Source organism: Shewanella japonica (assembly GCF_002075795.1).
Lineage (GTDB): Bacteria > Pseudomonadota > Gammaproteobacteria > Enterobacterales > Shewanellaceae > Shewanella > Shewanella japonica.
The window spans coordinates 275686-333356 of the sequence record NZ_CP020472.1; the positions used below are offsets into that span (position 1 = coordinate 275686).

Consider the following 57671-nt stretch of genomic DNA (forward strand, 5'->3'; position numbering starts at 1 on the left):
TAGGATTTATAGGGATGCTGCCCGCAGCCAGCGTGAGCGCTGCGAAAGTGGATTTGAGCCAGTTTTGTCCACGACTTGATGGTGACTGGGTTGGCTCGGCGGCTAAGTCGGGCTCCAGACCAAAACAAGTGACAACTGCTGCAATTTGCTCATCTGATAAACGGAATTTAATGCTGACGGTGAGCCGTGGCGACAGTAACCCCAATAGTGAAGTTTGGTGGTTTCGTGCACATAGTGGTGATGTACTCCTGACGTACACTGACGGTGTTGGTGCAGATAGAGAGCAAGTTTTTAGTTTATATCTGCGTGGGGATAGTTTTACTTTTTTAGGAAAAGGGCAACTTAATCAGCGGCCAGCATTGATTCGTTTAAGCTTTGAGCCCTTATCATCGACGACTAGCGCTCCAATTGATAATGGTAATAATGACAGTTGGTTGTGGCGTCAAAGTGCGCATTATCTTGATGATGATAGCCAGCAATATCAATTGATCCGCGCGATTGAGCTGACAACTGTTCAGCCCAATTAGCCAGCGCTACAAGTTAAATTAGCTATTCAGCTCCAGCGTAATCAAGCTGACGCCAAGCCTCATAACTAATAATCGCCACAGAGTTGGATAGATTTAAACTGCGATTACTCGCAGCCATCGGAATGCGTAACCGTTGGCTGGCGGGAATAGATTCAATGATATCCATCGGTAATCCACGGGTCTCAGGACCAAATAACAATACGTCATCAGCGGCAAATTCAAGCTCACTATGTGGGCGGCTGCCTTTAGTCGTGCACGCCATGATGCGCTTGCCTTGCATCGCCTCAAGGAAGGCTTCAAAATTCTTGTGGCGAGTGATATTGGTTAAATCAGCATAATCTAAGCCAGCTCTACGAAGCTTTTTCTCTTCTAAATCAAAACCTAATGGCTCAATCAAGTGAAGTTTTGCCCCGTTGTTGGCACACAGACGAATTATATTACCCGTGTTTGGAGCAATTTCTGGTTCATAAAGCGCAATATGGAACATGTTAAATACCTTGATTGAATGAATCGAGAATTATACTCAAAACATCATAACCAGGGAAAGAAATCATCAAGATGATGATGTTTTCCCTGACATTCTGCATATGGCTCCTGCTAACGCTTATCTGAGAGTTAGAAAGGTAGCCTTAGGTTACTGCATGGTTTTAGGCAGGCTAATGACAACACTTAGGCCATGGGGAGAGATATTTTTTGCCTCAATGTTACCTTGGTTGAGCTTAATGGCTGCTTGGGTAATGGCCAGACCTAATCCCCAGCCACCTGACTCACGATCGCGAGCATCATCAGGTCGGTAAAACGGCTTAAAGATTTCTTCTAAGTCGGCTTCATCAATCCCTTGTCCATCATCATCAATGGTGATCACCACTCGATCTTGTACCTGTTCTGCCGTAATAGAAATCACAGATTCGGCATAGCGAATCGCATTTCTCAGCACGTTTTCTATCGCCCGAGATAAGGATTTTGGGTAATGGTCGAGACTGATTGTTTCAGGGATCTCAATATCTAAGCGTTTTTGCTGCTGCTCGGCTTCAAATTCTGCATCATCAAGAATATGGCTAAGCGATTCAGCCAGTTCAAGATGGACTTTATTTTCAGTGTTGCTGATGGTGACACGAGATAGGGTTAATAGCTCAGATATGAGGGCTTCTAACTGCTCAGCTTCATAGCCAATACGTTCTATATCAGGGCTACTTTGATCTTTCTTACGGGCTAATGCCAATGACAATTGCAGCCGGGTTAACGGCGTACGTAGTTCATGAGAAATATCACCCATTAAGCGTTGTTGATTATTCATCATGGTTTCGATGGACTCTGCCATGGTATTAAATGCTTGGGCCAGCTCGCCAATTTCATCCCCACGTTTTACCACGCTGGTTTCGACTCGGCTGGATAAGTCTCCTCGCGCTAGCGCATTAGAGCTTTGCTTGAGTGAACGTAATGGCTTACCTAAGTTCCAAGCTAAAAGGCCGCACAGTAGACCAGACATTAACATGGCGATAATGGCTGTCAGCAGCTTGTTATCACTGAAAAAGAAAAACCAAGGGCGTGGGTGATTATCTGAAATACGTGCATAGACGCGGTAAGGCTTCTCACCTGCTATAAATTCGTAAGGGCCGAAAATTAACTCAGTGCGGAATTGGTGACTAATAGGGGCACCATTGTCTTCGCTGATAAGTAAAAACTCACGAAAAGTACGTGGTACTTTGTTCGTATTTAACACCCTGCTTTGCTCGTCAAGAATATAAAACTTAAAGCTTTTTCCATCACGATTTCGGTGACGATTTAAACGTCTTAACGCTTGTTCATCTTCAAGTAGCGACGGCTCTTCTATAAAGTGCTTTGCCGCACGTTTGAGCAGTTGTGTTTGTTTGTCCGACAAAGGGAGTTGATCATGGCTTTGCTGTAAAAAAGGCAAAATCGCCACAAAGGCGATGATGAGCGAGCTGCATAACCAAAAACCCAGTAATAACTTAACAAATAAGCGATTTATAGAAGAGAGGAATGTCATTACGGGATCCAAATATAGCCTTTACCACGGATGGTTTTTACTCTTGGTCGGCCATCGCTGCGTTCAGGTAATTTTTTGCGCAAGTTAGATAAATGCATGTCTAAGCTGCGATCAAATGGCATTAATTTTTTACCGAGTACGGTTTCGCTAAGTTGTTCTTTTGTGACCAAATCGCCCGCTTGGGTGATCAAGCTATGCAGTAAGGAAAACTCAGTACCCGTTAAGATAATAAGTTGTTCGTTACAATAAAGCTCTTGTCTTGCTTGGTCTAAACTGAGGTCACCAAAATCTAATCTAACTTGCTCATTTTTGTCAGCTTGAGTTAATACCGAGCGGCGTAAAATCGCGCGCATACGTGCAATTAACTCACGGTCGTTAAACGGTTTTGGTAGGTAGTCATCAGCGCCAATTTCAAGGCCAACCACGCGGTCAATTTCATCACCACGAGCAGTTAACATGAGTACTGGCGTTTGCTTTTGAGTTCTGAGGGCACGTAAGACTTCAAAGCCATTAAGTTTTGGTAGCATTACATCAAGTAAAATTAAATCAAAATCTTGGTTCTGTGCATAATCAAGGCCTTGTTGGCCGTCAAATGCTTGGGTTAATTCAAACCCTTCAAGTACCAAAAGCTGGGCTAATAATTCTGATAAACCTGCGTCATCATCAACTAATAAAATTCGACTCATTGCGATCCTCACTCTTTTATTAATTGCACTATATAACGAATGAGGATCCAAGTTTAGCAACATTGCACTCTTTTACATAAAGATGAGTAAGTGCGACATAAATTTTGCTACGCGTTACCACCTAGCCGCACTATTTTTCAGCGACTTGATATTTTCCATTAGTGCGAATATATACCATTGTCCCTTGTGCTGACGTTGTCACGTTATGGCTGAATTTACCGTTAGAGCCAAAATAACTGCCCGCGGTTAATCCTTTACTGTTTGGTGTTTCAACAGATTGATAGTTAAGGCTACCTTTGATAACAATGGCTCTAAACTCTTCAGCATCGCTTGTCAGTGTTCCACTAAAGTTGGCTGGCAATTTTATCATTGCACCGCCGAGCTCCCCGACTTTGTTACTGCCCCATAATGCGGTTATTTCAGCATTATTTCCATTGATAGACTTCGTGTCGGTTTGGTCTAGCCAAACAAGATTTGATTGATGAAGATTTATTGGTCGTTCGCCATTGTCAAATTGCTCACTAGATGGTTTAACCAAATAAGGGCCACTATCAATTTCAAGGAAGATGAGGTTGTCTTCGCCATTGGCTGCAGTGATGTGGTTCTCGCCAGCAGGTTGTGTCCAAAAAGAACCGGTTGGCATCCACATGGTTGCCGCATCGGGATCGTCATTATGCATTTTCCCCTCAATAACCACACCACGATAAGTAATATTATGAATGTGAGGAGGTGAGGAAAACCCTTTATTGAATTTCACTAACATACCCGTTGGCACATTTTGGGTGCGATCGCCCCAAAGGTTGGCCGCCCCAGGGCTTTTATCGCCACGAAGTGGGTTTAAATATCCCCAGTCAATATCAGCTGTCGTGATGACTTCAGACTGGGGGGAGGTTTCTGCAAAGGCAGTGGTGGCAGGTAAAGTGCTGAGTAAAATGGCCGGTAATACTGTGTGTAATAGATTCATGTTTGCGATCTCTGTCGGTGCTCAATATCGTGATTAAAATAAGATTTTTAAAATTAATCTCAAAGTATCAGTCAATTATAGTTGCTAAAGGAAATACAAAAAGGCCACTTGGTGAGAAACAGTATCAAACAAATCGGCATAATCCAGTACTTCGCAATGCTGGTTATTACAAAATGTTATTAAAAACATAAATATTGATAATTTAACTTTTTAGTTGTAGTTCTCCTATACTTTTCTCATCGAAATTAGCCCGACTTTATGAACAACAACTGGAGAGATAAATATGTCTGCACCTATGCCTTACCCAAGAACGTTTTCTCATATTGGTATTTCAGTACCTGATTTAGAAGCGGCAGTGAAGTTCTACACCGAAGTACTAGGTTGGTACTTAATTATGGAACCAACAGAAATTACTGAAGATGATTCTGCCATTGGCGAAATGTGTACGGATGTATTTGGTGCAGGTTGGGAGCGTTTTAACATTGCCCATCTGTCTACCGGCGATCGTATCGGCGTCGAACTGTTTCAATTCAAGAATCAAAAGAATCCAGAAGATAACTTTGAATATTGGAAAACTGGCGTGTTCCACTTTTGTGTTCAGGATCCTGATGTTGAAGGCCTAGCAGAGAAAATTGTTGCTGCTGGTGGCAAAAAACGAATGAAAGCACCGCGTTATTATTATCCAGGTGAAAAACCGTACCGCATGATTTACATGGAAGATCCATTTGGAAATATCCTAGAAATCTACAGCCACAGCTATGAATTACATTATGCCAGTGGTGCATATAAATAATATTCACAGGGGCTTATGGAGGCTATTAAGTTTTCGTAACCCCGCTTTCAATCTGTTAGACATCCTCAATTGTATCGCCGTTATAGGAACACACTATGTTTATCAATCATCCCAGTCGAAGAGAATTCATGAAGTTACTGGGTGTAAGTTTAGGGGCCGCTGCTTTGCCTATGGCATTAACGGGTTGTGCGTCTGCCACCTCGCAACAAGAGGCTACTGCTGAGGCCGCAGCAATGCCAGATTCACCTACACCGTATCCTAGAACCTTTTCTCATATCGGTATCTCGGTGCCAGATTTAGAGGCCGCAGTTAAGTTTTACACTGAAGTCTTAGGCTGGTACTTAATCATGGAGCCGACTGAAATTGTTGAAGACGATTCAGCCATTGGCGAGATGTGTAGCGACGTTTTTGGTCCAGGGTGGGAACGATTTAAGATAGCCCATTTATCTACTGGCGACAGAGTTGGAGTGGAGTTGTTTGAATTTAAAAACCAGCAAAACCCTGACGATAATTTTGAATATTGGAAAACAGGTATCTTCCATTTCTGTGTTCAAGATCCAGATGTTGAAGGTTTGGCTGAAAAAATTGTTGCCGCTGGTGGTAAAAAACGCATGAAAGCGCCTCGTTACTATTACCCTGGCGAGAAGCCATATCGGATGATTTACATGGAAGACCCATTCGGCAATATTTTAGAAATCTATAGCCATAGCTATGAGTTAACTTACTCGGCTGGAGCTTACCAATAAAGTCTATTGGAAAACTAAATACAAAAAGCGAGTCTTACGCGTAAGACTCGCTTTAATAGCAAGGCTAATGAGCCTTGTATAGCAAGATTAAGACTTTTGCTTCAAGCGTTTAATCTTAACGATGACATAAGTTAACAAGATAGAGCCTAGAATCAAGCCTATAGAGAACACCACGTTTTGCAGCGCCATCGGGTTGATAACAAGCATACTGCCTAAACCTAACATCATAATACCCGACATCAGTTTAAGTACTTCGCCTTCTTTTTCCGTTAGCTTACGCTTGCCAAGGGTAGCAGCAAATACAATCACAATGGTTGCTAATGGAATAACGTAAATGACGTTATAAGCGATGAGATACATATAACGCTCAATGGTATCTAACCCCGAAATTGATAACACAGACGTGTAAATCATCGGGAAACCAGCAGTACAAAGTAACTCATAAGCGTTGGCCATAATCGCCAATAACGCAGAACCGAATATTAAGGTTGGTAAAGAGCTGGTTTTAGACAATTTACCCATCCGCTTTATTAAGCTGCCACGGTTTTCAACCGACATCGATAAGCTGACATCTCCCTTGCCATAGAAGAAGTCCTTTATGTTGACCAAGGCGGCCACCAGTGCAATTAATCCCGCACCTGTGATAATCCAGCCTCCGTCTCCACCACCAAGCAGTTGGAACAGGTTGAGCCATGCGCTCATAAAGATGAAGTAAATAAAGCCAGAGAAGAAAACGAAAATCCCGCCCACTAATAGCATGCGTCCACGGCTGCCCGCATTCACCATGATGCTTAATAAAAATAGCAAGACGAAGAAGGCACAAGGGTTAAAGGCATCGACGCCAGCTAGCACTAAGGTCAATACAGGTAGCGACATCTTTTCAGGTTGTACAGCGCCAATAAGCGGAATATCAACAGGCTGAACGTGGGGCTTTGAGTCTAGGTTTGAATGTTCGCCATTACTTGCTTCAAAGTCCATTCCGCATGTTCCCGCATCAGGATCGGCACTGTCTGAACATGTTTCAAATAATGGCGCATCAGCAGTGGTTTTATCTTCATAGAAATCAGCCATGACATCTTTAAGATCTCCAGTACCGCCGTTTCTTTGATAACAAGCTTCAAGTCGTTCAAGTATATAGCGCCCAGTAACGTCGTGACTGTTATAACCAGTTATCGCTTCACCACAAACTGCAAAGTAAGGTACTGATTTAGGCTCTACTCCTGTTTTCTTACCTATAGCCATCAACTTATCGACATTACCTGGTTCGCTGATTAAGTAATCTTCGAGATTAATCCAGTTGTATCGCTCTGCTAAAGCATCGATAAAGGGATGTGCCTCACGACAATGGGGGCAAGTCTGCGACCAGAAAAAGTGTAAATTTACCGAGGGCTCACTGGTAGTTTTGTTGACCCAAATATCGGAATCGTTTGCGTGCGCTAAACCTGTTACTGACACTATCAGGCTGAATAAAATCATTATGCGGGTGAAAAACTTGCTCATCCATAACCTCAACTATAAACATCAAAAGAGTTAACCAGAATCACTACGTCGCCATTAGAAATATTAAGGCAGACTGAAGACGCTAGTGTTATCTCAGATACACAACTTATGCTTTTGTTCAGTATGGAAATGATTAGCTTTTATATACGTGAACTGGCTCCCATTCTGCTTTATAGAGTAACTTTTATGTTCAAAATGGGATCTTTACATAGCTTTACCGACTCATAACCCTAACTGACATTGCATTGGCTAAACTAGCTTCATACCAAAAACGACTTCAAAGGATTTGCAGTTAGTGAGCTTGGTATAACAAGACAAAATTCTGTTAGCAGTGCTATTTAATCAACTTGATCAAGTGCTGGTAGCCATTCTTCAAATGATGAATTAAGCAAATATATAGGTGAGATTATGAAATCACGTTTAACAGTAAAAAACAGTTTATTAGCCCTAGTTGCTTCTTCTGCATTATTAGCAGGTCAAGTGTACGCAACAAGCACAGATACCAATACTCAAACTGAACAGACACAAGAAAAGGGTGAGCGAGCACATGGTGGTAAGCACCACGGTAAAAGTATGCACAAAAGTGTTCGTAAAATGCTACGTTCACTTGATTTAACTGACACTCAACGCACAGATGTAAAAGCGATTATTGAGAAGTACAAAGAAGAGAAAGGCGAGCGTCCATCAGCAGAAGAACGTGCTGCACATAAAACTGAAATGCTAGCGCTTATCAGTAATGCAAACTTTGACGATGCCAAGGCTGATTCAATCATTGAAGCGAAACAGTTGAAGCAAAAAGAAGGCATGAAAAACTTCATGAAAATGCAAAATGAAATCTACCAGCTACTGACTGAAGAGCAAAAAGAGAAGTTTGACTCACGTTTTACCAAAACCAAAGGTAAAGGTCGTGGTTAATTGTTAACTGACTCCGTTATACTGGAGGTTACCACTGCATTTATTTAGGCGTGATGACCTCTATTATGACAACAGATTCAGACTACGATTTTTGGGTTAAGTTAGCTAGTCGCGCAGCTGTAGCCACAGCGTTAATCCTTATTGTGATCAAATTGCTCGCATGGCTCTACTCTGGGTCTGCGAGCATGCTTGCATCGTTAACCGATTCATTTGCCGATGCACTTGCTTCAATCGTTAATTTTATTGCCATCCGTTATGCTATTTTGCCTGCTGACAGTGATCATCGTTATGGTCATGGAAAAGCTGAACCATTAGCCTCGCTTGCTCAATCTGCCTTCATCTTAGGCTCAGCATTCTTATTACTGTTTTATGGTGGAGAGCGGTTATTCAATCCTGTTGAAGTCTCTCATGCTGGTTTAGGCATGGTGGTGTCTATCATTGCGCTAGTGATGACATTTGCCTTGGTGATGCTGCAGAAAAAAGCGTTAGCAAAAACCAATAGTACTGTGGTGGAAGCGGACTCACTGCATTATAAATCTGACCTATTTTTAAATGGGGCAGTGTTACTCGCTTTAGTACTGGCACAATATGGCTGGTGGTGGGCTGATGGTTTATTTGCGGTATTAATTGCTTTATACATAGGTCATCAAGCAATAGATTTAGGTTATCGCTCTATTCAGTCCTTGCTTGATCGTGAGCTAGATGAAGCAACCCGTGAAGACATCATCGCAATTGTTAAGCAAGACCCTAGAGTGAATGGCTTACATGACTTACGTACTCGACAAGCGGGTAAGACCACGTTTATCCAGTTTCATATCGAGTTAAAAGGCTCATTACTATTACGTGAAGCCCATGAAATAACCGACAACACTGAGAAACGTTTATGTGAAGCGTTTGATAGTGCGGAAGTGATAATTCACCAAGACCCTATCGATTAAATGCATATCAAACAGCTTTTTGCAACGCTAACTGTGTTGAATTTACTTGCAATAGACCCGCTATTGACGCGTAAATTCGCCTTGTTATCAGCGCAAAGCTCAAGTTTGAATTTAACTGATTTATTTTAAAAGAGTGAATATGGCTATTTAAACATAACTTATTGAACTCTTATCCCGAGTTCAGGTTATTTAGATTGCTACTAGATTCATATAAAGACTAAAAGCCGCTAACAAGTTAATTTGTTAGCGGCTTTTTTATGTCTGTTTGAGCAAGATAGGCTAATAACCTAGCTGTTTAAATTGCTTAACAGCGAGTGAAACAATATTGTCGATACTGTTATCGACATTAACAGTGACGACTAAGTTTTCTTGGCTAGGATCTTCAAGGGTAGCAAACTGGCTGTCGACCATGTTTTGTTTCATAAAGTGGCCACTTCGAGCCTGCATTCTTGCCAAGATAAGATCGTAACTGCCTTGTAGATATAGAAAAGCGACTTGTTGGTTACCTTCTCGTATGGTGTCTCGGTATTGTTGTTTTAGTGCAGAGCAAACAATGATGGCCGTTTCATTTTTTGATTCGATACTGTAAGCCGCGTCTCGAACGCGCTCTAACCATGGTGCGCGATCATCATCGTTTAATGGCTCGCCACGGGCCATTTTTTGAATATTAGCTCGTGGGTGTAGGTCGTCACCATCAATAAATTTCGCATTCAAGCTATTTGCTAACTTTTCGCCAACGGTGCTTTTACCACAAGCACACACACCCATCACAATAATGGTTTTACCGGTCATTTACGTACCTCAAATCAGGGTTGATCTATATACTTTAGCCGTTTCGAAAGTATATCTCGAAGCTGAGTGATAGTACCGCGTTGAGTTGATTTTTTTTGACTAGATTAGATTTAATCAACTTGATAAAGAATACCTAAAAGAACGATGGAACATACCATGGACACTTTAGCTCAATCTGCTGATCCTACCTACCTACTAATGGTCGCTGCAGCGGCTATAACTGCTTTACTCTTATTGATCATAAAACTCAAAATGCACGCCTTTGTGGCGTTAACATTAGTGAGTTTATCAACTGCCCTTGCGACAGGAATTTCTACTGAACAAGTCGTGCCGACGATGATGTCAGGTTTTGGCGGAACGCTAGCAGCTGTCGCGCTTTTAGTAGGCTTAGGTGCCATGATTGGCAAAATCTTAGAAGTCACTGGTGGGGCGCAGGTATTAGCCGACAGCCTTATTGGCCGCTTTGGCGCAGAAAAAGCGCCTTTCGCATTAGGTGTTGCCTCACTCCTGTTTGGTTTCCCTATCTTCTTTGATGCGGGCTTAATCGTGATGATGCCGATTATATTCAGTGTGGCCAAACGCTTTGGTGGCTCACCATTAAAATACGCACTGCCATCTGCAGGTGCCTTTGCGGTAATGCATGCTTTTGTGCCACCTCATCCAGGGCCTGTTGCCGCAGCTGATTTACTTGGGGCAAACATAGGCATGCTACTAATGATTGGTATTTTAGTGGCGATCCCAACTTGGTATATAGGGGCTTATTTGTTTGGCTTATATGCAGGCAAGAAGTTTGATATTCCTTTATCTAAGGTTTTCTTAAGTTCTGAGACCGTGATTGACCCGGCTAAACAGCCTAAATTCATAACTGTATTAATGATCTTACTGCTACCAGTATTGCTAATTTTTCTAGATACAGGCTTGAACACCTTGAGCGTAGCAGGTGTGATAGATGGCAGTGCCACTTGGGTTGAAAGTCTGCGAATGCTAGGTAAAACTCCCATTGCATTGCTAATAACCTTACTCGTTTGTCTTGCTGTGTTTGCTAAAGATTACGGTATGAAGCAGCTTGAGAAATTGTGTGGTGATTCTCTCGCCCCCATTTGTGGTGCAATTTTAGTGACAGGCGCTGGTGGTATGTTTGGTGGTGTATTACGTGCTAGTGGTATTGGTGAAGCCTTAGCTGGAGTATTAAACGATACCGGTATGCCCATCATTGTAGCAGCCTTTGTCATTGCAACATGTTTGCGAGTAGCGCAGGGGTCGGCAACGGTTGCATTAACCACAACAGCAGCGTTAATTGCGCCTATGGTCGCTGTGACTTCGGGTCTGACACAGTTTGATCTTTGCTTTATTGTCATTGCCATTGCTGGTGGCTCGACGGTATTGTCTCACTTTAATGATTCAGGTTTCTGGCTTGTGGGTCGTTTAATGGAAATGGATGAGAAAACCACTTTAAAGACCTGGACTGTGATGGAAACATTACTCGGGACTATCGCCTTTATTATTGTGGGCGTGCTGAGCATGGCTATTTAGCCTGAATTCAGGTTTTTAATACGTTAAGCCAGTATTAATCTATTAGTTAATGATAAGAAGGAGCTGCAATGCTCCTTCTTATTAGATTATCGTTATTGACACATTTTCGAACAAATACCTACATTTGAAATGATTGATGAGTGAGTGCTTTCTGCTATGCTGCCTGCGCTGATAGAATTATTAAGGAATGATAATGAAACGCTTATCTGTAGTAGCAAGTGCAATATTAATGGTTGGTTTATCTTTTAATGTCACAGCCGAAGAACACAAAGCCCGCGATACGGGTTGGTATGTGGGTGGTGAACTGAGTAATGTACAACTGGAAGTCGGCAGTTTTGACGATTCTGGTGCAGGTTTCGGTGCTTATGGTGGTTATAACTTCAATCATTGGTTTGGCATTGAAGGAAAATGGATGCTGACCAATGATTTACAAGATGGTCGTGTTGATCTTGGTTTAGCTGTTTTTTCGGCTGCGCCGAAATTTACTTGGGCTATCAATGATACCTTTTCTGTTTTTGGTAAAGTGGGCTTAGCGATTCGTGCACTCGAAGTTGACCCAGATTACGATTATGACGAAGGCTTTGATACTGCCGATTGGAGTGGTGTTAATGTGCTTTACGGTGTTGGCATAACAGCTGCTGTTTCCGAATCACTGCGCTTACGTTTAAGTTATGAGTATGCCACCGGTGACTTAGATGCCGATCGTTCTGAAATGCTAGATATTGATGCAGATACTTCACAGTTAGCATTAGGGCTGCATTACCAGTTTTAAACTGAGCGCTCTTTAGTATAAAAAGATAAAGCGAGTGTAAATAAAGAAGGATAGCTTTCGCTATCCTTTTTGTTTCAACTCTTGCCGTAAATTAATCCATTTCTAATTCTTTGAGTTTACGCGTGAGGGTGTTTCGCCCCCAGCCTAAACGTTTTGCCGCTTCTTGCTTATGGCCTTGAGTATGCTTGAGCGCTGTTTTTAATAATATCCGCTCAAAGGCTGGTTGCACTTCTGTGAGCAAATCACTTTCACCCGCTGATAGCTTTTCATCAATCCATTGGGTTAATGCCACTTGCCAATCTGAAACGCCGTCAGTTCTTTCACCTGAAGCGACTGGGTCCTTAAGTAACTCAGCGGGTAAATCCTGAGGCAAAATCTCTTGGCCTGAGGCCATCACCGTTAACCAGCGACAAGTATTTTCAAGTTGTCTAACATTACCGGGCCAAGGTAATTGCTCTAATTTGGTTGCTGTTTCTTTTGTCAGTACTTTTGGCTCTACACCGATTTCTTTTGCTGCAGAAATCAAAAAATGGGTGGCCAATTGGGCAATATCTTCACGACGCTGCGACAGTGGTGGTAGGTGTACTCGAATCACGTTTAAGCGGTGAAATAAATCTTCACGAAAATCGCCTTTTTGTACCAATAATTCTAAGTCTTGATGTGTTGCGGCAATAATCCGCACATCGACTTGTACTGCCACATGGCCACCGACGCGATAAAATTGCCCATCGGCAAGAACACGTAACAGGCGGGTTTGCACATCAAGTGGCATGTCGCCAATTTCATCTAAAAACAGAGTTCCGCCATTGGCTTGTTCAAAGCGACCTTGGCGGACATTGGCTGCTCCTGTAAAGGCGCCTTTTTCATGACCAAATAGTTCAGACTCTATTAGGTCTTTTGGAATAGCAGCCATGTTCAATGCGATAAAAGGGCTATCTTTACGAGGGCTGTGTTTATGCAGTGCGCCAGCAACCAGTTCTTTACCAGTACCAGATTGACCATTTATTAATACACTAATGGATGAACGAGATAGGCGACCAATCGCACGGAATACCTCCTGCATTGAAGGTGCTTCACCAATGATCTCAGGAGTTTTCACCACTTCGGGTTCTTCAGCTGGCGGAGGGACTTGCTCTGTTGCATGGGTCAGTGCGCGTTCCACTAACGCAATGGCTTCATCAATATCAAATGGCTTTGGTAAATACTCAAAGGCACCCGCTTGGTAAGCGCTGACGGCACTGTCTAAATCAGAGTGTGCTGTCATGATAATGACTGGAATATGCGGGTAGTGCATTTGTAAGCGATCAAGCAAGGTTAAGCCATCAGTTCCAGGCATGCGGATATCTGACACAATCACAATAGGCTGTGAGATTTCTAATGCTTGCCATAATGACTCGGCCGCAGCAAAGCTGGCAGTAGAAATCTTGGCACCCAGTAGGGCTCTTTCTAATACCCAGCGAATAGAACTATCATCGTCGAGGATCCAAACTTGTTCGCTTATACTCATGTTACTTCCTCAATAGCCATCAATGGCATGTTATTGTAATGGCAGGATAATGGTGAATTCTGTGTGCCCTGGTGCCGATACGCAATCAATGCGACCTCCATGTAATCGTGCAATATTATGCGCAATCGATAAGCCTAAACCTGAGCCGTCCTCTCTGCCTGTTACCATTGGATAAAACAATGTATCCAGTAGTTCTGCCGGGATCCCAGGTCCGTTATCAATAATCGATAGCGCCAATACTAATTTGAACCTTTGAGTGCCAATAGTGACTTGATGCTGGGTTCTGCTTCTAATGAGTATTTCGCCACCGGTTTTCTCAAGCGCCTGAGTGGCATTTTGTACTATGTTAAGCACGGCTTGTTGCAGTTGATCAGGATCCATATTCATATCGGGAATGGATGGGTCGTAATCTCGCGCTAACGTGACGTTATCCGGTAGGGTTAACTCAATCAGTTTTAAGACTTTTTGCACTACTTGGTGGATATTGTGTTCGGTATGCTGGGTAGGACGTTGTGGTCCCAATAGCTTATCAACCAAGTTTCTTAGCCTATCGGCTTGCTCAATAATTAGATCGGTGAACTCTTTTAATTGCGGCTCAGCTAACTCACGTGAAAGTAACTGGGCTGCACCTCTGAGGCCGCCTAATGGGTTTTTAATTTCATGGGCAAGGTTGCGCACTAAGAATTGCGCAGCTTGTTGTTGGGCATCTAAGTTTAGTTGCTGGTGGATACGATGTTGCTGATCAACTTGTCTTAGCTCGAGCAGACTTAAGTCATCTTCATGCTCCATGGGGATCAAGGTGATATCTATAATGTGGTGCACACCGTCAAGGGTTATTAACGCAGCAGTATTAACTGTAATCCCTTGGCTGGCTTTTACCGAATCAATTAAGAGTTCAGATTCTACTCCCATAAACTGATAGAGTTCAGGCAAACGCTGTTCTCGCAATTTATTTACACTGATCCCTAACAGCTGCTCAGCTGCCGCATTGGCATAATGAGGCATCAGCTTGCTATCGATAACAAGAACAGCGGTAACTAAATGATTCAGCAGATTATTTGTATCCATCAATTGTCCTGCATATTGAAGTTGCACCACCATGTTGCACCAGTATGGTGCACTAAGCAACTTATTCTACATCGACAATCAATTTAATAATCTTTTAATATTGTTTATCTATCTATATGAAAAACAATATTTTTATTCAGTCCTAGGTGTTGGTCTAGGTTTATTAAGAATGGAAGCCTGATGTAGAAATATCTTTCTAACAGAACTTGATGCAAGGACTTTGCCGTTTTGGGTCAAAATCTTAACGACAAGATTATGTTCACCGCGATTTACTTCAGTGACATTGAAGATTGCACTGGATTGAGGCTGACCATAAAGAATGTCGTCAATATACAGTGCAAGTAAATAACCATTGGGTAGTTCTGGCGCCGCACTGGCGACAACAGTGAAGTTTCCTTGGTTACTTCTGATGGTTTCTTCTTGAGTGGGATTAACGATTCTCACCCTGTAGGTAACCGCTTCAGCTGGTTTTGTATTGGAATCCACTTCGGCAGGAACACGAACAGAAATGCTATTTTGCGTATTTTGATTGAGCTCTACTGTTTCGGCATTTTCCCTTGGCTCGTCGCTGTAGTGGACTTTACCATTCTCATCTACCCAGCGATAAACCGTTGCATGGCTGCTTGAGAGGACAATACTGGTTAAAATGAGACTAATGATTAAGACTAAGCGCATGTGGGATTCCTTCACCTTTGGCGTTCAACACATTAATACTAGCTTCTTTTTAACATAAAATCAGCAATTACTGATGAACTGCTGACGCTAATTACTTGTACTGGCAGCGATATTCACTGATTTCGTTAGTGCGAATTTTAAAGTTAACATTGGCATCTAATTCAAATAATTCGCCTGCTGTGACGGTTGTCCAATCTGTGGCATGAGGTAATAACACCTCAAATTTACCAGAGGTGATATTCATGATTTCAGCTTGGCTGGTATCAAAGTTATATTCACCAGGTAGCACAACCCCAAGGGTTTGATGACTACCATCAGTAAAATGAATTGTGCGGCTGATGACTTTACCATCAAAGTAAATATTGGCTTGATTAGCCACGTTAACATTTTGAATCACAGACATTTTGCGATATTCCAACCTAAGAGATAATAAGTAGAGGTGAATATATATTCGATTAAAGTGAATATAAAGACTGTTAGGTTATAGGTTAGATGAAATCAGTTTTTTATTTGCTGTACTGGTACTTATTAGAATAACAGGCAATAAAAAACCCGCCTGAGCGGGTTTTCATATTCAAACTACGTTAGCTAAACTTAGCTACCAGAGCGGCTAGCGCGCTTACGGTCATTTTCTGTTAAATGACGCTTACGAACACGAATATTTTCAGGTGTTACTTCAACTAACTCATCATCATCGATGAACTCAAGTGCTTGCTCAAGTGTCATTTGGATGTGCGGAGTTAACACTTGTGCTTCATCTGTACCTGATGCACGCATGTTGGTTAGCTGCTTACCTTTCAGACAGTTAACAGTTAAGTCGTTAGAACGTGAATGAATACCAATCACTTGACCTTCGTAAACTTCTGCAGCGTGACCGATTAATAGACGACCACGGTCTTGTAAACCGAATAATGCGAATGTTAGGGCTTTACCTGTTGCATTAGAAATCAATACACCGTTAGCACGTTGACCGATGTCACCGCCTTTCACTGGACCGTAATGGTCGAATGAATGGTAGATAAGACCTGTACCAGAAGTTGCAGTCATGAACTCAGTTTGGAAACCGATTAAGCCACGGCTAGGAATGATGAAGTCGATACGTACACGACCTTTACCATCTAGTTGTAGATCTTTCATGTCACCTTTACGCATACCTAATTTTTCAATTACGGTACCTTGGTGCTCTTCTTCAACGTCAACAGTTAATGTTTCGAATGGCTCGCACATCTCACCGTCGATTTCTTTGGTGATAACTTCTGGACGAGATACTGCTAATTCGTAACCTTCACGACGCATGTTTTCAATTAAGATCGAAAGGTGAAGCTCACCACGACCAGAAACACGGAAACGATCTGGAGAATCAGTTTCTTCAACACGTAGTGCAACGTTGTGGACTAGTTCTTGTTCTAGACGCTCAAGGATATTACGTGAAGTAACGTACTTACCTTCTTTACCTGCGAACGGAGAAGTGTTCACTTGGAAAGTCATTGTTAACGTTGGCTCATCAACTGATAATGCAGGTAATGCTTCAACTTGGTTAACACCACAAACAGTGTCAGAAATCTGTAAGTTACCTAAACCGGTAATCGCAACGATATCGCCAGCGTTGGCTTCAGCAACTTCGTGACGGTCTAGACCCATGTAACCTAATACTTGGCCCATTTTACCGTTACGAGTTTTACCTTCAGCATCAACGATTGTGACTTGCTGGTTAGTTTTAACACTACCACGCTTAATACGACCAACACCGATAACACCTACGTATGAGTTGTAATCAAGTTGAGAGATTTGCATTTGGAACTCACCTTCAGCATCCGCATCAGGAGAAGAAACCTTCTCAACAATCGCTTGGAAAAGCGGTGTCATGTCTTCGCTTGTTTCTTCAGGATCAAGAGTCGCGAAACCGTTTAATGCAGAAGCGTAAACGATAGGGAAATCTAACTGTTCGTCAGTTGCACCTAGGTTGTCGAATAAGTCGAATACTTGGTCGATAACCCAATCAGGACGTGCACCTGGGCGGTCAATCTTGTTGATAACAACGATTGGCTTAAGGCCTTGTGCGAATGCCTTTTTAGTAACAAAGCGAGTTTGAGGCATTGGGCCGTCAACTGCGTCTACTAATAATAAAACTGAATCTACCATAGATAGAACACGCTCTACTTCACCACCGAAATCGGCGTGACCAGGAGTGTCTACGATGTTAATACGGTAGTCGTTCCATTTGATGGCAGTGTTTTTTGCCAGAATGGTGATACCACGTTCTTTTTCAAGATCGTTAGAATCCATTACACGTTCTGCGGCTTCGCCTCGACTTTCAAGGGTGCCTGACTGAGCCAATAGCTTGTCTACCAAGGTCGTTTTGCCATGGTCAACGTGAGCAATAATGGCGATGTTACGTAAATTCTCTAACACGGATAAAACCTCTATACCATCAAATAAAAAATAGGAGTTTATAGGGCTGATAAGTATAGCCACTATAAAAAAGCGTGCCATTCTACTCCACCGAGCGCCGAGTAGATAGGATTATTTTTGAACAGGTCGTTTTTAATAAAAAATTAAACACTAAAGATAGAAGATAAAAACGAAAAAGGATCATACTGCCGCAATAAAATGACGCTTTAATGAACTAGATCAATTCATGCGCTAAAAACCCTGCACCGAAATGGACTTTTGCACCAATTGTGATCATAGTGGTGCACCGTATTTGTGCAATATGGCTTTTTCTATGGCTAGTGATTTTTTTATTAAGCTTTAAATCAATCACTTACCTTTCTGGCATGGAAATAGCTTTTAATTGAACAAATTCGCAAAGCAGATAGTTTGTCTGACGAATAACAAGATTATATTAAGGGACAACCCTTTACCCTACCGGAGGCTTAAGAATGTCAGTTGAATCAATATTAAAACAAATTGAAGAACTAGAAGTTAAGTTCGTAGATTTACGTTTTACAGACACTAAAGGTAAAGAGCAGCACGTCTCTATTCCTTCTCATCAAGTAAACGAAGATTTCTTTGAAGATGGCAAAATGTTCGATGGTTCATCTATCAACGGTTGGAAAGGTATTAACGAATCTGACATGGTATTGATGCCAGATCCTTCTTCTTTCTTACTTGATCCGTTTACTGAAGAAGTGACTGGTCTTATTCGTTGTGACATTTTAGAACCTTCTACTATGACAGGTTATGAGCGTGACCCACGTTCAATCGCTAAGAAAGCAGAAGAGTACTTAAAATCTACCGGTATTGCTGACACTGTATTAATTGGTCCAGAGCCAGAGTTCTTCTTATTTGACGACGTTAAGTTTGGTACTGACATGTCAGGTACTTTCGTAAAAGTTGACGCGAAAGAAGCGGCATGGAACTCAGGTACTAGCTACGAAGATGGTAACACTGGTCACCGTCCATTCGTTAAAGGTGGTTACTTCCCAGTTGCACCAGTTGATTCATCACAAGACATTCGTAGTGCAATGTGTCTAATTCTTGAAGAATTAGGTCAAGTAGTTGAAGCGCATCACCACGAAGTTGCTACAGCGGGTCAAAACGAAATTGCGACACGTTTCAACACGCTTTCAAACAAAGCGGATGAAATCCAAATCATGAAGTATGTTGTTCATAACACTGCTCATGCATACGGTAAAACTGCGACATTCATGCCTAAGCCAATTGTTGGTGATAACGGTAGTGGTATGCACGTTCACCAATCTTTAGCTAAAGATGGCGTTAACTTATTCTCTGGCGATAAATATGCAGGTTTAAGTGAAACTGCACTTTACTACATTGGTGGTATCATCAAGCACGCTCGTGCATTGAATGCATTCACTAACCCAAGTACTAACTCATACAAGCGCCTTGTACCGCATTTCGAAGCGCCTGTAATGCTTGCTTACTCAGCACGTAACCGTAGTGCTTCAATCCGTATCCCAGTGGTACCAAGCCCTAAAGCTCGTCGTATTGAAACACGTTTCCCAGATCCAACAGCTAACCCATACTTAGCATTCTCTGCATTGCTAATGGCTGGTCTTGACGGTATCCAAAACAAGATTCACCCAGGTGAAGCAATGGATAAAGATCTATATGACCTACCTGCTGAAGAAGCGGCTGAGATCCCACAAGTTGCAACGTCTCTAGAAAACGCACTAGAAAACTTAGCAGCTGACCACGAATTCTTAACTAAAGGTGATGTATTCAGTAAAGACTTTATTGAGTCTTACATTGCACTTAAGTCTGAAGAGTGTGAGCAAGTATCTCGTACTACTCACCCAATGGAATTCCAACTTTACTACAGCCTATAAGCTTTGGCTTAACGCTCATGTAAATTGGCCATAGGCTAAATTCAAAGCCCTTGATGATTATCATCAAGGGCTTTTTTATTGGTTACTTTTCGCTTTATCTCATTCCAAATTTAATTGTATCAATATGTATCTGATAACTTATGGTTATGATGCTAATAAGGATTAACAATTATTCACCTTTCATTTTAGTCACTAATATACGCCCCATAACAAGCGCTTACACAGTCAGGTGACGGTATAGCAACAAGATGGGACCACTCATCCTCAAGACTAAATTTAATGAGAGAAACAAATGAAAGTTAAACTATTAACCACGCTCGTTACTGCTGCTTTAATGACAGCTTGTTCATCGGATTCTTCATCTCCAGAAAGTGATTACAGAACCATTACTGTTGGCTTTGACTACGGGTTAATTATCGATCCTATGGCCACAGATGTTGCAGGTTCTGCTAGCGATCATTTATTAACTGATGATTATTACCTTCTTATTAACGGAGTTGATAATAAAGAAGAAGCGATTGGTCCTTTCAGTATTGATGATAGTTATACCTTTGAAGTAAGAGATGGTTACCATTTAGAAGTTGTACATGGTGAAATCTTGGAAAAGTTAGAAGCTGAAGTCACAGATGAGTATTCTGTAGCGGGAAATATGACGGTAGCGACAGATATCGATTCGTACACAATGACGCTTGAGAATAGGCATTTTACTTATGTGGCGGTTGATTCAAGTGAAAAAATCGACAACATTAAGGTTAATGGTGAAGAGCTATATGACAGCGAAGAGAAAAGCTACTTTCACGCATTCGTAAATGGTGAAACATACATTATCGAAGGGGTTACAGAAATGGGACCTTTCGAACAAGAATTAGATGCTGTAGTAGGCCAACATCATAAGTGGTACATCATTGAAGGTGATGGTGGTTTCGAAATTGAGAACGATTGGGATATTGTTGATCGACCTGCTGAGCCTCAAGAGCCAGCTATTCCAGAGCCGGATTTTAGCTATAAGGGGTTAGAATTGGTAGCCCTTGATCTTGAAACTGCTACTTATACTGCAATTGTAAATTCTGAAGCGTTTCCACAGACTGGTTTATTAGTGCCTTCTGATGTTTCTATTGCACAAGTTAAATTTGAAGCATGGATGAAAAAAGACGATGAATTATATGGCTACACCAATATTTGGCTATCTGATGGCGTTGCAACTAAATGTGCGACCATTTTTAGCGATGAAACTGTGAAGTATTACGACACGAATTCGTGTAGTGCTGGAGACGCTGAGGACTTCAACTCTTGGGCAGAGTTTACGGAAGAAAGAGACGATTTAGCGTTTCAAAAAGGACGTCATGAGTTTGGCTTAGGCTTGGTGAACATTATTCATCGTAATGCTCAAGCTCAAGAGGATGATGTCGTTCAAGTACATATGTCATATGACGTTATTGTAGAAGAGGATTGTGATTATCATCGTGTTGATAATGGCACGTGCGTAGGACAAAGTGTGGAAATAAAAAATACCCAGTCACGTACTTCAGTGGGTATTCAAATAGAAGGCTTTGAAGCAGGCGTGACAACGTTATCAGAGTTAGCTAACCCGCAAGTTTCATTAGAGAATGAACAAGACGCGTTCATTAACTTTTATTGTAAAGCAGGGCTGCAAGCAGACAGTATTAGTTATCAATTAACTCAAGATTGGGACACATTTACAAAAGCTAACCAAGATTGTGAACTTGTGTCGTATCAAGGTTTTGATGCGTTAGGTAGTCATGCGGTTTTAAGAAGTGGCAGCACGACACTAAATCAACATCAATTTAGTCTTTCTAATTTCGAAATTGTTAAACAGTAATCGGCCTAGAGCTTGATTAATGAGGTATTGATTGTGTTTCAATACCTATTTACCTAAATTTAGCCATTTGGTTGCTCATGCCCAGTACTTTATTGTGCTGGGCTTTTTTGTGAACTCTCATCAAATACTTGTGCAATAAGGTGGCTAAGCCAATTCATTAATGGACTAGAACGGTTTTTATAGTGGATATATGTAGCAATGTCTTGCTGAAGCCATTTTTCTTTGTTTTTAAACTTAATAGCACGTAATTGAGGGTAAAGACTCATATCAAGAAAGCCAGATAAAGGCACAATCATGTCTGTTTTACTCACGGCCTCAATAACAGCAGAAGGCAGTTCTGAACGAAACTTAATCGAGTAATCTAGATTATATTTTTCAAAGACTTGTTGAGCAAAAGTGCGAGTGGCATTCCAATCTGCTGCGATGATAGTGGCAAAGTCAAATTCGGCAGCTTCAGGGATAGTGATAATATTCTTTTTACAAGGGTGCCCATTTCTCACATAGCATTTAAACGTATCTTGAGCTATGACAGTTTCAGAAATCTCTCCAGGTAACTGACTTACTTGATAATTAATTCCTAAATGTATTTGATCTTGTTGAATACTAGCTAAAGTGTCATTAGACCATTTATACATATGAACTTTGCAGTTTGGTGCCGCAGCATGAATTATGCCATACAGCTTACTGCCGATACTGTTGAGTAAGAATGAAGAAAGGGCAATATTTAGCGTGTCATCTAACGCTTCAGGTGAAAAAACATTGGCACTGTTAATCGCAATTTCAAGATTTTGGTAGATTGGGCTAGCACTTTTATAAAGCTTGTCAGCAAATGATGTAGGTTCAAGGCCAGTAGATATTTTCACAAACAACTCTTCATCAAAATGATGGCGAAGCTTTTGTAGTGATTTACTGATAGCGGGCTGAGTGACGAATAAACGATTGGCGGTTAAACGCATATTTCGTTCTTGGTACAAGATGAAAAAGACATGTAACAGGTTCAAATCAAGGTTCTGAAATAAATTTTTAGCCATGGTTTTGCCTTTCATTTTGCTGGTGAATCTAATCTAGCAGTTATCCTCTACTTATCTCAATTTATAGTTGTATTTTATAAAGATTTTTCCCTTTTGCAGTTAATTGTCGGTATATTAATTGTGCAATCAAATGGATTAATCGTTGCTACTGTTCGCAGCGAATTCAGCACAGCCCGTTATACTCAATATTACGCCAGCTAAGACTAAGGAAGGATAATGATTAATTACGCCAGTCATCGATGGTTTCATAAGCTTTGCATTAGCTTGACGCTTTGGATTTGTTCCTTTTCTGTATTTGCTCTCGAATGGCCTCAAGAAGTCGAAACCAAGTTAGGAACTTTAGTTGTTTACCAACCGCAGCCAGAATCGCTTGAAGGTAATGTGCTGCAAAGTCGTGCGGCAATGTCATTTGAAGTCAAAGACCAAGCTGAACCGGTATTTGGTGCTTTTTGGTTTAGTGCCAGAATCGATACTAATGACGATGTCACTACGGTGCGTAATATTCAGGTGACTGAAGTCCGCTGGCCGTCATCAACTGAAGAAGATCAGCAAACCTTTACCGATACGGTATCTGAAGCATTAGCGAGCACCAGTTTTGAAATCTCAATGGCACGCCTTTCTGCCAGTTTAGAAACCGCAGACCAAGTTAAACGCAGTTTAGATAATATTAAAAATGACGCGCCAGAAATTATTTTCAGCTCAAGGCTGAGTGTGTTGCTGTCTTATGATGGCGAACCTCAATTCCGTGATATCGACAATAGTGATTACGAGCGAATACTGAATACGCCATTCGCAGTGGCTAGAGATAAAAAATCTAAAAAACTGCACTTGAGCAGTGGGACTTATTGGTACGTTGCGGACGATCCAATGGGGCCTTGGCAAGTCACTCTTTATCCACCTGAAGACTTGGTCAGTATGGTTAATACCGAAGATGACGAGCCAGCTAAAAGTACGGCTAATGCGCCGCACATTATTACTTCTGATGAACCAACTGAGTTAGTCTCGACAGATGGTGCCCCTAAATGGCTGAGTCTGATTGATGGTAAGTTATTGTATGTTAGTAATACCGAAACACCGTGGATTAGAGAAACCAGTTCAGGCGACATGTATGTTTTGCTTTCTGGACGCTGGTTTAAGTCGAAAAAACAAGCTGGTTCTTGGGCCTTTGTGAGAGGTGATAAGTTACCTGAAAGCTTTAATGATATTCCACCTGAGTCTGATATTGGTGGCTTGAGAGTATCAGTTGCTGGCACTGATGAAGCTAATCAAGCGATGCTCGATGCGCAAATCCCACAAACTGCAGCCATTAAACGTGATGAAGCCAAGCTAGAAGTCGAATATGACGGCGAACCTAAGTTTGAAGCTGTAACTGGCACAGCTGTTTCTTATGCTGTGAATACCTCTACCCAAGTCTTGTTGATTAATAAGGTGTATTACGCCGTTGATAATGGTGTGTGGTTTACATCAAAAACGGCTAAAGGTCCGTGGATTGTTGCTGATGAGATCCCGAATGAAGAAATCGCGCAAATACCGGCTAGCTCACCTGTTTATAACACGACCTATGTGCAAGTTTATGATTCAACTCCAGAGGTGGTGTATGTTGGATATACCCCAGGTTATATGTGGTCGTATCCATACTATGGCGTACCTATTTACGGTACGGGTTGGTATTACCCACCTTATTGGGGCCGCTATTATTATCCTCGTCCACCAACCTGGGGCTTGCATGTTGGCTATAACCCGTGGACAGGCTGGAATGTGGGGGTGACCTGGAGTAATGGTTTTTTCCGTGCAGGCGTCGTGTGGGGCGGAGGTTATGGTTATCATCGACCTTATCGTTGTTGTGGTGGTTACTACGGTGGCGGGTATCGCCGTCCTGTAGTGATCAATACTGGTGACATCAACATTGGGAACAGTATCAATGTCGGTAATCGTACTAAAATTTCCAATAGAATGAATAAAGCTAATATTAATGGTAATCGAGTCGGTCGAGATAACTTATATCAACGCCCTGCGACCCGAGATCGGTTAGCCAGCCCTGCAATTGCTAATCAAAACCTTAAAAAAGCGACGCACAACAAGAATCGTACAAATGATGTATTTGCCGATAAGCACGGCAACGTGGCTCGTGATAATCAAGGTAAGTGGGAAAATCGCAGTGATGGTAAATGGAATACTGCGCCGTCTACTCGTGATTTGAGTAAACCTAGCAGTGTAAGCAAGCCTTCAACTTTGCCGTCTAGTCGTCCGTCGACTCAGCCCACGTCTAGGCCTTCTACTATGCCGTCAAGTAGGCCGACAACACGACCTTCAAATATGAATAATTCAATTAACCGTAGCCGTCCTACTGGCGGCTTTGATCATCAAAGTTTGAATCGTTCACGACAAGCTCGTCAATCCGGTATGGCAAGAGAAGGTCATGCTAGGGGACGTCGCTAGTTCAGATGAATAAAGCCTGTTTTTACAGGCTTTATTCACTTCTGCATCATTGAAATGAAGATTGAAATCGGATGTTAATAATGGAATGGATTTATGTGGAACACACTTAAAGCTTATCGCTCATCAATAATTCTACTTGTGGCGTTAATGCTGGGTGGGATGTTTGGTTTTTTACTGCCAGAAATGGCAATAAAACTTAAACCTATCGGGCAAATCTTTCTGAATTTATTGTTCATGATTATCGTGCCATTAGTTGCAGTTAGCGTTATGTCATCGATTGCCAAAATGACTGACTTAAAAGCATTAGGGGCGATTCTCGCCTCGATCATGGCGGTATCGGTAATGATGGCTATGATCCCCGCAATTGGCATTGTGTTGTTAGCACTGGCTTATGATCCTGCTCAAGGCGTGACGCTTGAGCTTAAAGAGACTGTGGAAACCGCAGGGAGTATGGATTTTGTAAGTTTATTGACAGCGAATGATTTTGTGGGGTTATTGTCTAAATCGAATATTTTGGCATTAATTATTATGTCAGTGATTAGTGGCATTGCCATTGGTCAATCAGGCGAAGATGGACGTAAAGTTTCTGCGTTATTGGATAGCTTAAATACAGTCATCATGAAAATCATTGCCATATTAATGTATCTTGCGCCTATTGGCTTAGGGGCCTTTTTTGCTGCCACTATGGCCAGCCAAGATGCAGAGTTAATGGGCACCTTTGCCCGTGCCGTAGGATTATTCTTGGTGGCGACTCTGGTCTACCTCACCTTAGGGTCAACAGTATACGCATGGCTTGGTGGAGGTATTCAGGGCGTAAAGCGCTTTTGGCAACATATGCTGGCACCAGCAGTAACAGCATTGGGCACCAGTTCATCACTTGCGACCTTACCGGTCAATATTCGCAGTGCCAACAAAATGGGCTTGAATGAGCAGATTGCTGAGATAAGTTTGCCGTTATTGGTGAACTTAAACAAAGGCGGTGCAGCAATGATCACTGCCCTTAAAATTGTGTTTATATACTCGTTACTGGGGATGGAGTTTACCTCTGAGGTATTCATGCTCACCATTTTAATTTCGGTATTGTCTGCGTTTGTGATTGGCGGAGTGCCGGGAGGCGCTTTTCTTGGAGAAATCTTTATTGTCACCACTTTGGGGCTGCCCCTTGAGGTGATCCCTATCTTGGTGATTCTGGGAGCAATTACAGATGCGGCATCAACTGTGATTAACGTAGTGCATGATTTAACCGCAACGCAGATTATTGAGCGAATTAATGGTAAACAATATCAGGCCGAATCAGTCGGTTAAATCGTTTATCAATCAGCGTGTTTTATTATCTAAATAACCAGGTTTGATGATTGTGAGAATGGCTTTTACTGCTTATTGCTATAGGCCATTCATTGCAACTAGAGTAACTATTCAGTTTTCGACGCTAATGGTTGAACAGTCTTTGAGCATATGTAACAATGCGCATCAAATTTTGTAACATTATTTTACACTTAGCTCATGCAACATTATGTAGATTAATTGACTAAGTATGAGAAAAATAAACGTCATTTTAAGGCGTATAACAGATGCTAATGCGTGATGACATGACTGAGCCGCGTTTCTATACGCAGTTTTATTATCGTAAATTAGCGAAGTAACCTGAGCATGGAATCTCAATGAAATTACCTTTTCGTCATTTACTGTTTCTGGTGATGACTTTTATGTCAATAATCCCCATTACAGCAATTTCATTTTGGTCTGCAAATTCTGCCCTCGAAAACGAATATAAGATGGTCCATGACAAGCACTTATTGCTTGCCAATAACATCACCACGGCATTAAATCGATATGCTGTGGATGCCTTAGCCATATTTACTGCGGTGACCAATACCAGCACCAACAAAGCTGAATTAGACAATGATATGCAGCTGCTATTGAACTCCATTGATGTCGCATCTATTGCCATGTATCAGCCAAATGGTCAGCGTAAAAGGGTGCTTTTGGGCTCAGAGCAAGCTCAACCTGAAGACTTAACCAGCGAGCTCAATCCTTTTGAATTAACAGGGCTAGCGCAAGCACGATTTACTCCTGTACATAACCAAGGTGTCGATGTGCCCACTTTGTATATGATCCGTCAAACCGCAGATGGCAATATTTGGTTAGCTACCTTAAAAGCGACTTATATTGAACAAGTGCAAAATGCGGTCATTTTTGGTGAGAAAGGGCATGCTGCTATTGTCGATCAGTTAGGAAATGTATTGGCGCACCCAAATAAACAATGGCAGTCTGAAGCTAAAAACATCAGCAAGATCAGTATCGTTCAGCAAATGATGGCGGGAGAGTCTGGCGTGAGCCAGTTTTATTCACCTGCGGTGAAAGCAGATATGATTGCGGGATTTGATGTTGTGCCAGCAACAGGTTGGGGCGTGATGATACCGCAGCCATTGACTGAGTTAGATCAACGTGCATTTGATGTGATTAAAGTGACCTTATTGATTGCGTTTGTTTCGTTATTGGTGTGCTGCGCTATTAGCTGGTGGATTGTTGGTTTAATCACTCGCCCAATTGATATTTTAACGGCTAAAACACGCCTTATTACTGAAGAGGCTAGCGATACTGTTTCTCGACGTTATCGTGGTTTCCATACTGCTGAATTTGCCAAGTTATTCGATAGTTTTAGACAAATGTCATTAGAAATTCGTAATGGTCGAGAAGAGCTAGAAATTAGAGTAGCACGCAGAACTGCTGATTTGGCTCAAGCGCAGGCTAAAGCGCTTCATTTAGCTAACCATGACACAGTGACTGGGCTTGCCAACCGTGTGGCAATCAGGGAGCAAATAGCGTCGTTATTGCACGAGAGTAAACATTTTTCATTATTGTTTATAGATCTCGACGGTTTCAAAGCCGTCAATGATCAATACGGCCACAAAGTCGGTGACATCTTATTGAAAACCTTGGCTGACAAGGTCAATAAACATTTGTTCATTGATGATGTATTAGCTCGATACGGTGGCGATGAGTTTATTGTACTGATGCCAAATATGGATTCTATCGTGGCAGCTGAATGTGCCGCTGAAAAACTACTACAATTATTCAGTGAACCATTGATTATTGAGGATAAAGTGATAGCAATTAGCGCCTGTATTGGGCTTGCGCTATCAATAGGGAAAGATAAAGACACGGATAGCTTAATTCATCGTGCAGATACCGCAATGTATCGTGCAAAACATCAAGGTAAAAATCAAGTTGCGGTGGCAAGTTGATGATGCTTTGTTGTTATTTTTGGAGGGGATATGCGTAGTCTCTTTATACCTTATAAGTCTCAGAAGATGGCTTGTTTTTCTAAACGTGAGCAAGGGTTTAGTTTAATTGAGCTTGTCGTCGTGATTATTGTTTTGGGCATTTTATCTGTCATTGCTGCGCCGAAATTCATTGACTTAAAACAAGATGCTTACGCAGGTCAAATGCAAGGCGTGTCAGGAGCCATTGGTAGTGCTAAAGAGCTCGTTCACTCAGCGTGTGTTATCAGCCGAGATTGTGACTCAACTGCGCCAGCAAGTGGCAGCAATACTATTGTTGTTGAAGGTGAACGAATAAGTTTAGCTTATGGTTATCCAAGAAACACTGAAGCGGGTATAGCGCGAGCAATAAATATTGTTGATGGAGATGACTTTGAACTGACCCGTTACAATATTGGTGGCCGAAGTGGCTTACGTATCAGGCCTGCTGCAGATTACTCAGTGAATGACTGTGAAATTCGTTACTCAGAGCCTCAAACTGCCATCGAAACCCCACTAATTGAGAGGGATCTTGCTGGCTGTTAGTTTGCTGGTTTTGTTTAGTACTCTGCTTGGATTCGATCAATAAAAGTGTGGATGTCATCAGCATCAGTATAAATATGTGGTGACACTCGTATTCCCATATTACGTGCATCAACGCTGATATTATGCTTTTTAAGCATTGTCATAATATGTTGTTGTCGCGCTCCAAAATCTAAAATGACTGTTGCGCTTTGGCGTGAAGCATCTCGCGGTGATACCGTAAAGTCAACAAGGGCCTTAGTGAGTTTTTGGATCATTTGTTGATTGTGCTGGCGCAAATGCTCAATGCCGATACGGTGGAAATATTGCAGACTATTTGTCGCAATAGCGTATGGCGCAATCGAAGGCGTTCCTCCCCAAAACCGCAGTGCACTCGGGTGATAACTAAAGTGATGGATATCAAACTCGAAAGGGTTTTCATGGGAAAACCAGCCGACATCTTGCGGGCGACAATTTTCTAATTGCCACGGGTTAATCCATAAGTAAGCAGCGCCCGGGCCTGAGCATAACCACTTAACACTAGAGCCAATCATAAAATCTGGGTTCAGTTCGCTTAGGTTAATGGGAATGATCCCTGCTGACTGAGCGACGTCAATTAAACTCAGGCAACCTTGCAGCTTTGCGTGGTTAATTATATGGCGAATTGGTGCCTGTTGGCCAGTATTGGAATAAACATGACTAATAAAAACTAAGTCTACATCCTCGTTGATATGCGACTGCCACACGGCTTCATTGGTGATATCTAGCTGTTTAGGAATAAAACGAATTTCACAGTCTGGTATTGCTTTTTTTATTGCAAATCCCATACTCGGAAAGTCAATTTCACTCATTAAAATGACGCTATTACGACGTTGCAATCGAGGAATGGACATCACTAGCTTAGTGAGTCCACTTGACAAGTTTACCTGGGGGCAAAACGCATCGGCTTGGTGATGAAATAGTCTAGCTAGGGCGTGTTGAAAATCGGTTATTATTGCAAGCCATTGCTGCCAAGGCTCAATATTGCTTTGTTGCCACGGCGCCCAGAACGCTTCCCCGAAGGCTTGTTGGGCACTAATAAGCGGCCTGCCCACCGAATGGCTGAGCAAATATGTGCCATCGGCTAAACAAAAGTCCTGTTTCAACGTGTCGCTCATGCTTTGTGATTGATTCATTTTAAGCTGGCCTGTAATGTTTTTATATCGTCAAAACGAGTGTGTATATCATCACGTTTGTTTGCTGCACGGCGGTCTCGAAGCTTCTCTAGCGCTGCAATCAATACTGGCAATGGCGGACCACTGGCGGTGACTTTTGCCATATGTTGTTGTGCCATGTCGGTAGATGGCTGGCTAATATACTTACTTACAAGTTGGTCGTGATGCTGAATGGCGCCTTGACCATGGCGTTGGCATACCACAAGAAATTGTTGCAGATTTTTTTGATACCAAGCTTGTTGACTGGCTGAACGTTGAAGTAAGAAGTCATCCATGATGCTTTGACGGCGCATACAGTCGCGTAAAATCCGCTGATCCTCAGGCATCATGTATAAAAATTTATCGACTAAAAGTTGAGAGTAAGATTGGTCGTTGGCAGCACATAGCCCTAGCTGTAAATCAATCACATTGATACCCGCAAAGTCACCCGCATTGGCGCCACGATAAACCTGTGAACCTACTCGATAGGGTTTGTAATAAGGTCTAACACAATAGAAAAATCGGTCTGCATCTAATTTATTGAATAAGCGGCTACTTGAATCTATAACTTCAGATAATGCCTGTTCTGCGACGGTTAATAGGTCGAAGCAAATCGGGTGGGAAATACCTAAAGGTTGGATTTTTAGTAGGGCATCAGCTGCCCGTTTATATGCCAAAATCCCTTTGGTGTTGTAGTCGACAAATATCTGCTCGTCTTCGAGGCTGGTAAAGCGTTTATATGTGCCATTAAGTGCACGGTTGTGGGTGGTTAAATGTGCGGTTGCGAATCTGGGCGTGACACCAATAGAGGCGCCAATATGCATCGCTAATGCCGATGCTTGTTTCAGAGGCGAGTAGGTTTCTCTGGAGGGCTCTGTAATTTCATGGCGACGACAAGCTGCCATAAATAATCCCACATTACCGAGCAAATCGAAGGCACTGTCAAATCCTTGATCGGTATTGCCTTCCTCCAATAAATGACTGATTAAGTCATTACCTTGAGTGAGTAACACTTGTTTTATGTCATCGCCAATACCTTCGACATTGTTTTTATCAGCTTGCTCAAAATAGGCCTGCTCAAGCTGATCATTTAACGCCACAAATCGATGACGGATCCATTCATCAAAAGCTTGGGTATGGCGGGTCGGTGTTTTCATCGATGACACTCTTATGCTGGTATAGGTTTAATGCAATGGGATCTAGGCTAGCATTATGCCGAGGGGGAAATTCACCAAATTGAGTGGCTAAAAATTCATCTTTGCGCAGGAATTAACTCAAAAATGTGATAATTTGAGTGAAATTCACTCATTTTTAAGCTGGGTTACTTACGATGGACAAAAAGGATCGACAATTACTCAATGTGCTACAGCATCAAGGTCGTATTGCGATATCTGAGTTAGCTAACCAGCTAAATATGTCAGACACTCCCTGTTTACGGCGAGTGAAAAAACTCGAACAGCAGGGCGTCATTATTGGGTATGGTGCCCTCTTAGAACCTAAAAAGTTGGATTTAAATGTCGTGGTATACGCTTTTATTCTATTAAAAGAAAATTCTGATAATTCGGCGCGCTTGTTTGAGTCTACTGTTGCTCAATTGCCACAAGTTATGGCGTGTTCTGTGGTGACAGGAGCACATGATTATCTATTAAAAATTGTGGCAGCCGATTTATTGAGTTATGAGCAATTTGTGAAGTCAGCTTTAGGGAGCATTGATTGTGTTGCTGGGATTGAATCGACTGTGGTGCTTAAACAAAACTTCAGTCGTACTGTGTTACCCATCTAACCTTTGAAAAGGCTGTAGAACATAGGGTGAAATTAAGAGATTGCAGTCTTAAGTTGATGTAATACTGTTAGTTTATACGATAGGCTAGGTGCAATATTGCCTCTGGGTTTTTAGTGAACACTTAATATCATTTACTGGGTGGTTGCAAATGATAGACGTTATTGGAAATGGACTTTGAATGAAAAGCGTTAACTTTGCTTGGCTTATTTTAATAGCATTATTGCTTATGAGTGGATCTATTCAGGCTAATGTATTTAATACTCAAATTAGTATCCAATGTAATCATTGTCGTACAGATGCCGATTTTCACCATGCGGCGCTTAATGCTTTACAAGATAGAGAGCAAAAACAGATTGATGTTGTCAACTTTAGTCACTTTGAGGTGCGACGTTTTGATGTCAAAAAGCTTGAAGTGGAAGTATGTAGTGATTACCGCCGCTCGGCAACAAAGGGGTATTGTGAGCTCTCCGATTACTCCACGATAAAGCGCCTGACATTGCCACACATTGTGCGTGAGCAATACATTGTATTGGCGGAATATCTACTACAACACGATTTCTTTAGCCCGTTTAATATTCAGGTTGATCCAAACCTAGTCGCTTCAGCTTGGACCTTGTTACAAGATAAATACCAAGCACAGGTCGTTAAAATGTGGCAGCAAGATGCTTCATTTACGTCACTTTATCAGCGCTGGCAGGCCGGTAAATTCATGACGAATCAAATGGGGTTTACCTTTAAGCATCTGTCGCCCAATATGGTGTTTCATTTTGCTGATCAATCTCGGTTTGATGCGATTATTGATATACAGGCGATAAATGCGACAGGGGGTGATGAAGCTGCTATTACCGCTGCTGAGGTTACCCGCTTAGGTGTTGATAATATACTTAATGTTGAGTTTACCTATTTAAATGATAGGCATGCTAACCACCTAGATGCCACACAGGCTGAGCCATTAAATGATGGTGACTTGTGGTCCTTTCGCTCTGTCGATGATGCAGACTTTATTGCGATGAAACAAAAAGCAGCGCAATTGAGTTTACAGGTTTTACAGCAAGATACTGCCACAGGTATTAAGGTTAATTTATCAGCCTGTAAAGCAGACTCTCGACCTTGTAATCAATAACGAACGATTTAAAAAATAAAGAATAATAACAATAAAAATGACAGTAAGCCGCCACAAATCACCGGATAAATAATATAACCATCCGTGGTGCGTTTAGCTCTTTTGGTACAAAGCTTACCGAGAATTAAATTAAAACCCAGAAGCAATGCTAAGGTTAACAGCCCTTGGCGAAAAGTCATTTTACTGATTGTTGAGGTCGTATAAATCAGTAAAAACCATTCCAACAATATTAGATAAAGAAAGAGCTTTTGTAAGCCATCAGGTCCTTTTCTTCTATCTCTGGCGCGCATAATTCTCTCCCTATCGTTTACGACAGAAACATTAGTGATTCAGTGGTTTACGGTCGTTACGCTTTGGCGTTATTGATATACACCAAGAGTTTGTTGATGTCGTCTGGCTTTGATTTCCACTTGCCGCCAATAAAGTTTAATCTTTGGTTAATTGGATACTGTCGCATAATGGTAAATTCAAATAAGGATTGCTCCACTTCGAACCAAATCGATTGATTTAGCTCAAGCTGAAGAGGAGTGATTAATCCTACTCCGCCTAAGCTAATATCCTTGATATTGGCAATCCCTAACTCTTGAGTGATAAACCAGATTTTTTGATGTAACTTTACGCTGATCCCATCGCAAGCTTGTGCGAGCTCTTCATTGGACTCTCTTAGACTGTGTCTAATATGATCTCGGTTATCTGTGACAACAGGTGCTGTGGTCTCATCGCGTTGCTCTCGCTCAATAAATTCCGTCACCTGCTCTTGATCTGTATTCATTAGTTTGGATACCGTGTTCTTGGCATGTTTTGTTCGGCAGCTTTGATTGCTGAATCAACTTTAAGATTAATATCTTGATTATCTTTACTGTGGCGGCTTTGTAGCCCTGTCATCATCCTCAGGCTCTCTTCGGCCTCTTGGGTTAATACCAGTAGCTCAATGCGCCTGTTTGCCGCCGCTGCAGGTTCGTCTGGAACATAAGGCGACTGATCTGCCATACCTGTAACTTGTACGACTTGCTTATAGTCAACACCACCGGCCTCAAGAATACGTCTAGCAAGTAATGCACGTTGGCTCGACAGTTCCCAATTGGTGAATGTACTACCGGCAAATGGCAATGAGTCGGTATGGCCAGAAATACTCAAACCGTTATTGATTTGCCCTAGTAGTTCACTCAAAGCCAGTAGTAAATCTTCAAAGTAAGGTTGGATAGTGGCACTGCCACGGGTAAACATGAATTGCTCAACATTGTCGTGAACAAGAATTCGAATCCCTTGAGGCACTATTTGTAAGTTCACATTAGCGCTCATATCGACATTGGCAATAATCTTGTCTATTTCGCGCGCCAACAACTCTAATTGTGCTTGGGTTTCAAACTCACCAGGTAAGATTGAGTTCAGCTCATTACCTTTGCCTGACGGAGAGCTTTGTTCACCTAGAGCGTGACGCTTATCGATAGCGATATCATTCTTACCTTGTCCTGCTGACGGCACGATAGAGGTTTCGATACTCATGCCGCCTTCTAAATCGATAATGGACGATGAGTTGCTTAAATCAAACGGGTTTATTGGGCCCGATGAGAACATGTCGCCTTTGAGGTATTGCACGATTAAGGTGCGTTCTCGTTGATCGGCCACTTGCATGATCCACAACACCATAAACAATGCCATCATGGCCAAGGTAAAGTCGGCAAAGGCCACCTTCCAAGCGCCGCCATGAGCGGCATGTTTTTTCTTACGCTTTTTCCGGCTAATGATCACCGGTTCGGGTTGAATTGCCATTAGCCACGTTGCTCCTCAATCCAGCGTTCAAGCTCAATAAATGAAGGACGGTTTTCTGATTGAATCTGTTTGCGACCGGCATCAAGTGCGAGCATCGGAGGCTTGCCTTTAGCAAAGGCGGTGAGCGCCGCCGCAACACAACGCAGTTGTGCACTTTTACGATCGACTAAATGTTCAAGAGATTTCGATAATGGGTCAAAAAAGCAATAACAGGCGAAAATACCAATAAAGGTACCGACTAGCGCGGCAGCGACTTTGACACCAATCATGGTAATTGGACCGTCAATATTAGACATGGTAATGATAATGCCCATTACCGCGGCTAAGATACCAAACCCTGGCATGGCTTCAGCTATTTTGGCTAAAGCATGAGAAGGCCTAAGACTGTCGTCTTCAATCCGTTCAATCTCCTCAGCTAGCATATGTTCTAGATCGTGAGGTGACAGCTTACCAATCGACTGTAAGCGCAAGTTGTCAATGAGGAATTGCAGTACTTGAGGGTGTTCTAGCACTGCTGGGTACATTAAGAAAAGGGAACTTTCGTTGGGCTTATCGATATGTTCATCAAGAACTTTTAGCCCTTGAGATTGGATTTGGCTCATTAGCATACCCATTAAACCAAACAACTGCGGGTATAGCTCTGGATCTTCTTTTTCGGTTGAGAAAACAGATTTAACTTGCTCAACCATTTCATCGAGAACGGCGCGGGGAGAGGCGATAACTAATGCGCCTAAACCAGCGCCAAAGATAATTAGGATTTCAGCAGGTTGCCATAATGAGGTTAGGCTGCCCCCTGCCCATACATATCCACCAAATACTGAAAAAATAATGATCGATATCCCAATTAACTTGCTCATATTTCCTGCCTGGTATTATCGCTCCCACTGTTGATATATTTGCTGAAGATTCGCAATAGCCTGTTTATGTAGTTGGCATATTCGTGTTTCAGTTAAACCAAGAGTCGCAGCGATTTCTTTTAAATTAAGTTCATGTTGATAGTAAAGCGACAGGATTACTTGCTCTCTTTTGTTTAATTTCGAAATTGCTTTAAATAATGTGTCTTTATTGGTTATTTGCTCAATAAAGCAACTCTTATCCTTAAAGTTAACCCCTTCGGTTAATAACTCATCAAGACTCTTCATTGACTCTGATTGAGTCGCAAATAAGCGATCACGGTACTGTTCTTTATTGAGCCCTAAGGACTTAGCCACTTCGACATCAGTTGGTTCACGGCCAAGTTCTCTGATGAGCTTTCTGACCGTGTCATTGAGTTCATGTGCTTGTTGTCTTACTGGACGAGGGCGCCAGTCTTGGCGGCGCAATTCATCTAAAATAGCGCCGCGGATCCGTTGCCCAGCAAAAGAAATAAACCCATTGTCATATTCACCCGGATAACGTCTTGCTGACTCAAGTAAAGCCATCATGCCTATTTGTTCCATGTCCTCTATGGCCAAAGCTGCACCGCAATGGGTTCTAAGGTGAGAAACTGACTTCTTAACTAACGGCAAGTATTGCTGCATAACCTGCGCTTCAGATAAGCGGTGGACATGCTTCTCTTCAAAAGCTTCTTGATAAGCGAGTTGACCGGATTGCATATGACAGCCCCTTTTATTGAATAACCATTCTGGTAAATAAAACGTCGTCTAATTCAATGGAAAAATTGTTTTCAGTTAGCACCGTTGCCAATAACACTTGCGCTTCGGTTTGCAGTAATTCCAGTTGGTGGCTGGCATGAAGTTCTTCATATTCTTTTTGGGAAAACATTTTCATCAATGCATTTTTGATCAGTGGATCAGCATCTCGAATGATGTTGGCAGCATCATCAGATCGGCTTTTTAATGCCATCTCTAATAACAAATAGTGCGAGGTGTCTTTACCCGGCACCGAGAATATGAATTTTTCGAGCGGGTAAAATTGCGCCACCTTAGGCGCGGGTTCAAAGGCGGTGAAAGGCTCGCCGAACAACTCTGGTGACTTCCAACCTACCCAGAATATCCCTGCAGACCAGGCAAGAAATACCATAGTTAATCCGCTTAATTTCCCGATTTTTTTGCTACCTATAGCCATTGTGTTTTTCCTTTGTTAAGCGAGTAAATCAACTTGTTCAGGCTTTAATGAGTCTGATTGAGTGAGTGAGCTAACGTCTTGTTGCTCATGTTGTTGATTCGCTTCTTCTGAAATGAATTGCTGCGCTATTGCGTCACGCGATGTGTGTTGCTGCTCTGATGAGGTGTCCGACATTTCAAAATCAATTTGACCACCATGTTCCATTTCTAAATCATGACGCAGTCTCTCTAACCCCATTTGTAGGGCATCACGTACGCTATTGTTGGCTGCGTGCATTTGAATATGTAGCCGATCACCATCAAGGCGAATATTGAGCTCTACTTTGCCAAGTTCAGGTGGGTCTAAACGCAATTCAGCAGATTTAATTTGCTGATCAATTTGAAACCTGAGCTGATCTCGAAGCGGAGATAGCAGCTCGTTTGACTGCTGTAACATGGGCGCAGATTGAGACACTGAAACAGGGCCCCACTGGCTCGTTGCTTGTGTTTTAGCTGCGGTTTGACTGAGTTGGTTAATGACTTGGTTAATATTATCTAACTCTGTGCTTACCCCGTCAGTCACTGGCGGTGTTATTGCCGCTGCTGGAGCCATATTGAGGTGCATTTCCATCGCAGGCTGCATGCTTTGTGGTGCCAAGGAGGTTGTTACCGATGTCGGCTGTTGACCATTGGGCAAGCCAGAGGCTAATTGATTAACCTGGGCTTGTGATGGCGCTGACGACTGGCTAACTTGCTGGTTTAGTAAAGCTAAAAAGTCACGTAATTCAGGGCTAATTGATGATGGAGAATTCGCGCTATTTTGCATTAACGAAAGTTCGCTTAAGACTGACTTTACTTGCTCTGAAGCCAGAGATAATGCCACTGGATTTTTACTATCAAATTCATTTGTTAATGCCGATAACGCCCCTGCAAGATAGGGGGTTTGCTTTATCTCACTGATAAAGTGGGCAGGGATGTGGCTTATCGCACTATTTTGTACAGTCACATTTTCTTGAGGCAATGTGACGACGTTTTTATCTGGTGAGACAAGGGATGATGGCAAGGGCATAACAAATCCCATATCGCCTTGAGATTCATGCTCAAAATCTGATTGTGTCTCACTTGAAATGCTAAAAGGTTGCGATGACGAATGACTCGCCATCGCAGATAAATTGGACACATTAGTTATCATAAATTTCACCGCAAAGACTGGTTAGCTTATAAGCTGAGATACCGTCTTTTGTTGCTTGGAACTGCTTCATCTCTTTATTCAGCAAGTCTTTTTCTGCTGTAGCCTGAGCAATCACCAATTGATGGGTTTTTGAAAGGGATTGGCGAGCCAATAATTGCTGCTGAGTTTTGGGCTTACCCTTAACGGTAAGCGCCATCATCATTAGCTCATTAACTTTTTCTACCTTCTTCCAGTCTTTTGCTTTGGCATATTTAATCAGTGCAGCTTCAAATTGCTGCCACTGATTAGTTGAGGTTGGCCCAGCCGGCTCTGACATCTGTAATTACCTTAATGACGGGGGTAAGCTCAGTGACGCTGTTTTCAACACTAGCGGTCACTAATTGACGACTGCAGTAGTCGTAGAGGCGGTTTAGTGTGATGGCGACTTCACCACCATTCTCTAAATCCAACATCGAATCCAAACCATGAACAATGTTGAGACACTTATTGACACTTTTCCCTTTATCTTCATAGCTTTGTCGCTCCATGTATCCACTGGTACGCTCAATTTCTTCCAGTAAACCGTCCAACAACATACGCACCATTTCATGGGGATTAGCTGAGGCGACTCTGGCGTCTAGTGCGGTTTGCTTGTAAGCATTAAAAGGATCGTATTCGTTCAACATTGTTCATTTTTCCTAATTAAAATAGGCCACTAGCCGTATTTAACTTGTTAATGGTGTTTTCCATTGCAGTAAACTGAGTGAGTAAAATTTGGTAGCGTTGACTCATGTGGTTGTCATGACGAGACATGTTGTCTTCGATTTGTTCCACTTGAGAATCAAGGTTTTTCTGCTTTAAATCGATGTAGCCATTGTTTTTAGTGAATGGGTCGATGATTGAATTGATACGATCAATGTAACCACCGTCAGCGGTAAACATTTCCTTGATCGCCTCTGAGTCACTGCTAATGGTTTGAGAGAGCTTTTCATCGTCGACAGACAGCTTGCCATCACGACCCATTTCGATGCCGATATCAGAGAGGCGCATGCCATTGGGGGCTTCATCGAAAATGGCATTACGAACACTGTTCTGCAGCATACGCAGGCTTGAATCGCCTTTTAAAATACCGATCTGATCTTCGCCGACTGATGAGTTTTCATCATCATCATCGTCTTCATCGTCATCATCTTTGTCTTTGTCGCCATTAATATCATCTAAAACCGAGCTCCCCATTGAGCGGGTGAGTTGGTTTAGTTGCGTCATTAATTCATTGAAAGAATCAACAAAATCATTAACGGCTTTTTCGGTGCCTTCGGTATCGTTACCAATGGTAATCGTGGCGCTTTCACCGACGTTATGGGCTTTTTTCAGCTCGATATTGACGCCATCAATGACGTTATCGAGGTAATTGCTGCTACTGGTGATATCAATGCCATTAAGGGTAAACTCGGCATCTTGGGCTTTAATTCTTTCTTGAGTGCCCCAGTCTGTGCCATTCATCTCCATGGTGACTGTGCAGTCTTTTCCGGTTTCATCCGATGTCAGCATCAATTCAACTTGACCACCTGTTCTGACTAAAGAAGCTGTGACACCAGGGTTGTCAGGATGCTTGTTGATTGCATCACGTAAGTCACTTACCGTTGCGTTACCTGAAGCGTTAAGCTCGGCCATATCAATGTCGATGCTATTGCCACCGACATCGATGCTGACCACACCAGTGGTTGGTAGAATTTCATCTTCACTTGTGAAGGATTTAGTGATTTGATGCGCTTGAGCCAGTTGCTTAACATATAAATCGTAAACGCCAGCAGGTGCATCACTGTCTACTGTGATGGTGGCACTGTCATCGCTAATTTCAGACGTTTTACCTTCGAAGGCATCACCGTTTAAGTTTTCCAGATTACTGGTCATCTTGTTTAAGGTGCGTTCTAAAATTTTATAAGCATCAATTTGTGCTTTGCTGTTATCTAAGTTGTTTTTAAATAAAGCATCTTTACTCATTCGTTCTGCAGCAACTAATTGCTCGGCAAATGAGGCGGCACTCATACCTGAAATCATGGCAACTCCTATTGGCTAACTAGCTTAAATGGCAATCTTTATGCCAATGACTAAGCTGTTGTTTGGTAATCTTTTATTGTTTGCTTGTCGGCTAGGTGACTTCCGTTTTATTGAGCCGGGTGGAAGCTGGGCTTCCGTTAGTTTGTCTATTATTTACAATTATGTTTAACAGTGGTTCAAAGCGACCATAAATCGTTGCAACTGAATTTAAGTTACTGATTATTATCGTTGATAGTAAACTGCAGACTGCAACTTATGCTGGGAGGGCGTTAAAGATAAAAAAGAAGTTGAATTGTAAGAGTTCTTTTAAATAGGTTGCTGAAGATACTTCACTTATCCCTACTCATGGTCGCCTTTTCATATATAGATCCGTTTTAAAAGGCTAACAATCGTGAAACAATCCATAGTTAAACCCAATTTTGTCAAAAACTTTAATTGCATTGGAGCGAGTTGCGAAGACAGCTGCTGCTTTGGTTGGAATATTCAGATAAACAAAGCAAATTACAAAAAAGTGATTAAACATCCAGAGTTAAAAGACTTAGCTGTTGTGGCGCTGAAGAAAGTCAAAAAAAGTGAGCATCATTGGGCGCAAGCAATTTTAGATAAACAAGGCGGGTGCCAATTTCTTGATGAAAATAGCTTATGCCAAATACATGCAAAAGCGGGTGAGCAGTACTTGAGTACAACCTGCCAAACATATCCTAGATTGAGTCGAGGTTGCGATGGTAACCGTTATGAAAGTCTTACTTTATCTTGTCCTGAAGCTGTACGTATGGTGCTGTTTAAGGATGATGCGTTTATATTTGAAACAACAACATACCAAAGTAAGCAGTTGACTAAAGCGACCCCGTTGTGGGCTCGTATTACGTACGACTGCAGCCTACAATTGTTGCTCAAACCTGGAATGCCACTTGAGTTAAGTTTACTTGCTATCGGCGTTCTGATGAATACGGCTGAATCAGCAATGAAGCATCAAGCTCCAAGTGAAAATATTGAAAATATGTACCATCAATTGGATGCTTTGTCGGACTCTGGCGCTCTTAAACAGCATTTCGATGGCTTTGATAGTGATAATAAGCAGCATAAATTACATGCGTTTAGTTCCATTCATCTATGGCTGAATACCAATAGCGTAAGGCGTGGTCGAGAGCGGTTCGAACAAATCAACCTTGCTATTAAAAGCTTAGCTGATGAAGAAAAGCGGTTCTGTTTTGATAAAATTGATGGTATTTGGCAGCAACAAGTTTTACCTCTTTTGGCACAGTATCCGACATTATTTCAACGCTATGGTTTTTATTATCTTTATCAAATGAACTTTCCGGTTATTGATAAGCTTTCGCCTTCTGAAGCGTATCGATTGATGATGGCTGACTTTTTTATGCTTAGAATTTACTTAACTGCGATGGTGAATTATCGAGGTGAACTTACAGAAGCTGATTTAGTGATGTGTTTTCAGGTGTACCATACTCAACGCCAGCATAAGCAAAATTTTAGTCGGTACATTATTAACTTATTGAATGAGTGTGGTTTTGTAGATGTTCCCTCTATAGTTTCATTATTAGCTGCTCAGAAATAATTGAGGGTATTTTTAAATGTAAGGTTTGATATTAATTAAATCAGCAAAACAATAAAAACACAAAAGGGCCATTTGGCCCTTTTAGTGTCATTGGGTTTGATTAGCGTAATAGACCCATAACTAACCCAGTGTTTTGGTTAGCGTTCGAAAGTACAGTAGTACCTGCTTGAACTAATAACTGGTTTTTAGTCATGTTAGCTGATTCAACTGCGAAATCTGCATCCATGATTCGGCCTGCTGCAGCTTTAGTGTTTTCAGTAACGTTAGTTAGGTTTGAATCCGTGTGACCTAAACGATTAATGTTAGCACCTAATGTTGAGTGCTCTACACCTACTGCATCGATAAACTTATCAACTTCAGTGATTGCTTTAGTTGCTCCACCTGCGGCAGAGATATCCTCAGTCACACCTGCTAGATTAGCTTTATCTACTTTTACATCTAAGGTTTCAGCTGCACCAGCACCAATTTGGAAAGTAACACCAGCAGTCAGTGAGTCAAATAGTTTATTGCCAGAGTACTCTGTATTATCAACAATTCGAGTTATTTCTTTAGTAAGCTCTTGGAATTCGTCGTTCAATGCTTTTAGATCTGTTGCAGAGTTCACGCCGTTAGCTGCTTGCGTAGCAAGCTCTTTTTGACGCATTGCAATTGTAGAAAGTTCTTCAAGCGCACCATCAGCAGTTTGTAGCATAGAGCTTGCATCATTCACGTTACGGCTAGCTTGCTCCATACCTGTTACGTTTGCATTTAAGCGAGTTGCAATTTGTAGACCTGCAGCATCATCAGCAGAGCTGTTGATACGAAGACCTGTTGATAAACGCTCCATAGCGTTAGTCATTAGATCGTTACTTTTAGTCACTGAGTTTTGAGCGATGTTTGAAGCATGATTAGTATGAACAGATAACATAATGTTTTCCTATAGTTTAAAGTTTTGGTCTCACAATTAATTAAAACGACACAGGAAAACGAAACTGAATCGGAGTGATAAAAAAAATACTAAAATTTTGTTCAAATGAGGGAGTAAAACAGAATCTTGTAGCTTGGTATAAACCCCAAAGCCCATCAAATACAGGGCGTGAGGGATGTGTGTTGAGACTCGAAGTGAATTACAACAAGGGACTTTTCACGAATAAAATCTCATTATCGTGAGAAACAATGTATTTATGGCTTACTTTTTAATAGCGATGACACATGGTCACGGCTGACATTAGCTTGCGCCATTAAGGACGTCACCTGGGCAGAAAAAGGTGTAGGCTGCATCAGCTCTTTGAGTTTAGCCATGTTGTTATCAAGGTTGCCATGAAGTTGTTCTTGGTAGTTAGTTCGCTTTAATTGCTGCTGCACTTTTTGTTTGCTGCTGCGTAACTCCATTAACTGTTGAGTCACTTTTTGCTGAGTTTTAGCAATTTTAGCCTGTGTTTGTTTAATGTCTTCGGGCTTATCGAAACGCCACTCTTTTGGATCTTGCCAAGATAATATCTCTACCACTTTTACTGTGCGAGCTTCGCCAGCTGGCAGGCGTTGTCCTTGGCCTGACATCAGTAAACCCGCTTGTATCTGTTGCCATTCACTATGTTCACTGCTGAGCATAGCTGAATCTCGTGCAGGTGCTTGTACCGTTATCCCAATATCTTTTAAAGCATGAGTCAGTTGCTTGGCTAAGTACTGGCTATTTTGATGCGCGGGTAATAACGCACTTGCAGCTTGATTCCCATATTGCACGGTAATGCGTTCATCACGGGTTTTTACCCCAATTAAATCAACCGACTTGAGCTGAAAGAAATGCTTAGCTGCTGGGCGCTGGCTATTGATTAAGTTCAGTTGGTGATCAACTAACGGTTGCTGTTGATAACTGATATCGAGCGCTGCTAGTTGTTGTTGGAGTTGCTTTGCGGTATCAGATTGTTGTTCTGACAGGCCATGCTGCAAAGAGGCATTACTGAGAGGAACTTGCAGTTTTTTGAGTAATTGCGACACCTTTAGTAAGCCTTGTTCAGCCACTTGATTGGCTGAAATAGCATGTTGACCTTGAGTGACTTTCGCCCACTTTTGGTAGCTTGCTAATCTGTGGGTTGGAATCGAAGGCGCAGGTTTGGTTGTCGCTGGCTGTGAGCTTGGCACAGCGGTAGGTGCTGGCGCAACCGTTTGGTTGCGCTGCAATACATTGAGACTCTCGGAAATACCTTTAAGCATGGATTTGGTTAACTAACTTACATGTGGTTGAACAATGATAACTGACTTACCTGCACAAAAGACTGTTGCGTCACCTGTAATGTGGTCAACTTCAAATTAAACTCAGCTGTGGCTTGAGCGTAATCTAAGCCTTCGGTTTCACCGATGACTTCTTCGCTGAATAAAATGCGCTCTGTGTGAGTTGTTTGCATCAAACTAAGGGCATTTTGTTTACCACCAATATCAGTAATAGCGCCGCTAATGCTTGCTAAAGAGTCATCTAATGTCGCTAACATATCTTCAGCTGCTTGCCTAAAATCATCATCGCCAGGACTTAAATCTGGGTCATTCAGTACGTCGATGAATTGCTTGGTTTGATTCAGGATATCAGTGCCGCCTGATGAGAATAAAAATTCTTGAGCAGTCACGTTACCCTTCATCCAAGCTGAGCCGGATATCTGTACTTCTCGGTGGCCATCATCGCCTTGATAAAAATAGTTACCATCAGCATCAATACCGATAGGAGCTGTCCCTGTCTCGTTACCTGAAAACAGGTAGTTTCCGCCGTCATCTTTTGCATTAACCACATCCACAAATGACTCTAATAATTCACTTAGCTCGGCAGCGTAAGCGGCTCTATCTTCAGGAGATAGCGCACCGTTATTGGCACCGATGGTGATTTCGCGCATCCGCATTTGCAGGTTAGTCATGCTTGAAAGGTAGGTTTCAGAGCGATCTAAACTGGTACTAAGTGATTCAGTGTTTTGTAAGTATTGCGATGTAGAAGCTAAATCTCGCTGGGTTGTGATGACCTTAGCCATGCCAATAGGATCATCTGAAGGACGCAAAATGGACTTACCTGTGGCCATTTGTTGATTCACTCTAGCCACATCACTGGTGAGGTTTTGCATGCTTTGTAGGTTTTGGCTGTACATATTCATCATGCTAACGCGCATTACAGAATTCCTTCAGTTAGATAGACATTAAAAGCGTTTGGAACAATTGATCAGCGGTAGAGATGACCTTGGCATTGGCTTGATAAGATTGTTGATAAATAATCAGATTCACCCCTTCTTCATCCATGCTAACGCCACTGGTACTCGCCCATTGTGATTGCGCTTCCATTTGCAGTTTTAATGCCGTGTCCTGGGCCATTTGCGCTTGGCGAGAGGCCGAGCCGAGTTGGCCGACTTTACTGGCATAAACATCACCCATAGTGGTCGTGACACCCATAGACTCAAACGTAAACTCGGTATTGGCAAGTTCTAATATGTCTTTTAAGTTGTCGTTATCACCGGGTGTACCATCCTTACCAAATGCCAGCATTTCAGCGGTAAAGCCGTCACTGATTTTGATGGTGCCCGCAGGGTTACTCGGGTCGTAAGTGAATAAATCCAGGGTCGGCTTTTCGCCGTTAAGGTCGGTACCTTCGCGCAATACTGCATTAAACTCGTCAGCGACGGTTTGTGCGAGTTCGTTAATAAACGCCATTGACTCAGCTAAGCTGGTGTCACGGTAATCGAGTAATGCTCCAAAGCTACCTCCGGCGGTTTCATCAATCGGAAAACTGGAGTTACCAAACTGGATACTGACCTTAGATAATTGTGGGTTTTCAGGATCTGGCTGAGTTGATAGCGTTGAAGACTGAGTGCCAGAAACCAACGGCTGTCCTTGAGCCAATGAGATGTTCTTCATCCCTTGAGAATCTTCAACGACGCGGATATCAACAATCACGGCTAAGTCATCAATCGCAGCATCGCGCGCATCAAGTAACGACAGCGGTGGGTTACTTCCTGATGATTGAATTTCTGCATTAAAGCTGGCAATTGTCTCAAGCAAAGCATTGATTTCTTTAGTTGAGGCGTTAATTTGTCCTTCGACTTGCTTAAGCTGTGAGTCGATACCGTCACTGATAGAATTGAATCTTTGGGTCAAGGCACGAGATTCATTTAATACACTCTGACGATGGGCAATTTCATTGGGTTGCTCCATAGCTGAGTTGAGCGAAGCGAACAATAAATCTAAACCTGCGGAAATGTTATTGCCCTCAGAACCAAATATTTGCTCGGCTTGAGTGTAATAACTGGCTTGCACACTGGTAAAGCCGACATCACTGGTGGTTTTCCACAGTTGCGCCACTTCATACTGATCTGAAATACGACGAACACCGTCAACCATGACCCCCATACCGCTACCGTAAGCACTGCTGCCTACAGAACTCATCAATACAGATTGGCGTGAATAGCCTGGTACCATTGCATTGGCAATGTTATTTGATGTGGCATTGAGTGCTGCCATACTGGCATTAATGCCTGACATCCCAATATTGAGCATGCTCATATCTAATCCTCATGTCACAGCGTCGAATCCAGTCGATATTGCGAATTGTTCGCCGCTGTTATTTGTTCGGTTTGGCCATTAGTGGAATATTTAACGCTGGCTGCATGGCTGTTGTGTTCACAGTCATCACTGAACTTTGTTCAGTTTTTGCAGGTATTTGCGCGCTGGTATTCTCAACTTGAGTGACGTGTTCAGTATGGTTATTAGAAGCGACACTATCAGGAGCCGACTTAAGCCCAGCGGACAATTGTTTTGTCATTACGCTAGCAAGGCCGGTGCTTTGTAGCTGACTTAATCGACCCGCCAATTCAGCATCATGCCAGTCTCGGTACATGCCATCATTTTGAGATGATAATGGACTGTTTTTATCGGCCATGACATCAGATGCCGAGCGCATTTGTTTGAGCACTGTCTGTAAAAATTGGGCTTCAAATTGCTGGCTCACCAGCTCTAAAGCACCGTGTTCACCATTGGCTTCGATTAAGTCTTTGGCATTGAGGTTATTCAGATAACCGTGGTTATTATCTAATTTCATTAAATCACCACTAATTCAGCTTCTAATGCGCCAGCTTCATTAAGCGCTTGCAGTATTGCCATTAAGTCCATTGGTGAGGCGCCTAAGCTATTGACTGCTCTTACAACATCATTGAGTGCAATGCCTTCTGGCCACACAAACATATGCCCATCGCCCGTATCAATATCTATATCACTGTCACTACCAACCACAGTTTGACCTTGCCCTTGGCCTATAAACGGCGCATTGGGCTGGCTGACAAATTCTTGCTCTACAATCGACACGACTAAGTTGCCGTGGCTGACAGCTGCTTTTCTAACAACAACATTGCCACCCATCACTACTGTGCCTGTACGGCTGTTAAACACTACGCGGGGGGATTTTCGCCCTTGTTCAATTTGCAGCTCTTCAAGGATAGACATAAAGGTCACACGCTCACGATTTGATTCAGGCGCACGAACTAAAACCTTAGCGCTGCTATCGGCTTCTGCGACATCAGGGCCAAATAACTCATTCACAGCTCGCTCAATATTGCGGGCAGTTTTAAAACTGGGATCGCGCAGGTTAAGGACAATGTGTTCGGTTTCGTTAAAGTTACTGTGGATCTCTGCCTCTAGCAGCGCCCCGTTAGGAATTACCCCTACGGTCGGGGTATTAATCGTCAAAGACGTACCGTTGCGACCTTGAGCTGAAATGCCGCCAACGACCAAGTTACCTTGTGCCACGGCATATACTTCACCATCGACAGCACGTAGCGGGGTCATCAATAAGCTGCCGCCACGTAAACTTTTTGCATCACCCAAAGATGACACGGTCACATCAATGGTTTGGCCCGCACTTGCCAGTGGTGGAATAGTGGCATGTACAGCGACCGCTGCGACATTTTTCAATTTAGGGTCGGTTCTATCATCAATTTGTACGCCAAACTGCTTGAGCATATTAACGATAGATTGACTGGTAAAGCGCACTTGGTTACGGTCACCGGTGCCATCGAGCCCCACAACTAAACCGTATCCTACGAGTTGGTTATCACGGATACCTTGCACATCAACAATATCCATCAAATAACGATTTTGAATGGCTTGTTCTGTTTGCGGTGCAGCAGTGGTTTGAAATGACAAAATAGTCATTAACACGCTCGCAAAAAATGCGATAGCTTGTTTCATTTAACGCTCCATGCCTGCACGAATTGGCAGGCACTAACAAAAGTAAACTGGATGAGATGACGCTGTGCAAGTCGTGTCATTACAATGGGAACCAAGGGCTATTAAAGTATCGAGACGCCCAACCCATTTGGTTACTGTCTGAAATTGCACCCTGACCGCCATAGATAATTCTGGCATCAGCAATACGTTGAGATGAAATAGTATTGTCGTTGCCAATGTCATCGGTGCGGATCAGTCCGAGTAATCTAAGGTACTCATCACCTTGGTTCAGCCTGAGCCATTTCTCGCCTCGAATGAGCAAGGCGCCGTTAGGTAACACTTTGGCGACCGTGACAGTAATGGAACCGGTTAATTGGTTTTGTTGAGTGCTTGAACCTGTGCCGTTAAATGAACGTCCCGTATCTGCGCCACCGCTGCCAGCAAAACTGCTGTTGCCTGACGAGCCTTGTGCGCCAATAGACATCGAGCTTTCTTTATTGGTTTTGGTATCAGCTTTTTTGCTCGAATAAGTTTTTTCATCCAGTGACACAGTGAGGATATCGCCTTCACGAAATGCCCGTTTATCTTTAAAAAGTGTCAACATATAACCTTGACGATAAACACTACCATTACTGGCTTCTGGCAAGCTGTAATCAATTTCTGGGGGAGCCCACTCTGGCTTACCCGGTGCCGTTTCTGGCTCAGGAAGGTGAGATGCACAACCCGATAGCAGTAGTACTATCGCAATCCAGCTATGTCGCATAATATTCCTTGTCGAGACGAAGTTAACCTGACCATGAGTCAAAGTATTACAAGGGTATTGAGCAAGGTTATGCCTTGCTCAATACCTGTCGTGAGTGTTTACAGTGCTTGGTTTAAGAATTTGAGCATGTCATCTGATGAGGACACGACTTTGGCATTCATTTCATAGGCACGTTGAGTCGAGATCATTTCAACCATCTCTTCAACAACATTAACGTTGGCACCTTCAAGAGAACCTTGGCGAATTTGGCCAATAGCTTGATCGCCTGCAACCCCTTCAATCGCTGCACCAGATGCGCCTGTTTCACGATATAAGTTGTCTCCGCGCGCCTCTAAACCAGCAGGGTTGGTGAAGTTAACTAAGGTGATTTGGCCTAATTCTTGTGCTTCGGCTTGGCCCGCCATTTGTGCAGACACTTGACCGTCTGATGCAATCGTTACGGTTAACGCATCTTCCGGAATTTCGATATTGGGCACTAAAGGCAAACCTTGTGATGTCACCATTAAGCCGTCGCTACTACGGAAAAATTGGCCATCACGGGTATACCCTAAGTCACCATTTGCTTCTTCGATTTGGAAGAAACCTTGGCCTTGAATCGCCATGTCTAGCTGCTGGCCTGTAGTGAGAATATCGCCTGTGGTAAATACTTTTTGGGTACCAGCGACACGGGTACCTGTACCTAATTGAAGGCCTGATGGTAATTCATTTTGCTCATCTACTTGGCCGCCAGGCTGGCGTTGTACTTGATAAAACAAATCGTTAAATGCCACACGGTCACGCTTAAAACCTGTGGTGTTAACGTTAGCCAAGTTGTTGGCAATGGTGGTCATTTTAGTGTCTTGAGCACTAAGGCCCGTTTTACTTACCCATAATGCAGATTGCATGATGTGATTCCTTTTATTTTATTCTGTCGTGCGTGTTTTGTTATGCATCACGCATTAAACGATTGCCTGATTCAGCCAGTTTCTCGGCGCTTTGCATCAGTTTCACTTGCACTTCAAATTGGCGGCTTAAGTCCATTGATGCTATGAGTTCGCTTACCGCTTTAACATTACTGGCCTCAAGAAAGCCGCTACGCACTAGCACTTCATCGTCTGCGGCTAATGGCATTCCATCGTTACTGTAAAACAGTCCATCTTGGCCTTTTTGAATTTGCTGTAAGTCTGGGTTAACCAGTTTTAGCTGACCGACTTCTTCGGTAATGTTGCCTGTGTCGGCAACGATACTGATGCGACCATCATCACCAATGAATAGCTCTCGGTATTCGGGTAGCACGATTGGACCATCAACGCCTGCGACAGGGCGACCATCTATGGTTAATTGCCCCGCAGCATCAGGCACGACGACACCAGAGCGGGTATAAGCTTCTCCATTAGGTGTCATCACACTAAATAGACCGCCATCATTGATGGCTAAATCTAATGTTCTGCCTGTTGGGTTGAGCACACCAGCCTGTTGGCTAAAGCCGCTACTTTCAGTTTGCGCTAAGACTCGAGTGTGTAAGCTATTACCTGTGGGGGTGACCACTTTGGCATTCACACGCTCAAGATCTGCCTTAAAGCCAGTGGTATCAGCATTTGCCAGGTTGTTGGCTCTGATAGCTTGGGCTTCCATGACTCTGGTCGCGCCTGTTGCAGCGGTATACAGCATCTTATCCATGGTTCAGCCTTAAATAACGTTTAGTAATGCTTGCTGCATAGTCGAGTTGGCATCTAACACTTTGGCATTTGACTGGTAGTTTCGCTGGGCGGTCATTAAGTTAACCATTTCAGCGGTGTTATCGACATTTGAGCTTTCTAGGTAACCTGCATTAATTGACCCTAAGGTGCCTGTTGTTGGCGTGCCAATCATTGGTTGGCCCGCTGAGTTAGTGGCAACCCACGCATTTTGACCTACAGGGTTTAAACCATTTGGGTTGTTGAAATCGGCTAACACCACTTGCCCTTGAAGTTGCTCTTCACCATTAGTGTAAGTGCCGTACAAGTTACCGCCATCGTCAAGGCGAATACCGTTAAGCTCACCTGATGTGTAACCGTTTTGGCTTAGGCTTGAGTTGTTATAGTCAGAAGCGTATTGGGTGCTTTTATCAAAGCTGAGTGCCAATACCATTGCGGCTGCACCGCCAGTAATATCTCGTGGGATGTCTAATTCAAAATCAGCGCCAGCAGTCAGCAAACCGTTTTCATCAAATGACAGTTGATGACCCGCAGCTGGCGTAATATCTTCATCGCCCATCACATAGTGAACTGACCACTCATTGTCATCCGTTTTAACAAAGTATTGCGTTAGTGCGTGCTCATTACCTTGTGAATCATAGGTCGTCACAGTACTTGAAGAGTGATACGTCGATGCATCATCTTTATCAAACGGAGTGTCAGTTTGGTCGATTGCATCGACTCGAGAGTCGAGGTTAGACACTAAGCTAATGGTACTGGTTGCTGAAGCAGGTAATGAGCCTGCTTGTATTTGTAAGTCTGTGACATTACCGTTTTGTAATTGACCGCCAGGTCCGACACTGTAACCTTGTAAACGGTTACCCGCTGGATCGGTTACATAGCCATTGGCATCTTGATTGAACATACCTGCACGTGAGTACATGGTGCTGCCATCTTGACCGCTAAGAACAAAGAATCCATCACCTTGAATTCCCATATCAAGTTGACGACCTGTGTACGCAAGGCTGCCTGCCATCGAGAAGTTTTGGCTAGTCGACATGGTATTTACACCGCCAGGTTGGCCACCATTGTAAACGGCTGCAAATTCGCTACGGCCACTACGGAAACCAACAGTAGAACCGTTAGCAATGTTGTTACTGATGGTGTTTAAGTCTTGTGTTGTTGCTTGTAAACCACTTAATGCGATATTGAACGACATGGTGTAATCCTATTAATTTTTGTTATGAGACTTCAGAGATTTCGAGAACAGAAACGGTGCCAAGCCCGTTACCTAATTCGGCCATCATGACGCCGGAGGCACTGACAAAATGAACTTTTTCAATGGTTGCAGCGATGAAGGTATCTGCGGTTTCTGTAACATCATCAGCAGTGATATTGGCTTCGATACTGTATTCGCCAGCAGGCAAATCTAGGGCTTCTGGATCAATGGTAAAGGCCACATCACCAGGCTCTTGAGAACCTAACTCTAAGGTATGTACCACATCACCATTTTCGTCGATGATATCGATACTGAGTTCTTCAACCGCATTACCTAGATAGACTTTGCCATCAACAGGTAAGCCGTCTATTTCAAGCTCTGATGCTGGCACCATGGCCGTTTTGCCTACAAGTTGCGCTGATTGCACAATGGCTAAATTTTCCATCATAACCATGCTGGTGGCTTGATTTGCGCGCATGTGCTCAAGACTTTCTACTTGTGAGAACTGTGCCAGTTGAGTGACGTACTCAGTGCCATCAATAGGGTTGGTAGGATCTTGATTTTGAATTTGCGCAATCATCAGGGTTAGAAATTCATTGCGGATAGATGAAGCATCATTGCCTGGTGAATTCATGACTTCTGTGGCAGTTGCAGCAGGGTCATTACTGGTTGTACTTGGGGTAACATTCATTATTTGTTTCCTAGCTGCAAGAGCCCTTGTTGCATAGAACGAGCACGGTTCATCACTTCTACATTGGTTTCAAATGAACGACTCGCTGCCATCATGTCAGCCATTTCTTCAACTGTGTTGACGTTTGAATAGGCGACATAACCGAGTTCGTCAGCAAAGGGATGATCAGGCTCGTATCGCATATCTAACGGAGCATCGGTTTCGACAATGGCGGCGATTTCAACTTGTGCACCAGCGGCTTTGCCTTCTTGGGTTTGGTTGTAGATCGTTGAGAAAACCGGCTTCAATGCACGATATGCATCATCAGGGTTTTCTGCCGCAGCACCTGAGTTAGCCAAGTTACTGGCCACAGTGTTTAAACGAATGGTTTGTGCGTGCATACCTGCACCCGCAATTTGGTATATTTCTCCAAATGACATATCAGTTCCTATTGTCCTTCGATAGCCGAGCGTAAGCCGGAAATTTTCATGTTCAAGAAGGTGAGACTCGTTTGATAATCCATGGCATTTTGCGAATACCTCGCCTGTTCTTTACCCAGCTCAACGGTATTGTGATCCGCAGAGCTTTGGTAAGGCACACGGTAGGCTGTTTGGTAGTCTCGACCGACATCCATTCCCGCATTGATTTGCGTCATGACAGCTTTGAAATCTAAATCCTTCGCTTTATAACCAGGAGTTTCAGCATTGGCTAAGTTACCCGCCAACATCTTGCTTCGCTCGACTCGAAAATCTAATGTTTGTGCGTGAATGCCTAAGGCGGTGTCGAGGTTGATAGCCATTAAAACTCCTAGTATGGTATGGACGATTTCAATATTTGCCTTGTCTATCCAATTAGTGTGCCAAAAGTTTAAAGCGAGTTTTATCAATGGTTTGTGACTATTTTAAAGATAAGATCGGAACGCTAGTTTCCTGTGTGACACTGGCGGCGTCCTGTTTGCTTCCGCTGACAATACATGCGCAAGATCACAGCAATGCCACAGGGCAACTAAAGCAGTCTTTTACGCAAATGGTAGAAAAGGAACTAGCCAACTGGCAGCGACAAGCAGGGCTTGATGCCATCAAACACACGATTGATGTGCATTTACCTTCAGGGGCTGCTAACTTGCAGCAATGCCCAAACGCGCTGGTGATTAGCAGCGGTGCTAGATTGCCTTTTGGCAATGTTCAACGTCGAGTGACATGTGAATCATTAGGGTGGAGTTTATTTATTCGTGCTCGTGTTGATGTCACTGCCAATGTCCCTGTGGCAAATAGACCATTGGCAAGAGGCGAGCATATTTCTGCCAGTGATATTGAGCTGCAATGGCTTAAATTGACTCCAGCAGACCGAGATCTAATTACTCAAAAATCGCAATTAATCGGGCATCAAGTCAGCCACAAACTGCGTCGATTCAGAGCGATAAAAACCAGCCAAGTGACTAATCCTCAATGGATTAATATTGGTGACCGGGTGATTATAGAAGCTAAAATGAATGGCTTTTATGCCAATATGCCAGGTGAAGCATTGGAGTCTGGCGGAGAGGGAGCCACCATTCGAGTCCGTAATTTAAGTTCTGGTAAAATTATTCATGTTTACCCCACTGCGAAAGGCAGAGTGAAGACCTTATTTTAAGCAGGTCAAATAGACCCACTGACCTGCGAACTTTTCAGTTTTAGCTATCAAACTTCATGTTCAGTATTACAGCTCAAAGCTTGTCAACGTCCATAGGCTAAATTGTGCATCAATCCGCTTAAGTTATCAGGCTGATTTTATGATGATGATATTTTAGTTTTCTTGTTTATTAGCCGCCTTTAATAGATATCGACGACATATATGGTGAACCATTATGGATATCAACAAAATTTCTAGCGCAGTCACCGCTGACATGGGCACAACGAAAAGCAAATCCAATACCTCGCAACAGCATGAAGTTGCCGAGCTTAAAACACGGAAAATGCCTGTGCAAAGTACCGTGAGTGATGATTGGAAACTGATTGAAAAAAACCAGCCTAACCTAGCCAGTATGGACGACTTTGACGCCGCAAAAGTGGCTGAATTACGTCAAGCATTGCAAAACGGCACATTCAGTTTAGATGTGAAAAAAATAGCAGAGGCGATGAAGCAAAATCATGGGTAATCAAGTGGAACAATCACATCAAGGTTCGGCTGCACCAGTATCTAAGCGGGAGCAAGTGCAAGGGTTATTGCGTGGAATAAGAGTGGATATTGATGGCTACAAACAGCTTCATGGCTTATTAATCCGCCAACGTGAATTAATGAAACGCCGTGATAATGCTGGTTTAGGGTTGCATAATGAAGCGCAAACACAATTATGTGAAAAGCTAATGGAGCGCGCTAAAAACCGTTCAAGAACCTTAGTTGCTTTAGGTTTTACGGGTAACAGCAAAGGTATGGAAGATCTCATCGCGAGACTGCCTCACGCCAGCCAAAAACAAGTACTGATATTGTGGCGCAACTTGGTTGATTTAGTGAAAGAAAGCCAACAGTTTAACGAAGAAAATGGCAAGTTGTTGGTCAGCCAACAAGAAGTGATTAACTCGTTATTGAACAAGCAACCAGAAAGTCAAAACGACTATGGGTATGCTAGGTAAAGGCTAACCTTTTTTGCTTCCAAAAAAGCGGATATTGCCCTTATCAAAAATCAAAGTCGTGGCGCTTCGCCCACACCCGACGAAAGGGAAACAACAGCATTTCCCTTCTCGACATCCCTTGCCGCCCCTACGAAATTGCTCTGAAAAGCGAGCAAGCTTCATGCTTATTCGAAAATAGCTAACGTTTTAGATAGGCCATCCATGGCCAACTAAAGCTAGCCTGACGTCCTGTCAGGCTTACGCCATTTTCTTCAACGCATTTCAGCAATTTCAATGGGGATCATTGTGCCCGAAGGTTCGTTTGCAACTTAAGCATTCGCTGTAATAACAATCGCACTGCTTTTGATCTTCTTCGAATGTTCCATTTGAATTGAGGTAAGTAAGAAAATCGCGTGAGTCCAGACATGGCCTTTCTCGCACATCTATGTGCTTCAAGGCATTTAATACATCCAGCATTTAAGATTCTGGCTAGCTTTCGAGGGGAAGGGACGCCCCATCGTAAGCGTTAGAGCTTCATTAAACCAGAGTTGTAGCTTGCTGAAGCGGGCTACAAAAGTAGGTTAGCGCTGGATGATTCTCCGTTGGAAATTTTGCAGTTTAAATTTCGCCGGAGCTGCGGGGTGTAGCTCTTAGTAAAAAGTAAGAGGGAGTCGCAGTTCACTCCCTTTTAGTCTGGTGTGGGCGAAGCGCCACGACGTTAATCCAAACGGAGTTTGGTAATAAAAAACATCATTTAAGTATGTTTACTTAAGCTGATACCGACAGGCCAAATCATCCATTTGTTTTTGTTCTTGTTTATTAATATGAGCTTGTCGTTGTTTGAGACGATCTTGATAGAACCAATTAATGCCTTGTTGGCGCCCTAACTGGCTACGCCAGATTTTATCCACTCTTTGATGTTCCTGTTCTAATAATATTTTTTGACGTGTGAGCTTCTTTTGTAGGGGCTGAATTGCGTTAATCATTTGCACGCTATTTTGCATTAATAGCGGGTTGGCGCATTGTTGTGGGTAAGCGTGATATTGGCTGACCATGCTTGATAGTTGTTGCTGCTGCTGGGCGATTTCAAGCAAACGCTGTTGGCTGGCATTCTTTTGCTGGCTGAGCTGATGCAGTTTCTTTTCTTCTTGTTGGCATAACTGTAAAAGCTGTTTCATTTTACGATCTCTACAATGCGCTTTGGTTGATGACGTACTGCTGCATCTGCCTTATTCAGTCGAAGGAGGTGCTTGGTAACCCAGACCTTCAACTAACTGCTGTAATTGGCTGATGCTATGTTGATGGTCTGCTTGACTATGGGTTGCTTGCTGTAAAAAAGCGGCCATTTGTGGGTACGCTTGCACTGCAATATCAAGCTCTTTGTCTTGCCCAGGCTGATAACCACCTAAAGGCAATAATTCTTTCACCTGCTGATATTTACTATTTAAATGCCTAAACACTTGTCCGTGAGACAAGCTGTCAGAGCTGGCAACTTGCGCTGCAAGTCGGCTTACAGAAGCGCCAATATCAATGGCAGGGTAATGGCCTTGTTCAGCCAGTTTTCTATCTAGCACTATGTGGCCGTCAAGGATGGCTCGAGCGGCATCGGCAATAGGATCTTGTTGATCATCACCTTCCGTTAATACGGTATAAAATGCAGTTAAGGTGCCTGTAGGGTGTTGGCCGTTTCCTGCCATTTCGACCAAGCTAGGAAGCTGGGCAAACGCTGACGGCGGATAACCTTTGGTTGCAGGTGGTTCACCTAAGCTTAAGGCAATTTCTCGCTGCGCTTGTGCATAGCGGGTTAAAGAGTCAACTAATAGCAGAACTCGCTTTCCTTGATCTCGGTAAGCGCAAGCAATGTGATGGCACAGTCGCATAGCACGCATACGCATCAATGGGGTGGTATCTGCTGGAGCGGCGATGACAACTGAACGTTGTCGGCCTTCTTCGCCCAATGATTGCTCGATAAATTCACGCACTTCACGGCCACGTTCACCAATTAGTCCTACGATGACAATGTCAGCCTCAGTAAAGCGGGTCATCATGCCTAACAGCACACTTTTACCGACACCAGAGCCAGCAAATAACCCTAAGCGTTGACCACGGCCGACGGGCAATAAAGCATTGATAGCTCGGATCCCGACATCTAAAGGTTCGGTAATTGGCTTACGCTGTAGCGGGTTAGTGCTCATTTGCACCATAGGAATGGTTTGTATCTGGCTAAGAGGGCCAAGGTCATCAAGTGGCTTACCTAAGCCATTAAGTACACGGCCAAGTAAGCCTTTACCAACAGGTATTTGGCAGCGCTCAGCGATAGGGATCACTCTTGCACCTGGCATCAGTCCTGTGGTGTGTTCAATTGGCATTAAACAGACGGTGTCTTTGTAAAACCCGACAACCTCAGCTTCGACGACTCCACCATTGCGACACTCAATATGACAGCGATCGCCTGTACCTAGTTGGCAGCCGACAGCCTCAAGCAGCAAGCCATTGACTCGAGTGAGCTTGCCATACACTTGTGCCACTGGCACAGACGGCCAGTCAATGATCTCGGCGCTTGTTTGAGCCGAACTACTGCTCACTGGCGCCTCGAGTTTCGTCTGTTGTATCTGTTGCTGACTGATTGACACTTGTATCTGATGACAGTTGTTGCTCGATATCTGTGCGCTTTAAGTGATTCTCTACTTGATCTAAACAGGCATTGAGACGGGTTTCCATTGAAGCATCGGCATCGGATTTATCGCCCACAATACGACAACCACCCGCACTGATAGTGTTGTCAGGGACTAAAGTCCAGTCTTGCACTTTATCAGCTGCGATGTCTTTCAATTGCGTGACAGCTGATGGCTCAAGATGAATTTTCACGTCAGTGGGAGCATCAGGAATCGCGGCTAGTGTTTCTTCAACTAAGGCAAGAATTTGTTGAGGCTGTAAGGTCAGTTCACATCGGATAACTTGAATTGATACTCGACGAACCAAATCTAAAATCAGCTCCTGTTGCTGCATCACCTGCTGAGTATGACCTTCTTCGAGCAAAGATTTCATTGCTGACAATGGCGT

At 42.9% G+C, this 57671-nt stretch carries 59 protein-coding genes (1 of these 59 running past the window's edge); 19 read left to right on the forward strand and 40 right to left on the reverse strand.

The features are described from left to right. Positions 1-14 precede the first annotated feature (14 nt). Complete coding sequence (locus SJ2017_RS01185; RefSeq protein ID WP_167692874.1) at positions 15-527, forward strand: hypothetical protein; 513 nt, start codon at positions 15-17, stop codon at positions 525-527. A 22-nt stretch (positions 528-549) separates the two neighbouring features. Here the strand turns inward: SJ2017_RS01185 and trmL are convergent, their stop codons facing one another. From trmL to SJ2017_RS01205, 4 genes are all read right to left on the reverse strand, one after another. Continuing rightward, positions 550-1014 (reverse strand): tRNA (uridine(34)/cytosine(34)/5-carboxymethylaminomethyluridine(34)-2'-O)-methyltransferase TrmL, encoded by a 465-nt coding sequence (trmL, locus tag SJ2017_RS01190; RefSeq protein ID WP_080914629.1) that lies wholly within the window; start codon positions 1012-1014, stop codon positions 550-552. A 147-nt stretch (positions 1015-1161) separates the two neighbouring features. Then, positions 1162-2538, reverse strand: a complete 1377-nt coding sequence (locus SJ2017_RS01195; protein WP_080914630.1) for an ATP-binding protein — start codon at positions 2536-2538, stop codon at positions 1162-1164. After that, positions 2538-3224, reverse strand: a complete 687-nt coding sequence (locus SJ2017_RS01200; RefSeq protein WP_055025359.1) for a response regulator — start codon at positions 3222-3224, stop codon at positions 2538-2540. The genes SJ2017_RS01195 and SJ2017_RS01200 overlap by 1 nt, the downstream gene beginning before the upstream one ends. A 130-nt stretch (positions 3225-3354) precedes the next feature. Further along, entirely contained in the window at positions 3355-4188 is an 834-nt protein-coding gene (locus tag SJ2017_RS01205; RefSeq protein WP_080914631.1) for a DUF4437 domain-containing protein, read from the reverse strand. Positions 4189-4471: 283 nt separating this feature from the next. On the opposite strand from SJ2017_RS01205, the gene SJ2017_RS01210 reads away from it, so the two are divergent. Further along, positions 4472-4981, forward strand: coding sequence for a lactoylglutathione lyase family protein (locus SJ2017_RS01210; RefSeq protein ID WP_174567600.1), 510 nt, complete (start codon positions 4472-4474; stop codon positions 4979-4981). A 233-nt stretch (positions 4982-5214) separates the two neighbouring features. Beyond that, positions 5215-5727 carry a lactoylglutathione lyase family protein gene (locus SJ2017_RS01215; protein ID WP_080917336.1) on the forward strand — a complete coding sequence of 171 codons (513 nt, stop codon included), beginning with the start codon at positions 5215-5217 and terminating at the stop codon, positions 5725-5727. A gap of 87 nt (positions 5728-5814) precedes the next feature. Here SJ2017_RS01215 and SJ2017_RS01220 read toward each other — a convergent pair whose 3' ends face one another. Then, entirely contained in the window at positions 5815-7227 is a 1413-nt protein-coding gene (locus tag SJ2017_RS01220; RefSeq protein ID WP_080914632.1) for a cytochrome C biosynthesis protein, read from the reverse strand. A 408-nt stretch (positions 7228-7635) separates the two neighbouring features. On the opposite strand from SJ2017_RS01220, the gene SJ2017_RS01225 reads away from it, so the two are divergent. Beyond that, positions 7636-8142, forward strand: a complete 507-nt coding sequence (locus SJ2017_RS01225; RefSeq protein WP_080914633.1) for a Spy/CpxP family protein refolding chaperone — start codon at positions 7636-7638, stop codon at positions 8140-8142. Positions 8143-8207: 65 nt separating this feature from the next. Further along, a complete protein-coding gene (gene fieF, locus SJ2017_RS01230; RefSeq protein WP_080917338.1) occupies positions 8208-9080 on the forward strand; it encodes a cation efflux pump FieF in 873 nt (290 codons plus the stop codon). 279 nt (positions 9081-9359) lie between these two features. Here the strand turns inward: fieF and SJ2017_RS01235 are convergent, their stop codons facing one another. Further along, on the reverse strand, positions 9360-9872 hold the full coding sequence (locus SJ2017_RS01235; RefSeq protein ID WP_055025354.1) for a gluconokinase: 513 nt from the start codon (positions 9870-9872) through the stop codon (positions 9360-9362). A 156-nt stretch (positions 9873-10028) separates the two neighbouring features. On the opposite strand from SJ2017_RS01235, the gene SJ2017_RS01240 reads away from it, so the two are divergent. Then, positions 10029-11405, forward strand: coding sequence for a GntP family permease (locus SJ2017_RS01240; protein ID WP_080914634.1), 1377 nt, complete (start codon positions 10029-10031; stop codon positions 11403-11405). A gap of 193 nt (positions 11406-11598) precedes the next feature. Continuing rightward, positions 11599-12177, forward strand: coding sequence for an outer membrane protein (locus SJ2017_RS01245; RefSeq protein WP_055025352.1), 579 nt, complete (start codon positions 11599-11601; stop codon positions 12175-12177). Between the two features lie 91 nt (positions 12178-12268). Here the strand turns inward: SJ2017_RS01245 and glnG are convergent, their stop codons facing one another. From glnG to typA, 5 genes are all read right to left on the reverse strand, one after another. Continuing rightward, complete coding sequence (gene glnG / locus SJ2017_RS01250) at positions 12269-13684, reverse strand: nitrogen regulation protein NR(I) (protein ID WP_055025351.1); 1416 nt, start codon at positions 13682-13684, stop codon at positions 12269-12271. Between the two features lie 30 nt (positions 13685-13714). Further along, positions 13715-14752, reverse strand: a complete 1038-nt coding sequence (gene glnL / locus SJ2017_RS01255) for a nitrogen regulation protein NR(II) (protein ID WP_055025410.1) — start codon at positions 14750-14752, stop codon at positions 13715-13717. A gap of 132 nt (positions 14753-14884) precedes the next feature. Then, positions 14885-15427: a DUF4124 domain-containing protein gene (locus SJ2017_RS01260; RefSeq protein ID WP_080914635.1), complete on the reverse strand. Its 543-nt coding sequence runs from the start codon at positions 15425-15427 to the stop codon at positions 14885-14887. A 91-nt stretch (positions 15428-15518) separates the two neighbouring features. Further along, positions 15519-15830, reverse strand: coding sequence for a pyrimidine/purine nucleoside phosphorylase (gene ppnP, locus SJ2017_RS01265; protein WP_080914636.1), 312 nt, complete (start codon positions 15828-15830; stop codon positions 15519-15521). Between the two features lie 191 nt (positions 15831-16021). Beyond that, complete coding sequence (gene typA / locus SJ2017_RS01270) at positions 16022-17839, reverse strand: translational GTPase TypA (protein WP_055025409.1); 1818 nt, start codon at positions 17837-17839, stop codon at positions 16022-16024. Between the two features lie 470 nt (positions 17840-18309). On the opposite strand from typA, the gene glnA reads away from it, so the two are divergent. Both glnA and SJ2017_RS01280 read left to right on the forward strand, forming a co-directional pair. After that, positions 18310-19719 (forward strand): glutamate--ammonia ligase, encoded by a 1410-nt coding sequence (glnA, locus tag SJ2017_RS01275; RefSeq protein ID WP_055025348.1) that lies wholly within the window; start codon positions 18310-18312, stop codon positions 19717-19719. Positions 19720-20011: 292 nt separating this feature from the next. Then, positions 20012-21559 carry a hypothetical protein gene (locus SJ2017_RS01280; RefSeq protein ID WP_080914637.1) on the forward strand — a complete coding sequence of 516 codons (1548 nt, stop codon included), beginning with the start codon at positions 20012-20014 and terminating at the stop codon, positions 21557-21559. An 89-nt stretch (positions 21560-21648) separates the two neighbouring features. Here SJ2017_RS01280 and SJ2017_RS01285 read toward each other — a convergent pair whose 3' ends face one another. Continuing rightward, entirely contained in the window at positions 21649-22590 is a 942-nt protein-coding gene (locus tag SJ2017_RS01285) for a LysR family transcriptional regulator (protein ID WP_167692875.1), read from the reverse strand. 216 nt (positions 22591-22806) lie between these two features. On the opposite strand from SJ2017_RS01285, the gene SJ2017_RS01290 reads away from it, so the two are divergent. The 4 genes from SJ2017_RS01290 to SJ2017_RS21810 all read left to right on the forward strand — a co-directional run bounded on the left by SJ2017_RS01290 (position 22807) and on the right by SJ2017_RS21810 (position 28838). Continuing rightward, positions 22807-25029, forward strand: coding sequence for a carbohydrate-binding family V/XII (locus SJ2017_RS01290; RefSeq protein ID WP_080914639.1), 2223 nt, complete (start codon positions 22807-22809; stop codon positions 25027-25029). Between the two features lie 93 nt (positions 25030-25122). Further along, complete coding sequence (locus SJ2017_RS01295; RefSeq protein WP_080914640.1) at positions 25123-26334, forward strand: dicarboxylate/amino acid:cation symporter; 1212 nt, start codon at positions 25123-25125, stop codon at positions 26332-26334. 356 nt (positions 26335-26690) lie between these two features. Next, entirely contained in the window at positions 26691-28277 is a 1587-nt protein-coding gene (locus SJ2017_RS01300) for a sensor domain-containing diguanylate cyclase (protein ID WP_080914641.1), read from the forward strand. A gap of 30 nt (positions 28278-28307) precedes the next feature. Continuing rightward, on the forward strand, positions 28308-28838 hold the full coding sequence (locus SJ2017_RS21810; protein ID WP_080914642.1) for a type II secretion system protein: 531 nt from the start codon (positions 28308-28310) through the stop codon (positions 28836-28838). Positions 28839-28852: 14 nt separating this feature from the next. On the opposite strand, the gene SJ2017_RS01310 is transcribed toward SJ2017_RS21810, so the two are convergent. After that, positions 28853-29971 (reverse strand): aminotransferase class V-fold PLP-dependent enzyme, encoded by a 1119-nt coding sequence (locus SJ2017_RS01310; protein ID WP_080917339.1) that lies wholly within the window; start codon positions 29969-29971, stop codon positions 28853-28855. A gap of 14 nt (positions 29972-29985) precedes the next feature. Continuing rightward, complete coding sequence (locus SJ2017_RS01315) at positions 29986-31164, reverse strand: PrnB family protein (protein WP_080914643.1); 1179 nt, start codon at positions 31162-31164, stop codon at positions 29986-29988. A 173-nt stretch (positions 31165-31337) separates the two neighbouring features. On the opposite strand from SJ2017_RS01315, the gene SJ2017_RS01320 reads away from it, so the two are divergent. Then, entirely contained in the window at positions 31338-31790 is a 453-nt protein-coding gene (locus tag SJ2017_RS01320) for an Lrp/AsnC family transcriptional regulator (protein ID WP_080914644.1), read from the forward strand. 226 nt (positions 31791-32016) lie between these two features. Continuing rightward, the gene (locus SJ2017_RS01325) at positions 32017-32913 is read left to right on the forward strand and encodes a hypothetical protein (RefSeq protein WP_167692876.1); all 897 of its coding nucleotides are present in this window, start codon (positions 32017-32019) and stop codon (positions 32911-32913) included. 8 nt (positions 32914-32921) lie between these two features. On the opposite strand, the gene SJ2017_RS01330 is transcribed toward SJ2017_RS01325, so the two are convergent. From SJ2017_RS01330 to fliD, 10 genes are read right to left on the reverse strand one after another with little or no spacing between them, the layout of a single operon-like run. After that, positions 32922-33203 (reverse strand): hypothetical protein, encoded by a 282-nt coding sequence (locus SJ2017_RS01330; RefSeq protein ID WP_055025340.1) that lies wholly within the window; start codon positions 33201-33203, stop codon positions 32922-32924. Between the two features lie 56 nt (positions 33204-33259). Beyond that, positions 33260-33685 carry a hypothetical protein gene (locus SJ2017_RS01335; protein WP_080914646.1) on the reverse strand — a complete coding sequence of 142 codons (426 nt, stop codon included), beginning with the start codon at positions 33683-33685 and terminating at the stop codon, positions 33260-33262. Further along, positions 33685-34686: a flagellar motor protein MotB gene (locus tag SJ2017_RS01340; protein WP_080914647.1), complete on the reverse strand. Its 1002-nt coding sequence runs from the start codon at positions 34684-34686 to the stop codon at positions 33685-33687. The genes SJ2017_RS01335 and SJ2017_RS01340 overlap by 1 nt, the downstream gene beginning before the upstream one ends. Then, positions 34686-35543: a flagellar motor stator protein MotA gene (gene motA, locus SJ2017_RS01345; protein ID WP_065110153.1), complete on the reverse strand. Its 858-nt coding sequence runs from the start codon at positions 35541-35543 to the stop codon at positions 34686-34688. Before motA ends, SJ2017_RS01340 begins: the two co-directional genes overlap by 1 nt. Before the next feature lie 15 nt (positions 35544-35558). Further along, positions 35559-36281 carry an RNA polymerase sigma factor FliA gene (locus tag SJ2017_RS01350; protein WP_055025336.1) on the reverse strand — a complete coding sequence of 241 codons (723 nt, stop codon included), beginning with the start codon at positions 36279-36281 and terminating at the stop codon, positions 35559-35561. Between the two features lie 13 nt (positions 36282-36294). Then, complete coding sequence (locus SJ2017_RS01355; RefSeq protein WP_055025335.1) at positions 36295-36753, reverse strand: flagellar basal body-associated FliL family protein; 459 nt, start codon at positions 36751-36753, stop codon at positions 36295-36297. Positions 36754-36768: 15 nt separating this feature from the next. Next, entirely contained in the window at positions 36769-37923 is a 1155-nt protein-coding gene (locus tag SJ2017_RS01360) for a flagellar hook-length control protein FliK (protein WP_080914648.1), read from the reverse strand. Continuing rightward, positions 37913-38239 (reverse strand): hypothetical protein, encoded by a 327-nt coding sequence (locus SJ2017_RS01365; protein ID WP_080914649.1) that lies wholly within the window; start codon positions 38237-38239, stop codon positions 37913-37915. The genes SJ2017_RS01360 and SJ2017_RS01365 overlap by 11 nt, the downstream gene beginning before the upstream one ends. Continuing rightward, complete coding sequence (fliS, locus tag SJ2017_RS01370; RefSeq protein ID WP_080914650.1) at positions 38208-38588, reverse strand: flagellar export chaperone FliS; 381 nt, start codon at positions 38586-38588, stop codon at positions 38208-38210. Before fliS ends, SJ2017_RS01365 begins: the two co-directional genes overlap by 32 nt. A gap of 16 nt (positions 38589-38604) precedes the next feature. Next, positions 38605-39963 (reverse strand): flagellar filament capping protein FliD, encoded by a 1359-nt coding sequence (fliD, locus tag SJ2017_RS01375; protein WP_080914651.1) that lies wholly within the window; start codon positions 39961-39963, stop codon positions 38605-38607. Positions 39964-40354: 391 nt separating this feature from the next. On the opposite strand from fliD, the gene fliB reads away from it, so the two are divergent. Beyond that, positions 40355-41539 (forward strand): flagellin lysine-N-methylase, encoded by a 1185-nt coding sequence (gene fliB / locus SJ2017_RS01380; RefSeq protein WP_080914652.1) that lies wholly within the window; start codon positions 40355-40357, stop codon positions 41537-41539. A gap of 100 nt (positions 41540-41639) precedes the next feature. Here fliB and SJ2017_RS01385 read toward each other — a convergent pair whose 3' ends face one another. From SJ2017_RS01385 to SJ2017_RS01445, 13 genes are all read right to left on the reverse strand, one after another. Beyond that, positions 41640-42446: a flagellin N-terminal helical domain-containing protein gene (locus tag SJ2017_RS01385; RefSeq protein WP_080914653.1), complete on the reverse strand. Its 807-nt coding sequence runs from the start codon at positions 42444-42446 to the stop codon at positions 41640-41642. 254 nt (positions 42447-42700) lie between these two features. Further along, positions 42701-43732 carry a hypothetical protein gene (locus tag SJ2017_RS01390; protein ID WP_080914654.1) on the reverse strand — a complete coding sequence of 344 codons (1032 nt, stop codon included), beginning with the start codon at positions 43730-43732 and terminating at the stop codon, positions 42701-42703. Positions 43733-43749: 17 nt separating this feature from the next. Next, positions 43750-44667, reverse strand: coding sequence for a flagellar hook-associated protein FlgL (gene flgL / locus SJ2017_RS01395; RefSeq protein ID WP_080914655.1), 918 nt, complete (start codon positions 44665-44667; stop codon positions 43750-43752). A 16-nt stretch (positions 44668-44683) separates the two neighbouring features. Then, positions 44684-46051, reverse strand: coding sequence for a flagellar hook-associated protein FlgK (flgK, locus tag SJ2017_RS01400; protein WP_080914656.1), 1368 nt, complete (start codon positions 46049-46051; stop codon positions 44684-44686). A gap of 58 nt (positions 46052-46109) precedes the next feature. Beyond that, positions 46110-46586 (reverse strand): rod-binding protein, encoded by a 477-nt coding sequence (locus tag SJ2017_RS01405; protein ID WP_080914657.1) that lies wholly within the window; start codon positions 46584-46586, stop codon positions 46110-46112. Further along, a complete protein-coding gene (locus SJ2017_RS01410; RefSeq protein WP_420876300.1) occupies positions 46586-47695 on the reverse strand; it encodes a flagellar basal body P-ring protein FlgI in 1110 nt (369 codons plus the stop codon). Before SJ2017_RS01410 ends, SJ2017_RS01405 begins: the two co-directional genes overlap by 1 nt. Positions 47696-47810: 115 nt before the next feature. Beyond that, complete coding sequence (flgH, locus tag SJ2017_RS01415; RefSeq protein WP_055025315.1) at positions 47811-48473, reverse strand: flagellar basal body L-ring protein FlgH; 663 nt, start codon at positions 48471-48473, stop codon at positions 47811-47813. Positions 48474-48571: 98 nt separating this feature from the next. Then, complete coding sequence (gene flgG / locus SJ2017_RS01420; RefSeq protein ID WP_055025314.1) at positions 48572-49357, reverse strand: flagellar basal-body rod protein FlgG; 786 nt, start codon at positions 49355-49357, stop codon at positions 48572-48574. A gap of 40 nt (positions 49358-49397) precedes the next feature. Beyond that, entirely contained in the window at positions 49398-50132 is a 735-nt protein-coding gene (locus SJ2017_RS01425) for a flagellar basal body rod protein FlgF (RefSeq protein WP_080914659.1), read from the reverse strand. A gap of 9 nt (positions 50133-50141) precedes the next feature. Continuing rightward, positions 50142-51347 (reverse strand): flagellar hook protein FlgE, encoded by a 1206-nt coding sequence (gene flgE / locus SJ2017_RS01430; protein ID WP_080914660.1) that lies wholly within the window; start codon positions 51345-51347, stop codon positions 50142-50144. A gap of 22 nt (positions 51348-51369) precedes the next feature. Then, positions 51370-52038, reverse strand: a complete 669-nt coding sequence (locus SJ2017_RS01435; protein ID WP_055025311.1) for a flagellar hook capping FlgD N-terminal domain-containing protein — start codon at positions 52036-52038, stop codon at positions 51370-51372. Beyond that, positions 52038-52457, reverse strand: coding sequence for a flagellar basal body rod protein FlgC (gene flgC, locus SJ2017_RS01440; protein WP_055025310.1), 420 nt, complete (start codon positions 52455-52457; stop codon positions 52038-52040). The genes SJ2017_RS01435 and flgC overlap by 1 nt, the downstream gene beginning before the upstream one ends. Before the next feature lie 8 nt (positions 52458-52465). Further along, positions 52466-52816: a flagellar basal body rod protein FlgB gene (locus tag SJ2017_RS01445; RefSeq protein WP_055025309.1), complete on the reverse strand. Its 351-nt coding sequence runs from the start codon at positions 52814-52816 to the stop codon at positions 52466-52468. A 155-nt stretch (positions 52817-52971) separates the two neighbouring features. On the opposite strand from SJ2017_RS01445, the gene flgA reads away from it, so the two are divergent. The 3 genes from flgA (at position 52972) to flgN (ending at position 54629) form a co-directional block, all read left to right on the forward strand. Then, positions 52972-53649 carry a flagellar basal body P-ring formation chaperone FlgA gene (gene flgA / locus SJ2017_RS01450; protein ID WP_231919201.1) on the forward strand — a complete coding sequence of 226 codons (678 nt, stop codon included), beginning with the start codon at positions 52972-52974 and terminating at the stop codon, positions 53647-53649. 214 nt (positions 53650-53863) lie between these two features. Then, complete coding sequence (gene flgM / locus SJ2017_RS01455) at positions 53864-54154, forward strand: flagellar biosynthesis anti-sigma factor FlgM (protein WP_055025307.1); 291 nt, start codon at positions 53864-53866, stop codon at positions 54152-54154. Further along, positions 54147-54629, forward strand: coding sequence for a flagellar protein FlgN (gene flgN, locus SJ2017_RS01460; protein ID WP_080914662.1), 483 nt, complete (start codon positions 54147-54149; stop codon positions 54627-54629). Before flgM ends, flgN begins: the two co-directional genes overlap by 8 nt. A gap of 743 nt (positions 54630-55372) precedes the next feature. Here the strand turns inward: flgN and SJ2017_RS01465 are convergent. The 3 genes in view from SJ2017_RS01465 to fliH are tightly spaced (at most 51 nt apart) and all read right to left on the reverse strand, a layout consistent with a single transcriptional unit that may run on beyond the window. Beyond that, on the reverse strand, positions 55373-55786 hold the full coding sequence (locus SJ2017_RS01465) for a flagellar FliJ family protein (RefSeq protein ID WP_055025293.1): 414 nt from the start codon (positions 55784-55786) through the stop codon (positions 55373-55375). A 51-nt stretch (positions 55787-55837) separates the two neighbouring features. After that, positions 55838-57193, reverse strand: coding sequence for a FliI/YscN family ATPase (locus SJ2017_RS01470; RefSeq protein WP_167692877.1), 1356 nt, complete (start codon positions 57191-57193; stop codon positions 55838-55840). Next, positions 57183-57671, reverse strand: partial view of a flagellar assembly protein FliH gene (gene fliH, locus SJ2017_RS01475; RefSeq protein WP_244899751.1) — the 3' portion only. The gene runs 342 nt beyond the window's last position; only the last 489 of its 831 coding nucleotides appear in the window; the start codon falls outside the window, past its right edge — the gene reads right to left on this strand; its stop codon occupies positions 57183-57185. Before fliH ends, SJ2017_RS01470 begins: the two co-directional genes overlap by 11 nt.

What these genes read in the sequence shown, in the direction of transcription:
- fliS (WP_080914650.1), bottom strand. Translation starts at nt 38,588, where the DNA reads ATGTTGAACGAATACGATCCTTTTAATGCTTACAAGCAAACCGCACTA.
- ppnP (WP_080914636.1), bottom strand. Translation starts at nt 15,830, where the DNA reads ATGTCTGTGATTCAAAATGTTAACGTGGCTAATCAAGCCAATATTTAC.
- SJ2017_RS01240 (WP_080914634.1), top strand. Translation starts at nt 10,029, where the DNA reads ATGGACACTTTAGCTCAATCTGCTGATCCTACCTACCTACTAATGGTC.
- flgL (WP_080914655.1), bottom strand. Translation starts at nt 44,667, where the DNA reads ATGCGCGTTAGCATGATGAATATGTACAGCCAAAACCTACAAAGCATG.
- SJ2017_RS01285 (WP_167692875.1), bottom strand. Translation starts at nt 22,590, where the DNA reads ATGGCTAAAAATTTATTTCAGAACCTTGATTTGAACCTGTTACATGTC.
- SJ2017_RS01355 (WP_055025335.1), bottom strand. Translation starts at nt 36,753, where the DNA reads ATGGCTATAGGTAGCAAAAAAATCGGGAAATTAAGCGGATTAACTATG.
- SJ2017_RS01280 (WP_080914637.1), top strand. Translation starts at nt 20,012, where the DNA reads ATGAAAGTTAAACTATTAACCACGCTCGTTACTGCTGCTTTAATGACA.
- flgG (WP_055025314.1), bottom strand. Translation starts at nt 49,357, where the DNA reads ATGCAATCTGCATTATGGGTAAGTAAAACGGGCCTTAGTGCTCAAGAC.
- SJ2017_RS01225 (WP_080914633.1), top strand. Translation starts at nt 7,636, where the DNA reads ATGAAATCACGTTTAACAGTAAAAAACAGTTTATTAGCCCTAGTTGCT.
- SJ2017_RS01290 (WP_080914639.1), top strand. Translation starts at nt 22,807, where the DNA reads ATGATTAATTACGCCAGTCATCGATGGTTTCATAAGCTTTGCATTAGC.
- motA (WP_065110153.1), bottom strand. Translation starts at nt 35,543, where the DNA reads ATGAGCAAGTTAATTGGGATATCGATCATTATTTTTTCAGTATTTGGT.
- SJ2017_RS01195 (WP_080914630.1), bottom strand. Translation starts at nt 2,538, where the DNA reads ATGACATTCCTCTCTTCTATAAATCGCTTATTTGTTAAGTTATTACTG.
- SJ2017_RS01200 (WP_055025359.1), bottom strand. Translation starts at nt 3,224, where the DNA reads ATGAGTCGAATTTTATTAGTTGATGATGACGCAGGTTTATCAGAATTA.
- SJ2017_RS01260 (WP_080914635.1), bottom strand. Translation starts at nt 15,427, where the DNA reads ATGCGCTTAGTCTTAATCATTAGTCTCATTTTAACCAGTATTGTCCTC.
- SJ2017_RS01410 (WP_420876300.1), bottom strand. Translation starts at nt 47,695, where the DNA reads ATGACTATTTTGTCATTTCAAACCACTGCTGCACCGCAAACAGAACAA.
- flgM (WP_055025307.1), top strand. Translation starts at nt 53,864, where the DNA reads ATGGATATCAACAAAATTTCTAGCGCAGTCACCGCTGACATGGGCACA.
- SJ2017_RS01220 (WP_080914632.1), bottom strand. Translation starts at nt 7,227, where the DNA reads ATGAGCAAGTTTTTCACCCGCATAATGATTTTATTCAGCCTGATAGTG.
- SJ2017_RS01315 (WP_080914643.1), bottom strand. Translation starts at nt 31,164, where the DNA reads ATGAAAACACCGACCCGCCATACCCAAGCTTTTGATGAATGGATCCGT.
- SJ2017_RS01465 (WP_055025293.1), bottom strand. Translation starts at nt 55,786, where the DNA reads ATGAAACAGCTTTTACAGTTATGCCAACAAGAAGAAAAGAAACTGCAT.
- SJ2017_RS01300 (WP_080914641.1), top strand. Translation starts at nt 26,691, where the DNA reads ATGAAATTACCTTTTCGTCATTTACTGTTTCTGGTGATGACTTTTATG.
- SJ2017_RS01210 (WP_174567600.1), top strand. Translation starts at nt 4,472, where the DNA reads ATGTCTGCACCTATGCCTTACCCAAGAACGTTTTCTCATATTGGTATT.
- SJ2017_RS01405 (WP_080914657.1), bottom strand. Translation starts at nt 46,586, where the DNA reads ATGAAATTAGATAATAACCACGGTTATCTGAATAACCTCAATGCCAAA.
- glnA (WP_055025348.1), top strand. Translation starts at nt 18,310, where the DNA reads ATGTCAGTTGAATCAATATTAAAACAAATTGAAGAACTAGAAGTTAAG.
- flgE (WP_080914660.1), bottom strand. Translation starts at nt 51,347, where the DNA reads ATGTCGTTCAATATCGCATTAAGTGGTTTACAAGCAACAACACAAGAC.
- SJ2017_RS01360 (WP_080914648.1), bottom strand. Translation starts at nt 37,923, where the DNA reads ATGATAACTAATGTGTCCAATTTATCTGCGATGGCGAGTCATTCGTCA.
- SJ2017_RS01350 (WP_055025336.1), bottom strand. Translation starts at nt 36,281, where the DNA reads ATGCAATCCGGTCAACTCGCTTATCAAGAAGCTTTTGAAGAGAAGCAT.
- SJ2017_RS01385 (WP_080914653.1), bottom strand. Translation starts at nt 42,446, where the DNA reads ATGTTATCTGTTCATACTAATCATGCTTCAAACATCGCTCAAAACTCA.
- fieF (WP_080917338.1), top strand. Translation starts at nt 8,208, where the DNA reads ATGACAACAGATTCAGACTACGATTTTTGGGTTAAGTTAGCTAGTCGC.
- SJ2017_RS01445 (WP_055025309.1), bottom strand. Translation starts at nt 52,816, where the DNA reads ATGGCTATCAACCTCGACACCGCCTTAGGCATTCACGCACAAACATTA.
- flgK (WP_080914656.1), bottom strand. Translation starts at nt 46,051, where the DNA reads ATGAGCATGCTCAATATTGGGATGTCAGGCATTAATGCCAGTATGGCA.
- SJ2017_RS01320 (WP_080914644.1), top strand. Translation starts at nt 31,338, where the DNA reads ATGGACAAAAAGGATCGACAATTACTCAATGTGCTACAGCATCAAGGT.
- SJ2017_RS01295 (WP_080914640.1), top strand. Translation starts at nt 25,123, where the DNA reads ATGTGGAACACACTTAAAGCTTATCGCTCATCAATAATTCTACTTGTG.
- glnL (WP_055025410.1), bottom strand. Translation starts at nt 14,752, where the DNA reads ATGGATACAAATAATCTGCTGAATCATTTAGTTACCGCTGTTCTTGTT.
- flgH (WP_055025315.1), bottom strand. Translation starts at nt 48,473, where the DNA reads ATGCGACATAGCTGGATTGCGATAGTACTACTGCTATCGGGTTGTGCA.
- flgC (WP_055025310.1), bottom strand. Translation starts at nt 52,457, where the DNA reads ATGTCATTTGGAGAAATATACCAAATTGCGGGTGCAGGTATGCACGCA.
- SJ2017_RS01335 (WP_080914646.1), bottom strand. Translation starts at nt 33,685, where the DNA reads ATGAATACAGATCAAGAGCAGGTGACGGAATTTATTGAGCGAGAGCAA.
- SJ2017_RS01365 (WP_080914649.1), bottom strand. Translation starts at nt 38,239, where the DNA reads ATGTCAGAGCCGGCTGGGCCAACCTCAACTAATCAGTGGCAGCAATTT.
- flgN (WP_080914662.1), top strand. Translation starts at nt 54,147, where the DNA reads ATGGGTAATCAAGTGGAACAATCACATCAAGGTTCGGCTGCACCAGTA.
- SJ2017_RS21810 (WP_080914642.1), top strand. Translation starts at nt 28,308, where the DNA reads ATGCGTAGTCTCTTTATACCTTATAAGTCTCAGAAGATGGCTTGTTTT.
- fliD (WP_080914651.1), bottom strand. Translation starts at nt 39,963, where the DNA reads ATGATTTCAGGTATGAGTGCCGCCTCATTTGCCGAGCAATTAGTTGCT.
- SJ2017_RS01205 (WP_080914631.1), bottom strand. Translation starts at nt 4,188, where the DNA reads ATGAATCTATTACACACAGTATTACCGGCCATTTTACTCAGCACTTTA.
- SJ2017_RS01235 (WP_055025354.1), bottom strand. Translation starts at nt 9,872, where the DNA reads ATGACCGGTAAAACCATTATTGTGATGGGTGTGTGTGCTTGTGGTAAA.
- SJ2017_RS01325 (WP_167692876.1), top strand. Translation starts at nt 32,017, where the DNA reads ATGAGTGGATCTATTCAGGCTAATGTATTTAATACTCAAATTAGTATC.
- SJ2017_RS01310 (WP_080917339.1), bottom strand. Translation starts at nt 29,971, where the DNA reads ATGAGCGACACGTTGAAACAGGACTTTTGTTTAGCCGATGGCACATAT.
- SJ2017_RS01390 (WP_080914654.1), bottom strand. Translation starts at nt 43,732, where the DNA reads ATGCTTAAAGGTATTTCCGAGAGTCTCAATGTATTGCAGCGCAACCAA.
- SJ2017_RS01215 (WP_080917336.1), top strand. Translation starts at nt 5,215, where the DNA reads ATGCCAGATTCACCTACACCGTATCCTAGAACCTTTTCTCATATCGGT.
- SJ2017_RS01425 (WP_080914659.1), bottom strand. Translation starts at nt 50,132, where the DNA reads ATGGATAAGATGCTGTATACCGCTGCAACAGGCGCGACCAGAGTCATG.
- SJ2017_RS01340 (WP_080914647.1), bottom strand. Translation starts at nt 34,686, where the DNA reads ATGGCAATTCAACCCGAACCGGTGATCATTAGCCGGAAAAAGCGTAAG.
- trmL (WP_080914629.1), bottom strand. Translation starts at nt 1,014, where the DNA reads ATGTTCCATATTGCGCTTTATGAACCAGAAATTGCTCCAAACACGGGT.
- SJ2017_RS01185 (WP_167692874.1), top strand. Translation starts at nt 15, where the DNA reads ATGCTGCCCGCAGCCAGCGTGAGCGCTGCGAAAGTGGATTTGAGCCAG.
- glnG (WP_055025351.1), bottom strand. Translation starts at nt 13,684, where the DNA reads ATGAGTATAAGCGAACAAGTTTGGATCCTCGACGATGATAGTTCTATT.
- SJ2017_RS01330 (WP_055025340.1), bottom strand. Translation starts at nt 33,203, where the DNA reads ATGCGCGCCAGAGATAGAAGAAAAGGACCTGATGGCTTACAAAAGCTC.
- SJ2017_RS01245 (WP_055025352.1), top strand. Translation starts at nt 11,599, where the DNA reads ATGAAACGCTTATCTGTAGTAGCAAGTGCAATATTAATGGTTGGTTTA.
- SJ2017_RS01435 (WP_055025311.1), bottom strand. Translation starts at nt 52,038, where the DNA reads ATGAATGTTACCCCAAGTACAACCAGTAATGACCCTGCTGCAACTGCC.